Origin of the sequence: Acinetobacter sp. YH12100 (assembly GCF_013419135.1) — a bacterium.
In the GTDB taxonomy this organism is placed as follows: domain Bacteria; phylum Pseudomonadota; class Gammaproteobacteria; order Pseudomonadales; family Moraxellaceae; genus Acinetobacter; species Acinetobacter pseudolwoffii.
This window is the reverse complement of sequence record NZ_VPAQ01000018.1, coordinates 1-51,861: the sequence shown is the minus strand read 5'-3', so window position 1 is coordinate 51,861 and position 51,861 is coordinate 1. Positions and strand designations below refer to the sequence as shown.

General features: G+C 40.9%; 44 protein-coding genes and 10 pseudogenes. 25 read left to right on the top strand and 29 right to left on the bottom strand.

From position 1 onward, the window contains the following. Nucleotides 1-52: 52 nt before the first annotated feature. Nucleotides 53-993: pseudogene (locus FTU40_RS12630) on the bottom strand (IS5 family transposase). Between the two features lie 56 nt (nt 994-1,049). Between FTU40_RS12630 and FTU40_RS12625 the strand changes: the two are divergent. After that, nucleotides 1,050-1,403, top strand: a pseudogene (locus FTU40_RS12625) (IS6-like element IS1008 family transposase); the annotation flags it as partial. A 170-nt stretch (nt 1,404-1,573) separates the two neighbouring features. On the opposite strand, the gene FTU40_RS12620 reads toward FTU40_RS12625, so the two are convergent. Beyond that, nucleotides 1,574-2,632, bottom strand: coding sequence for a 2,3-butanediol dehydrogenase (locus FTU40_RS12620; protein WP_004281883.1), 1,059 nt, complete (start codon nt 2,630-2,632; stop codon nt 1,574-1,576). Between the two features lie 267 nt (nt 2,633-2,899). Then, complete coding sequence (locus tag FTU40_RS12615) at nt 2,900-4,519, bottom strand: oleate hydratase (protein ID WP_109267733.1); 1,620 nt, start codon at nt 4,517-4,519, stop codon at nt 2,900-2,902. Nucleotides 4,520-5,021: 502 nt separating this feature from the next. On the opposite strand from FTU40_RS12615, the gene FTU40_RS12610 reads away from it, so the two are divergent. The 3 genes and pseudogenes from FTU40_RS12610 to FTU40_RS12600 all read left to right on the top strand — a co-directional run bounded on the left by FTU40_RS12610 (nt 5,022) and on the right by FTU40_RS12600 (nt 6,393). Next, the gene (locus FTU40_RS12610) at nt 5,022-5,324 is read left to right on the top strand and encodes a transposase family protein (RefSeq protein WP_171069802.1); all 303 of its coding nucleotides are present in this window, start codon (nt 5,022-5,024) and stop codon (nt 5,322-5,324) included. Next, entirely contained in the window at nt 5,272-5,643 is a 372-nt protein-coding gene (locus tag FTU40_RS12605) for a transposase (protein ID WP_024160689.1), read from the top strand. Before FTU40_RS12610 ends, FTU40_RS12605 begins: the two co-directional genes overlap by 53 nt. A gap of 45 nt (nt 5,644-5,688) precedes the next feature. Further along, nucleotides 5,689-6,393 (top strand): annotated as a pseudogene (locus FTU40_RS12600) (IS6-like element IS1006 family transposase). A gap of 547 nt (nt 6,394-6,940) precedes the next feature. Here the strand turns inward: FTU40_RS12600 and FTU40_RS12595 are convergent. The 3 genes from FTU40_RS12595 to FTU40_RS12585 all read right to left on the bottom strand — a co-directional run bounded on the left by FTU40_RS12595 (nt 6,941) and on the right by FTU40_RS12585 (nt 9,596). After that, the gene (locus FTU40_RS12595; protein ID WP_180041055.1) at nt 6,941-7,642 is read right to left on the bottom strand and encodes a VIT family protein; all 702 of its coding nucleotides are present in this window, start codon (nt 7,640-7,642) and stop codon (nt 6,941-6,943) included. Between the two features lie 442 nt (nt 7,643-8,084). Beyond that, nucleotides 8,085-8,627: a cysteine hydrolase family protein gene (locus tag FTU40_RS12590; protein ID WP_180000241.1), complete on the bottom strand. Its 543-nt coding sequence runs from the start codon at nt 8,625-8,627 to the stop codon at nt 8,085-8,087. An 84-nt stretch (nt 8,628-8,711) separates the two neighbouring features. Then, entirely contained in the window at nt 8,712-9,596 is an 885-nt protein-coding gene (locus FTU40_RS12585; protein WP_180041053.1) for an MBL fold metallo-hydrolase, read from the bottom strand. 132 nt (nt 9,597-9,728) lie between these two features. Here FTU40_RS12585 and FTU40_RS12580 point away from each other — a divergent pair, with 132 nt between their 5' ends. The 5 genes and pseudogenes from FTU40_RS12580 to FTU40_RS12560 all read left to right on the top strand — a co-directional run bounded on the left by FTU40_RS12580 (nt 9,729) and on the right by FTU40_RS12560 (nt 13,169). After that, nucleotides 9,729-10,706, top strand: a complete 978-nt coding sequence (locus FTU40_RS12580; protein ID WP_044109732.1) for a GlxA family transcriptional regulator — start codon at nt 9,729-9,731, stop codon at nt 10,704-10,706. Between the two features lie 127 nt (nt 10,707-10,833). Continuing rightward, nucleotides 10,834-11,115: pseudogene (locus FTU40_RS12575) on the top strand (helix-turn-helix domain-containing protein); the annotation flags it as partial. Continuing rightward, a pseudogene (locus FTU40_RS12570) lies at nt 11,109-11,472 on the top strand (IS3 family transposase); the annotation flags it as partial. The pseudogenes FTU40_RS12575 and FTU40_RS12570, both read left to right, overlap by 7 nt. A gap of 195 nt (nt 11,473-11,667) precedes the next feature. Further along, on the top strand, nt 11,668-12,129 hold the full coding sequence (locus FTU40_RS12565; protein WP_004733111.1) for a DIP1984 family protein: 462 nt from the start codon (nt 11,668-11,670) through the stop codon (nt 12,127-12,129). Between the two features lie 704 nt (nt 12,130-12,833). Continuing rightward, complete coding sequence (locus FTU40_RS12560; RefSeq protein ID WP_282549714.1) at nt 12,834-13,169, top strand: LysR substrate-binding domain-containing protein; 336 nt, start codon at nt 12,834-12,836, stop codon at nt 13,167-13,169. A gap of 40 nt (nt 13,170-13,209) precedes the next feature. Here FTU40_RS12560 and FTU40_RS12555 read toward each other — a convergent pair whose 3' ends face one another. The 4 genes from FTU40_RS12555 to FTU40_RS12540 all read right to left on the bottom strand — a co-directional run bounded on the left by FTU40_RS12555 (nt 13,210) and on the right by FTU40_RS12540 (nt 16,722). Further along, entirely contained in the window at nt 13,210-14,010 is an 801-nt protein-coding gene (locus tag FTU40_RS12555) for a sulfite exporter TauE/SafE family protein (protein ID WP_159138862.1), read from the bottom strand. A gap of 41 nt (nt 14,011-14,051) precedes the next feature. Then, complete coding sequence (locus FTU40_RS12550; RefSeq protein ID WP_005093807.1) at nt 14,052-14,546, bottom strand: flavin reductase; 495 nt, start codon at nt 14,544-14,546, stop codon at nt 14,052-14,054. Nucleotides 14,547-14,644: 98 nt separating this feature from the next. After that, nucleotides 14,645-15,688: a methionine synthase gene (locus FTU40_RS12545; protein ID WP_004733166.1), complete on the bottom strand. Its 1,044-nt coding sequence runs from the start codon at nt 15,686-15,688 to the stop codon at nt 14,645-14,647. Nucleotides 15,689-15,738: 50 nt separating this feature from the next. Continuing rightward, on the bottom strand, nt 15,739-16,722 hold the full coding sequence (locus FTU40_RS12540) for a putative oxygenase MesX (protein ID WP_159138861.1): 984 nt from the start codon (nt 16,720-16,722) through the stop codon (nt 15,739-15,741). A gap of 522 nt (nt 16,723-17,244) precedes the next feature. Here FTU40_RS12540 and FTU40_RS12535 point away from each other — a divergent pair. From FTU40_RS12535 to FTU40_RS12510, 7 genes and pseudogenes are all read left to right on the top strand, one after another. Continuing rightward, nucleotides 17,245-17,535 (top strand): annotated as a pseudogene (locus tag FTU40_RS12535) (IS481 family transposase); the annotation flags it as partial. Nucleotides 17,536-17,847: 312 nt separating this feature from the next. Continuing rightward, nucleotides 17,848-20,004 (top strand): TonB-dependent siderophore receptor, encoded by a 2,157-nt coding sequence (locus FTU40_RS12530; RefSeq protein ID WP_180041051.1) that lies wholly within the window; start codon nt 17,848-17,850, stop codon nt 20,002-20,004. Nucleotides 20,005-20,075: 71 nt separating this feature from the next. Next, nucleotides 20,076-20,687, top strand: a complete 612-nt coding sequence (locus FTU40_RS12525; protein ID WP_005093768.1) for a DUF4198 domain-containing protein — start codon at nt 20,076-20,078, stop codon at nt 20,685-20,687. A gap of 42 nt (nt 20,688-20,729) precedes the next feature. Then, nucleotides 20,730-21,011 carry a hypothetical protein gene (locus FTU40_RS12520; RefSeq protein ID WP_004281957.1) on the top strand — a complete coding sequence of 94 codons (282 nt, stop codon included), beginning with the start codon at nt 20,730-20,732 and terminating at the stop codon, nt 21,009-21,011. 3 nt (nt 21,012-21,014) lie between these two features. Continuing rightward, nucleotides 21,015-22,574 (top strand): PepSY domain-containing protein, encoded by a 1,560-nt coding sequence (locus tag FTU40_RS12515; RefSeq protein WP_004733135.1) that lies wholly within the window; start codon nt 21,015-21,017, stop codon nt 22,572-22,574. Beyond that, nucleotides 22,571-22,843: a hypothetical protein gene (locus tag FTU40_RS15335; protein WP_100358270.1), complete on the top strand. Its 273-nt coding sequence runs from the start codon at nt 22,571-22,573 to the stop codon at nt 22,841-22,843. The genes FTU40_RS12515 and FTU40_RS15335 overlap by 4 nt, the downstream gene beginning before the upstream one ends. A gap of 255 nt (nt 22,844-23,098) precedes the next feature. Further along, entirely contained in the window at nt 23,099-24,271 is a 1,173-nt protein-coding gene (locus FTU40_RS12510) for an iron-containing alcohol dehydrogenase (RefSeq protein ID WP_004733137.1), read from the top strand. A gap of 505 nt (nt 24,272-24,776) precedes the next feature. Here FTU40_RS12510 and FTU40_RS12505 read toward each other — a convergent pair. Further along, nucleotides 24,777-25,958, bottom strand: coding sequence for a hypothetical protein (locus tag FTU40_RS12505; RefSeq protein ID WP_004647792.1), 1,182 nt, complete (start codon nt 25,956-25,958; stop codon nt 24,777-24,779). A gap of 201 nt (nt 25,959-26,159) precedes the next feature. On the opposite strand from FTU40_RS12505, the gene FTU40_RS12500 reads away from it, so the two are divergent. Continuing rightward, nucleotides 26,160-27,671, top strand: coding sequence for an aldehyde dehydrogenase family protein (locus FTU40_RS12500; RefSeq protein WP_004281961.1), 1,512 nt, complete (start codon nt 26,160-26,162; stop codon nt 27,669-27,671). Nucleotides 27,672-27,848: 177 nt separating this feature from the next. Here the strand turns inward: FTU40_RS12500 and pnuC are convergent, their stop codons facing one another. The 11 genes from pnuC to FTU40_RS12445 form a co-directional block, all read right to left on the bottom strand. Beyond that, nucleotides 27,849-28,418 (bottom strand): nicotinamide riboside transporter PnuC, encoded by a 570-nt coding sequence (pnuC, locus tag FTU40_RS12495; protein ID WP_159138859.1) that lies wholly within the window; start codon nt 28,416-28,418, stop codon nt 27,849-27,851. Nucleotides 28,419-28,446: 28 nt separating this feature from the next. Next, complete coding sequence (locus FTU40_RS12490; protein WP_180041049.1) at nt 28,447-30,642, bottom strand: TonB-dependent siderophore receptor; 2,196 nt, start codon at nt 30,640-30,642, stop codon at nt 28,447-28,449. A gap of 40 nt (nt 30,643-30,682) precedes the next feature. Beyond that, nucleotides 30,683-31,888: a phosphotransferase enzyme family protein gene (locus FTU40_RS12485; protein WP_159138857.1), complete on the bottom strand. Its 1,206-nt coding sequence runs from the start codon at nt 31,886-31,888 to the stop codon at nt 30,683-30,685. A gap of 259 nt (nt 31,889-32,147) precedes the next feature. Further along, entirely contained in the window at nt 32,148-32,837 is a 690-nt protein-coding gene (locus tag FTU40_RS12480; protein ID WP_005093757.1) for a GntR family transcriptional regulator, read from the bottom strand. Between the two features lie 207 nt (nt 32,838-33,044). Beyond that, nucleotides 33,045-33,665: a class I SAM-dependent methyltransferase gene (locus FTU40_RS12475; RefSeq protein WP_005093755.1), complete on the bottom strand. Its 621-nt coding sequence runs from the start codon at nt 33,663-33,665 to the stop codon at nt 33,045-33,047. A gap of 28 nt (nt 33,666-33,693) precedes the next feature. Next, a complete protein-coding gene (locus FTU40_RS12470; protein WP_005093752.1) occupies nt 33,694-34,029 on the bottom strand; it encodes a carboxymuconolactone decarboxylase family protein in 336 nt (111 codons plus the stop codon). A 49-nt stretch (nt 34,030-34,078) separates the two neighbouring features. Then, nucleotides 34,079-34,474, bottom strand: coding sequence for a rhodanese-like domain-containing protein (locus tag FTU40_RS12465; protein WP_035337430.1), 396 nt, complete (start codon nt 34,472-34,474; stop codon nt 34,079-34,081). A 99-nt stretch (nt 34,475-34,573) separates the two neighbouring features. Further along, on the bottom strand, nt 34,574-35,356 hold the full coding sequence (locus FTU40_RS12460) for a sulfite exporter TauE/SafE family protein (RefSeq protein ID WP_074382697.1): 783 nt from the start codon (nt 35,354-35,356) through the stop codon (nt 34,574-34,576). Between the two features lie 68 nt (nt 35,357-35,424). Next, complete coding sequence (locus FTU40_RS12455; protein WP_053579072.1) at nt 35,425-36,297, bottom strand: MBL fold metallo-hydrolase; 873 nt, start codon at nt 36,295-36,297, stop codon at nt 35,425-35,427. Between the two features lie 2 nt (nt 36,298-36,299). Continuing rightward, nucleotides 36,300-36,716 carry a DUF6691 family protein gene (locus tag FTU40_RS12450; protein ID WP_053579073.1) on the bottom strand — a complete coding sequence of 139 codons (417 nt, stop codon included), beginning with the start codon at nt 36,714-36,716 and terminating at the stop codon, nt 36,300-36,302. A gap of 1 nt (nt 36,717) precedes the next feature. Beyond that, nucleotides 36,718-37,134, bottom strand: a complete 417-nt coding sequence (locus FTU40_RS12445) for a YeeE/YedE family protein (protein ID WP_016659403.1) — start codon at nt 37,132-37,134, stop codon at nt 36,718-36,720. 120 nt (nt 37,135-37,254) lie between these two features. On the opposite strand from FTU40_RS12445, the gene FTU40_RS12440 reads away from it, so the two are divergent. After that, nucleotides 37,255-37,563, top strand: coding sequence for a metalloregulator ArsR/SmtB family transcription factor (locus FTU40_RS12440; protein ID WP_005247061.1), 309 nt, complete (start codon nt 37,255-37,257; stop codon nt 37,561-37,563). Between the two features lie 8 nt (nt 37,564-37,571). Here FTU40_RS12440 and FTU40_RS15330 read toward each other — a convergent pair. The 4 genes and pseudogenes from FTU40_RS15330 to dsbD form a co-directional block, all read right to left on the bottom strand. Continuing rightward, nucleotides 37,572-37,883, bottom strand: a pseudogene (locus FTU40_RS15330) (DUF202 domain-containing protein). A 64-nt stretch (nt 37,884-37,947) separates the two neighbouring features. Then, complete coding sequence (gene dsbG / locus FTU40_RS12430) at nt 37,948-38,688, bottom strand: thiol:disulfide interchange protein DsbG (RefSeq protein WP_016659404.1); 741 nt, start codon at nt 38,686-38,688, stop codon at nt 37,948-37,950. A 19-nt stretch (nt 38,689-38,707) separates the two neighbouring features. Further along, nucleotides 38,708-39,556 (bottom strand): TlpA disulfide reductase family protein, encoded by an 849-nt coding sequence (locus tag FTU40_RS12425; protein WP_016659405.1) that lies wholly within the window; start codon nt 39,554-39,556, stop codon nt 38,708-38,710. After that, nucleotides 39,553-41,490, bottom strand: coding sequence for a protein-disulfide reductase DsbD (gene dsbD, locus FTU40_RS12420; protein WP_074382695.1), 1,938 nt, complete (start codon nt 41,488-41,490; stop codon nt 39,553-39,555). The genes FTU40_RS12425 and dsbD overlap by 4 nt, the downstream gene beginning before the upstream one ends. A gap of 108 nt (nt 41,491-41,598) precedes the next feature. Between dsbD and FTU40_RS12415 the strand changes: the two genes are divergently transcribed. Then, complete coding sequence (locus FTU40_RS12415; RefSeq protein WP_005093734.1) at nt 41,599-42,273, top strand: response regulator transcription factor; 675 nt, start codon at nt 41,599-41,601, stop codon at nt 42,271-42,273. Continuing rightward, a complete protein-coding gene (locus FTU40_RS12410; protein ID WP_074382694.1) occupies nt 42,266-43,648 on the top strand; it encodes an ATP-binding protein in 1,383 nt (460 codons plus the stop codon). Before FTU40_RS12415 ends, FTU40_RS12410 begins: the two co-directional genes overlap by 8 nt. Here the strand turns inward: FTU40_RS12410 and bioD are convergent. From bioD to FTU40_RS12400, 3 genes and pseudogenes are all read right to left on the bottom strand, one after another. Beyond that, nucleotides 43,626-44,072 (bottom strand): annotated as a pseudogene (gene bioD / locus FTU40_RS12405) (dethiobiotin synthase); the annotation flags it as partial. The gene FTU40_RS12410 and the pseudogene bioD overlap by 23 nt on opposite strands. 452 nt (nt 44,073-44,524) lie before the next feature. Next, nucleotides 44,525-44,713 (bottom strand): annotated as a pseudogene (locus FTU40_RS15260) (hypothetical protein); the annotation flags it as partial. Nucleotides 44,714-45,157: 444 nt separating this feature from the next. Beyond that, nucleotides 45,158-46,327 carry a replication initiation protein gene (locus FTU40_RS12400; protein WP_180001650.1) on the bottom strand — a complete coding sequence of 390 codons (1,170 nt, stop codon included), beginning with the start codon at nt 46,325-46,327 and terminating at the stop codon, nt 45,158-45,160. A gap of 903 nt (nt 46,328-47,230) precedes the next feature. Between FTU40_RS12400 and FTU40_RS12395 the strand changes: the two genes are divergently transcribed. The 5 genes and pseudogenes from FTU40_RS12395 to FTU40_RS15385 form a co-directional block, all read left to right on the top strand. After that, nucleotides 47,231-48,016, top strand: a complete 786-nt coding sequence (locus FTU40_RS12395; RefSeq protein ID WP_035337428.1) for a ParA family protein — start codon at nt 47,231-47,233, stop codon at nt 48,014-48,016. 18 nt (nt 48,017-48,034) lie between these two features. After that, nucleotides 48,035-48,934 (top strand): ParB/RepB/Spo0J family partition protein, encoded by a 900-nt coding sequence (locus FTU40_RS12390; protein WP_005093722.1) that lies wholly within the window; start codon nt 48,035-48,037, stop codon nt 48,932-48,934. Between the two features lie 118 nt (nt 48,935-49,052). Next, a complete protein-coding gene (locus FTU40_RS12385; RefSeq protein ID WP_074382693.1) occupies nt 49,053-49,259 on the top strand; it encodes a hypothetical protein in 207 nt (68 codons plus the stop codon). Between the two features lie 394 nt (nt 49,260-49,653). Continuing rightward, the gene (locus tag FTU40_RS12380; RefSeq protein ID WP_180041047.1) at nt 49,654-51,240 is read left to right on the top strand and encodes a sensor domain-containing diguanylate cyclase; all 1,587 of its coding nucleotides are present in this window, start codon (nt 49,654-49,656) and stop codon (nt 51,238-51,240) included. A gap of 289 nt (nt 51,241-51,529) precedes the next feature. Further along, a pseudogene (locus FTU40_RS15385) lies at nt 51,530-51,604 on the top strand (hypothetical protein); the annotation flags it as partial. Nucleotides 51,605-51,861 lie beyond the last annotated feature (257 nt).

Genomic DNA, 51,861 nt, shown 5'->3' with positions numbered 1-51,861 from the left:
GGCTTTGTTGCACAAAGATTTGAAATGCAAAGCGCCCCTAATTGAGCCAAATTTAAGGCGTAACTTGGGTAAGTGGTCGACCTAATTCCGTAAATCTGTTGAGGACTGCTACACGTGCATGAATTTCATTCACCTGACTAGGAAAGCTTCTTGCCATTAATTTATCGCCTAATAATTTGATGCAATGCATCTTGGTTTCCACCAAACTGCGGCGATGATAGCCTGACCATTTTTCCCATAATGTCCTGCCTAAACGTTTAACTGTTCGAAGTAATTCATTTCGCTCTAGCGAGCTACTCTTTGTATCTTTCCATGGTTTCGCATTTTTTCTAGGTGGAATCACCGCATGTGCTTGCCGATCTGCAATGACCTGACGGCATTGCTTGGTGTCATAAGCTCCATCGGTATAAACAGAGTCAATCTGCTCATCTTGTGGAATCTGATTAAGTAAATCACCAAGCACCTGTGAATCACTGACATTATTGGTTGTGAGCTGAATAGCGCGTATTTGTAGGGTTTTGGCATCTATACCAATATGTAGTTTACGCCATTGGCGACGATATTCAGCTCCATGTTTCTTGCGTTTCCATGCGCCCTCACCTAGAAACTTCATGCCTGTAGAGTCTACGAGTAGATGCAGCCCATCGCTACTTTTTTGGTAGCTGATTGCAATATCAATATGCTTTTGTCTTCTACAAAGCGTACTGTACGAATATCACTGATATTCGGGGCTGCTCAGCCGCAAAGTTTAATCAGACTTTGCACAAAGCCAGTGACCATACGTAAAGATAGACGGAATAAGGATTTAATCATTAAGCAGCATTGGATAGCTGCGTCGGAGTAGGTTTGATTTCGCCCTTGTTTGCCTTTTGATGGAGCATACCATTGCGTAGCAGGATCAAACCAAATGGCAATATTTCCGCGACTCATGAGTGCTCGGTTATATGCGGGCCAATTGGTTGTGCGGTAGATTTTGTGTGTAGGCTTCTTCATTTGAAAATTATATCGCTGAAAAAGCCTTTACAGATAGGTTTGTGCAACAAAGCCGTTTTCTAGGAAAGATCTTCAATACGGTGAAAAAATGGCAAATTCCACGGGTCATCAATACAGATAAAGCAGCGACCTATGGCCATGCTTTATCACGATTAAAGCGAGAAGGAAAATGTCCAGTAGATATTGAGCACAGGCAGATTAAGTATAAAAATAATGTCATTGAATGTGATCATGGTAAGTTAAAGCGAATCATCAGGGCCACATTAGGATTCAAATCTATGAAGACGGCTTATGCCACAATTAAAGGTATTGAAGTCATGCGTGCACTACGTAAAGGACAAGCATCGTCATTTTATTATGGTCAGCCTCAGGGTGAAGTGTGTCTAATCAACAGGGTTTTCGGTCTCTAAGCACTTTTTAAAGGGAACATCATCGACTCAAATCTCTATTTGCAACAGTGCCGTAAATTTGAGAATGAATCTGTACGTACAGACTCATTCCCTATCTATAAAGATATTAGAAATAGCTACATAGAGTTTATTTCTAGTTTATTCAAATTAGTCGTTCAAATTAGGCGTTACTACGGATGAACAATAATTTTTACAGCAGACTCATTATTATGAATCAATGTTTCAAAGCCTTTAGAAACAAGATCATCTAATGCAATCCGTTGGGTAATAAAAGGTTCTAGATTAATCTTACCTTGCTCAACCAAACGGATAGTTTCCTGATGATCATTTACATAAGCAATCGTGCCACGAATATCTAGCTCTTTCATCACCACACTATGCACATTAATTGTGGCAGGATGGCTCCAAATAGAAACGATAACGACTACACCAGTTGGTTTCATTGCTGCAACGAGTGTATCCATGACTTTATTGACACTACTACATTCAAAAGCGACATCTACACCGCGGTCTTCTGTAATTTTCATTACCTCAGCAACTACATCAACCTTAGATGGGTCTAGTACATAATCGGCAACACCCGCTTCTATCGCTTTTTCTTTACGTTTTGCACTCAGTTCAGTAATGATGACCGTGAGACCTTTAGCCTTTAAAATAGCAGATAAAAGTAAGCCTATTGGGCCTGCTCCACCAACCAGTGCGATATCGCCAGCTTTTGCGCCACTTCTGACATAGGCATGATGACCGACAGATAAAGGTTCTATCAATGCTGCTTGGTCTAAAGGAATATCATTTGAAATAGGATGTACCCAACGCCGCTGAACTGCAATTTTTTCAGAAAGACCACCACCGCGTCCGCCTAAACCAATAAAGTTCATATTTTTTGATAAATGATACTTATCATTGGGGCCAGTCGGCACATCGTCAGCAATGATGTAGGGTTCAACTACGACATGTTGCCCAATTTGGATATCATCTACACCCTCTCCAACTGCATAAACCACGCCTGAAAATTCATGTCCCATTGTTACAGGTGCAGATTCTCCCGAAATTGGGTGTGGGTGACCACAAGGTGGAATAAAAATAGGACCTTCCATGAATTCATGTAAATCTGTACCGCAAATACCACACCACGCAACTTGAATTCCAACTGTGCCTGGAAGTACTTTCGGTTCAGGGATATCTTCAATTCGAATATCCCCTCGGTCATAAAAACGAGCTGCTTTCATTTTATATTCCTTATATTGATGTTAACGGTAAACCAGTGCGTACACGGCCTCAACTTTCAATAAAGTATAAAAGGTGTTTGTGTAGGCAATACCCTTACTTTTGATAAGCCAAAAGAAAGCAAAAGCCTTTGTTACCCATACATAACATCCCTATTATGATGGATAACGTGTGGCATCCCTGCCACACTCGTGTATCCAAACGTTGCTTAAATTAAACTATGTAATAGTGGCGACATAAAGGTGCTCTTATCGCTATATATTAAAAACTTAGTGGAACACTGTTTCTAAAGCTTTTAAACCCACTTTGGGATCAAGTAGACCGTTGTAAATTTCAGGGATTTCACGTTCCACCCCAAAAAATTCATAAATGGCAAGCATCGCCCCACGAACTGAATATTCCACAGTAAAGACCACGTCATCTTCAATTTCCACAAACTGTCCAAGGAAAGCAAAGTTTTGTGAGCCTTGTGGAATTACCTGTGGACGATCCCCCGGTTTACGGCAGGCGAATAGGGCAGAGGCGTATGGCATCATGGCGGTAGTAACATCAGTCGTTGCCAAAACATGATCTAAAATGTCGTCAAAACCGAGCTGTTTAATCAGTTCTGTTAGGATTTCTTGCCCCGTGGCTTCGGACATTGGTTTTTTGATGTAATCGCCTATATGGTCAATTTGGAAACCGTAGCCCCATAAGGTATATAAACCTTCAGGTAAGTCGGCAAAGTGTGGCTGTGCAGGAACCACGATGGATAAATGCCAACCCGACTCATACCAAGTCATGAGTGCGCCTGTGCCTGGTTCATTGCCTGTATAGTCAATAATACGTTTAAGTAGCACGTCATCTTTCATGGTCAGAGTGAAAGACTCCCACTTATGTTCATCGACATTGCCATAAAAAGTCATTGGACGGCCAAAGTCTGGGGCTTTTTGTGCCAGCGTTTCCCAAAGCGTCCAGCCATGATCTTCTCGATGACGAATAAGGGCAGGCACGTCATGATTACCGCCATAACGTGAGTCTGCTGTAATAGAGCCTAAAGTGAAAATAGCTAAATCATTGGCTTTCAGATTAATTTGCTCTGAGCCTTCAGGCAATTGTACATATAGGCGTGAAGCGTAGCGTTCTTGAGTTTCAGCATTGGTAATGAAGTCTGCATCTGTGACATAGTGTCCAAAACGCACATCGACGCCTTGTGCGACTAACCAACGCTGTAGGGGCAGAATCATCGAGTCATATTGGTTGTACTTGGTACGTTTCACACCCGCTAAGGTATGAATGCGTGGCAATTCTTGAATAAAACGCAAGAAATAGCGTCTTAACTCTGCTGCACTGTGCCATTTTTGAAAAGCGAAAGTCGTGCGCCACATGCGCCAGAAATTGGTTTCAAAAAAGGTTTCATCAAAAAACTCATCAATGCGGCGACTGCCAATTTTTTCTTCTTTTGAAGCTAATAGGCGCAGCATCTGTGCACGATGTAGCGTATTCAGACCAAGCTTTGCTGCATCCGCAATGACATGTTCGGCATCAATCAACCGTGCATTGGCGTGGGTTTTCACTTTTTCATTAAACTCACGACATTCTTCACGCACCGAAATGTCTGGATTTTCCAAAGATGGAATACTGGAAAATAAGTCCCATAGGCACAAATAAGTTTCATCGGTCAGCATTCGCCCACCACGTGTTACCCAAGCTTGCGCGGCATGCGGTGTATGTCCACCATCCATCGAACCACCTGAAATATCGAGTTCTTCTAAAATATGGATATTTTTGGCAGGGACTTTGGCATCACGGATTGCAAATGCAGCAGCAGCCATACCTGCGATACCACCACCAATAATCCAAAGATGGGACTGTTGTGCGTCTAATGGGGTGCGCTTCTTCTTATGCATGGTTCACCTTTAATAATGATGTTAAAAACTATGAAGTATAAAATGTGATTTAGAAAAACCTTAAAAATAGTATGACTTTTTATATATGAAAAATGTATGAAATGGGAAGCAATTTACTCATTATATTTTGTAATCAAAAAAATGTAAGTAATGGTTATTTTTAATACACATTTGTATTTTTTTTAAAATAAAATATAATTTAAGTAATTGATTTTATTATTTTATTGAGTAATCACTCTATTTTGATCATATTTGTTTGTGTCTGAAGAATGTGTTTGAAACTAGGCTTTCTATTGATCATTAAAAGATATAATTGAATAATAGATCTCTTTCATAAATCAAAAAATGAGCACCTTTTTGATTGATATTTGTACTCTAATTTTCTTAGCATTCGTGCATAATCTGCGGATGAAATACATTGATTCAAAGAAGCTTTCTGAAACACAGTTTAAGCGATATACAGGCATCTCATGGTCAACCTTTTATTTAAATGGTTGAGCAATTGCAGAAGCATGTTCCAGCTAAAGGCAGACCACCCAAGTTAAGTGTGGAGGATCAGGTTCTGCTCTGTCTGAACTATTGGCGGGAATACCGAACTTTATTTCACATTGCTACGAGTTATGGGGTTTCAGAGCCTACAGCCTCAAGAATTGTACGTCATGTTGAAGATTGCCTGATTCAGTCCAAGCTGTTTAATTTACCGAAGAATTTGCCCGAAAGCGAAGGCATAGACTGGAATGTGGTGATCCTGGATGCCACAGAAATTCCAATTCAAAGGCCTAAAAAAACAGAAGAAAAACTATAGTGGCAAGAAAAAGACCCATACCTTTAAAGTACAGGCCATCATCCATTATAAAACTCAGCAAATTCTGAGTTTATGCACTGATCGCGGTACGGTGCATGATTTCGAGCTATTCAAACGCAATTTAAAGCAGATTCCTTCAGGAGCTTTTATCCTTGCAGATAAAGGCTACCTGGGAATTTATGCTGTGTATCCTAATAGCCTGTTGCCGTTAAAAGCCAAAAGACGCTGTAAACTGGATCCTGAACTCAAAATCTATAATCAGGAAATCAACAAAAGAAGAATCGGGATCGAGCATGTATTTGGGCACTGTTGCAAATAACCACGAATGGTAAGCTGAAGACTGTTTTAGCTAAAGATGCAGCATATGAATCCTTTCCATGGTCGGCATTTTCAGGGCGAAATCATTCTTTGGGCTGTGCGCTGGTATTGTAAATATGGCATTAGCTATCGTGAACTGCAGGAAATGCTGGCCGAACGGGGTGTGAATGTTGATCACACGACTATTTACTGTTGGGTTCAACGTTATGCTCCTGAAATAGAAAAACGTTTACGCTGGTATTGGCGTAATCCTACAGATCTGAGCTCGTGGCATATTGATGAAACCTAAGTAAAACTGAATGGACGATGGTCTTATCTGTATCGTGTAGTCGATCAACGTGGCGATACCATTGATTTTTATCTTTCTTCTAGACGTAATACCAAATCAGCATATTGTTTTCTTGGAAAAATTTTAAATAATGTGAAGAAGTGGCAAATTCCACAAGTGATCAACACGGATAAAGCACCCACATATGGACGTGCTTTATCACGGTTAAAACGGGAAGGTAAATGTCCACCAGACCTTGAGCACAGGCAGATTAAGTATAAAAATAACGTGATTGAATGTGATCATGGCAAGCTAAAGCGGATCATCAGGGCCACATTAGGATTCAAATCTATGAAGACGGCTTATGCCACAATTAAAGGTATTGAAGTCATGCGTGCACTACGTAAAGGACAAGCATCGTCATTTTATTATGGTCAGCCTCAGGGTGAAGTGTGTCTAATCAACAGGGTTTTCGGTCTCTAAGTACTTTTTAAAGGGAACATCATCGACTCAAATCTCTATTTGCAACAGTGCCGAATATTTTATGCAGCAGTGAGTTCCGTAATTTTCTTTTTCAACACTGATACTTGTACGGCTGAAGATCGAAAGCTATTTCTGCATCTGCATTGAAGGCTGTTAATACCTCGGCTTTTGGAGCTGTTTTTTTAGCCCCTATGATTAACCACGATTGTTTAACTAATATGAACAAAGTCGTGAAACATTGGTCAAAGAATAGGCGTGAAACATGAAAAATCATAAAAAAAGCCCAATCGGGTGTGATTGGGCTATAAACTAGAAACTACAGCATTGATTTCTAAGGTAAATTATAACACGTTTCGTATAAGGTGTATTATGTTAATTTTAAAAATCTTTGAAGCAGATGATTGAGTATCTTAGTTTTGACCTCTAATCAGGTTAGATCATATGTAATATAAGTATCTAAAAGTTAGGAGAACTCATGAATAATAACTACTCAAAACCTATAATAATTTATTGGATTAAAATATTGTGATCAGATACACAAAGTATATTAGGTCACAGCAACATTAAATAGTGATCCGATCCAAGCACTGAATAACATTGCGACAATTCCCCAAATCATAACCCGAACAGAACCTCTCCAGATACTTACACCGCCAGCATAACTCGCCAATGCTCCCATAATTCCGAGAGTTAAAACTCCAATCAGCATGACACCTTTATCTAAATATTGTTCAGGCAGAAGCATCATTGAAATTAAAGGAAATAATGAACCTACAGAAAATGCGAGGGCTGAAGAAGATGCCGCTAGAAATGGCTTGGCAGAGGTATGAACTGAAATGCCAATTTCATCACGAGCATGTGCATCTAAAGCATTATGCATAGTTAGTTTTTTAGCGACATCTTCAGCTAAAGTTGGTTCTAAACCACGTTGTATATAAATATTTTTTAGTTCTTGCAGTTCATGTTCAGGATGGAGTTTTAACTCACGTGCCTCCATTTTCAGATCATTTTGTTCAATATCTTGTTGTGATTTAACGGAAATATATTCACCTGCAGCCATTGAAGCCGCCCCAGAAATTAATCCCGCAACACATGTTACTAATAATGTTTGAGAAGAAGCACCACTGGCTGCTATTCCGACTACTAGGCTTGTTACAGAAATAATCCCATCATTAGCTCCTAGTACAGCCGCACGTAGCCACCCTGACCGTTCAATATAATGTTTTTCGATATGATAAGAATGGCGCACAATATAGTCCCTTGCTGTTATCAGAATGATTATAGTAAATATTTTATCTATAAACCTTAATTGAGCTAGACAATAGAGAATATAAGTCACTACTGATGCATAGGGTTTAACTAATACAGTTCGCACCCATTCGGGATGCTCTGTATCTTTCGTTATTAAGCACAAGAAAGTTTGTAATCAGGGAAATGGCGAAATTTTAATGGTGCTCAATCGCTCGTAGACACTCGCTCGGTTTTTACTAAGATGAATTGAATTATTAGAATATCTAATCAAGATCATGGAGCTTTGATTGAATAATAGGCATGGAACATGAATAATCATGAAAAAACCGTTCTAGTTCGCTGAACCCTAGAACGGTTTTGACTAAGATATTGATGCTAAAAGGAAAAATTTAAGCATTTTGTAAGATGTGTATTATGTTAATTTTAGAAAATCTTAATCGTTAGCTAACATAATCTTCAGTTGATATCACTTGAGCATATGCAAATTCAAAAGCGGCCATTAATGTTGCATGGACATGACCAGCAGGTACTTTAACGCCATTAAATTCCAGGTCTAGTGTTGCACAAGCGTCATGAATAACTTTTACCTTATAACCAAAATCAGAAGCATCACGAACAGCCGCATCGACACACATATGGCTCATAGCACCAATCACGACTAACTCAGTCACTTGATTGCTATCTAAAATTTCTTTGAGATTCGTGTTTAAGAACGCATTGATGTGATTTTTAATGATCACAGATTCATCTTCTTGCGGCTTAACTGTGTCCTGAAATTCAATACCATTTGAGTTGGGTTCAAATATAGGAGATTCAGCATTAGCAATATGTTGGACATGAATAACTTGTGTACCCTGTTGACGGGCCTTCGCAATTACTTTCACTGCATTAGCAGCAGCTTGTTCAATATTTACTAAGGGTAATTTACCTGTAGGTAGATATTCATTTTGTAAGTCGATAACTAATAAAGCTGATTTTGACATATCTGTTCCTTTACTTAACTAATATTTGTTTTGTTCTACTTAGGTTTTTAAAGAAGTGGAAGTATTCCATTTCTTTAAGTTACTTTAGAAAGAAAGTGTTTCACCATCGATAGGAATTAAAACCTTATCTTGAATTCCTTTGTCTTTTACATATTCTGCAAGCTGAGCACGTGTTACCGACATGTGGTTAATGGCATCCATGTGAACAGCAATAACTTTGGCATTTGGTGCTTTCTGAGTTGCGCGATAAGTATCTTCTTTACCCATAATAATGGATTCTTTAAAGCCATCAACCAAGGCGTTACCTGTATTCAAGACAATCACATCAGGTTTAAATGTTTGAATCGCTTGATCAACTTCAGAACGCCAGATGGTATCTCCTGCCACATAAACAGTTTCATGGCCAGCAGCTTCAAATACCACACCCATTGCTTCACCTAATCCAGCTTTAAGCTTAGGAATACGGTACATGGCATCAGTACCGTGTTGACCACCAGTTTTAGTGAGCTTAATCCCTTCAAAGGTCGCTTGAGTTAATACACGAACATCTTTGAAGCCTTGTGACTGAGTGATTTTCTGGTCTTCTTTATTCTGTACAAACAACGGCATGTTTTTCGGAATAGTCGCTTGTGCTGCATCATCCCAATGATCTAGATGGGTATGGGTCACGATTACCGCATCTACACCTTCTAAAATCGTTTCGGGCTTGATAGGCAAATCGACTAATGGGTTCCGTAAATAGCTACGATGAGTATCAGGAAAACCTTCATAGAATCCTTTTTTAGCAAACATTGGGTCAATTAAAAAAGTCGTATCAGCATAGGTTACTTTAATCGTTGCATTGCGAATTTCTTGTATATGCGTAACTTTAGAAGTATCTCGCTGAACCACCTTATCATTCGCATATAAATGGACTGAAGCCATTGCCAGAGAGAGTGCAATAACAGAGCTACTTAAAATTTTATTCATGTTCCAGATCCAATCATTTAGTCATACTCGAATCATGATAGGAAAAATTAAGCAATAAAATTGTCCTTAAGGACAATCATCGAAACTATTGGGACAACATGCTATATTTATTATTTTAGAGAGGTAGATTGAATGGCTATACCAGTGATTGGATTGTTCGTATATCCCAATATAAATCCATTTCACTTCTCTATCCCCCATATCATTTTCAATATCAAGATTGAAGATAAACGCTTATTTGATCTGAGAATTTTTTCTATAGATGGCCAACCCGTAAAAACAGAACAGTCTATGATGATTATCCCTGATGGGGGGATCGAACTTATTAAACAATTGGATCTTATTATTATTCCTGGATGGGATGATTTTAATCACAAACCTGAAAAAGTACTTATCGATGCCCTAAATTGTGCATATCAAGCTGGAATTAGAATTGTAGGGTTATGCTACGGAACTTATGCATTGGCATATGCAGGGCTGCTTGACCATAAAAAAGCAGCTACGCACTGGATGGCTGAACAGGATTTTAGTGAACGATTTCCACAGGTTCAACTTGATAATGACGCCCTGTATGTAGAAGACCAAAGGATCGTAACCTCTGCTGGAACAGGCGCAGCGTTAGACTGCTGCTTGTACTTGGTACGTGAAATCTATAATGCACGAATTGCGAATAAAGTTGCTAGAGTAATGGTGATCCCGCCTCACCGTGAAGGTGGGCAAACTCAGTTTATTGAACAGCCAGTCGCAGAATCGAGCCAAGATGCACAAATTAACCTATTACTTGATTTTTTAAGAAAGAATTTAGCCTTACAACATAATATTGAAAGCCTCGCTGAACGGACACATATGACACGCAGGACGTTCACACGGCACTTTAAGAAAGCGACAGGTATGACCTTAGTCGATTGGCTGAATACTGAAAGAATCAGATTAAGTTGTGAACTTTTAGAAGCGACAAACTTGTCTATCGAAAAGATAACCGAGCTTTCAGGTTTTAATAATACTGTGTCATTTAGAAAGAATTTCCGTGAAAAATATGGCACCAGCCCTCAGGCATGGAGAAAAGCTTTTGGGATCATTAATGAGAATAATCCGCCCCATTTAACATAATGGATATTATACGAAATTGAAATGTTACTCACCATTCAAAATGTCTATATTCTCACCAATAAAAATGTCTAGTTTATGATGGTTTTTATCACCATGGACTGGATATAAAATATAGATGCTGATCACTATGTCGGATAAAGAACTTAAACGATTGTCGGTCTTGCAGGAAATCTGCGATCAACGCATAACTCAATCCCAGGCTGCTCAGCTACTTCTACTTCATATTTCAGAATGTCAGGTCAGACGCTTACTGCAGAAATACAAAGTTCAAGGTCCAGCTGCATTAGCCCATACGGGTCGTGGCCAAACCAGCAATTCCAGGCTTTCTTAAGAACTCAGACTCAAGTGCCTCAATATTGTTTCTGATCAACTGCATGGTTTCGGACCAACCTTGGCGCATGAAAAGCTTATTCAACAGGAGTTATGGTTCATTCTGACCAAGGCAGTCAGTACTGTAGTCGTGCTTTTAGAGCACTATTATTGACGAATAACTGTATTCAAAGTATGTCACGCAGTCTTGCGCAGTACACTGCTCATGTTGGGACAATGCAGTGACTGAAAGCTTCTTTCATACATTGAAAGGTCATGTAATCCATGGCGTGTGTTTGCCACTCGAAAAGAAGCGAATGCTGTCTTGTTTGACTATATCGAGATTTATTACAATCGAATCAGAAGACATTCTGCAAATGGCTGGTTAAGTCCTGAAGCCTTTGAACAAAAATATTGTAAGAATTTAGAGGGATCGACTGTCCACAATACTGTCTAGGATCAGATAAAGGATTCTGCATCTGAAAAAGGCCTTTAGCTTAATTCTGAGCTTCGACTAATGACAAAATATAAGACTTCTACCTCTGAAAATTATAAAAAATCAATTGTTTTGATCTTTAAAGAATGAGGATATAGTATTTGTGAAATTACTTAGCTGCTTAAAACTTAATTCTAATTGGTTAATAGGTGAAAAATGAAATTAGCAGAAGCTCTCTTACTTCGAAGTGATCAACAAAAAAAAATTATTTCACTAAAACAACGTATCAATGCAAATGTATTGGTACAAGATGGTGATAAACCATCTGAAGATCCTAATGAACTATTAAAACAAGTATTTTCTTTAATTCAAGAATTTCAAAAATTAAGTTATGCAATTCATGAAACTAATGCTTTAACAAAATTAAATGATGGTCGTTCTCTACTTGCTTTATTGTCTTTGCGTGATGAATTTGTAGAACAGCACAAAACCCTAACTGCAGCAATAAGTAATACATCTCGTGAATCTGATCGTTATAGTACGCGGGAAATAAAGTGGCATAAAGTTATTCCAGTTTCATCATTACAAAAACAAGCTGATGATATTAGTCTTAAATTACGTGATTTAAATGTGTTAATTCAGTCGAATAATTGGAAAATTGATTTGATTGAAGCCTAATAGTCCTTTAGATATAATCAAGTTGAACATACTGGGCGAGTACAAGATCCCTTACTTCCACAACATAGGATTGTAAATAAAGTGTAGTGGCTTGCAAAGCAAGTGGATAAGCTTAAAATTTTAAGTACAAATCAATCCATCACTTGGCAGAACTCAAATCTTTGTGCAAACAAAGTTACACGTTACTTATAACTACCATGTACTGACAGTATGTTCACCTCAATTACTAAAAATAAAGAAATGAGCAAGCATCAGCTGAAGCACATTCCTATTTTTAATTCGGTTCGGCTTTGTTGCATAACGAGCTGAAAGACAGATTTTGAAAATAGCGGATTCAAATCACAAGTGCGACACATTTGTAGTTAGGTGAAAAAGTTAGGTGTATTCGTAGAATCATTAGACTTTTTCAACTCGCAATTGGAAAGCACGCAATGAAGAAATACACCCAACTCTCTCAAGATGAAAGTAAGCATCCGCTGAGCCCCACTTTTCCTCACTCATGAATACCACGATAGTGTCCACTAAACTTTAAGTGGACACCTATTTATGGATTTAAAGACAGTTATAGACAGCACACCAATGCTAAAAAAGCCCCGTCGAACCTTCACGGCTGAATTTAAACATCAACTTATTCAGCAATGCCAGCAGCCAGATACATCAGTGGCTAACTTAATCGCTGCACTGGTAAACCGAATGAACTTGTAATAACGACTTTCGCAAGAGGTCTATTTTATACAGATGATTTCAGTTTAACCCCCATCATATTAAGTGAAGCTCAAAAAGCAGGATTTGAACCTAATATTGTCTGTAAAAGTAGCCAATGGGATTTCATAGTAAAAATGGTAGAGGCAAATATGGGCATAGCTATTCTTCCAGAAATTTACTGTAGAAAATTTAGTAACTTAAAAAAAATATACTTCAATAGTGATGATATGACCTGGCAATTACATATGGCTTGGCATAAAGGATTAGAGATCTCTCATGCAACAAAAGCCTGGTTAAATTTAGTAAATAAATATAGTCATGAAATAAGTCTTTAAAATTACATTTAGCATAAAATCTCTTATGCGAAGTCCAATATTAAATTAATCCCTTCACAAGGAAGAAGCTTGCTACAATGACCAATAAAACTGCAAAGCATTTCTTTAACATTGCTGGTGATAAAGCATGTGCCGCCTTCGCACCAAACTTAGCCGTAATGAAACTCATGATGCTAATGCCAATAAATGCATAAATATGCACATAACCAATGGTATTAGGTACATTAATCTCAGCATTTATACCAAAAATAATAAAACCTAATGCACCAGCAACAGCAATGGGGAGTCCACATGCCGCAGATGTTCCAACCGCCTTCTGCATGACCACACCATAGCGATTCAGGTACGGAACCGTCAGGCTACCGCCACCAATCCCAAAGATTGCTGATGCAACTCCAATCACACTACCAGCAGCAATTTGTTGACCTGATGAAGGTAAATTTTTCGTTGGATCAATTACTTTTTTGGCACCTGTAAACATGGTATAGGCAACCCAAATCAGAAATAAGCCAACAATGATTTGTAGATGTAATCCTGATATCAAACCTGCAATACCCGCCCCAAAAAAGCAACCAATCGCCATGGGTGGTGCTAGATTTTTAAATACCGACCAAATCACAGCCCCATTTTTATGATGCGCCATCAATGAGCTAATCGAAGTAACAACAATGGTTGCTAAAGATGTGCCTAATGCGAGGTGCATAACCACATCGGGGTCATAACCCACTTGAGTAAAGACAATAAAAAGCAGTGGCACAATAATCGTACCACCGCCGACACCAAACAGCCCTGCTGCAAAACCAGCAAAAGCACCGATGACTAAAAAGGTTATAAGTTCCACAATAGACTAACTTTAAAAAATGAAAGGATTAAGGCGTTGAATTAAGCGTGTTCCAACTGACCCACTTGATGATAAGCACGGTTAAAATACACCAGGCTTTCTTCTTGATCGCTTTGTTGAACTTGAAGCACACGACACATGAAAATACTGTGTGTACCCACTTGCTGAATGTCCTGAATTTCACAGTCAAAACTGACCAAGGCATCTTGCAAAATAGGTGAACCAGTTTCCAACGCACTCCACTCACCTAAGTTGAAACGCTCTTCAGAACTGAATTTACTTGAAGCAAAAGCATTTGAAAGCTGTTCATGCTGAGTACTTAGTACGTTTACAGCCAAGACTTTATTTTCAACAAAATGGGCATGTGAACGGGAGGATTGATTCATACAGACCAATAACGTTGGCGGTGTATCCGTCACGCTACATACGGCAGATGCAGTAAATCCATGCATACCTGCTTTACTCGCAGTCGTAATAACATTCACTGCTGTGGTGAGTAAAGACATTGCATTTCTAAAGTCTGTTGCTTCAATCATCTCTTTCATCTCAAATGTACATATCACGTGCTCGTGCTTTAAGTAGAACAAATCATCTTGCAATAATTTGCCCCTGCTTCGCACGAGACTACGTTTGATTAAGCTTCTAGCTCTTTACGAACAATGGCAGCACCTGCGCTTAAAGCCTCAAGCTTGCCACGTGCAACTTGGCGAGAAAGTGGTGTCATACCACAGTTGGTTGAAGGATAGAGTTTATCTGCATCAACAAATTGAAGTGCTTTACGTAAGGTATTCGCCACTTCTTCTGCAGTTTCAACTTTGCTAGTTGCTACATCAATGGCACCCACCATCACTTTCTTACCACGGATCAATTCAATCAAATCCATTGGTACACGTGAGTTTTGGCATTCAAGTGAAATAATATCGAGCTTAGATTGTTGTAGTTTCGGGAATGACTCTTCGTATTGACGCCATTCATTACCTAAAGTTTGTTTCCAATCTGTATTGGCTTTAATGCCGTAACCATAGCAAATATGAACTGCAGTTTCACATTTTAGACCTTCAAGTGCACGTTCTAAGGTTGGTACACCCCAGTCATTCACTTCATCAAAGAATACGTTAAACGCAGGTTCATCAAATTGGATAATGTCTACGCCTGCTGCTTCAAGTTCTAAAGCTTCTTGGTTCAAAATTTTGGCAAACTCCCAAGCCAGTTTTTCACGGCTCTTGTAGTGTCCGTCAAAAAGTGTATCAATCATGGTCATTGGACCAGGCAACGCCCATTTAATTGGCTGACTGGTTTGGCTGCGTAAAAATTTCGCATCGTCTACAAACACTGCTTTTTTACGAGAAACTTCACCCACAACTGAAGGTACACTTGCATCATAACGATTACGAATACGCATGGTTTCACGCTTTTCGAAATCTACACCTTCAAGATGTTCAATAAACGTGGTTACAAAGTGCTGACGGGTTTGCTCACCATCACTCACGATATCGATACCTGCAGTGACTTGCTCATGTAATGATAATTTCAAAGCATCACGTTTAGCTTCTAATAATTCTTCGCCTTCAAGCTTCCATGCAGACCATAATTTTTCAGGTTCAGCTAACCAAGACGGTTTTGGCAAGCTACCCGCAGTTGAAGTTGGGAGTAAAAGTTTCGGTTGTGTAAGCGCCATGTCTAATCTTCTTTGTCTAAATTCGTAAATCTGTTTATCAATTTAATGGATTAAGCAGCTGTTTCGACTTCGAAATTTGCAGCCCATTCATTTAAAATGTCTTGATAAGGCTTAATGAAGTTTTCTTCCGTCCATTTACCTTGTTTAACTGCAAGCTCACCACGTTCCACACGGTCATAGACCACACGTGTAAGTGAATAATCGCCATAGCTTAGACTTGGTTGATACACCACACCTGCAGGAGAGTTGGTGTTGTAAATTTCAGGACGATAGATCCGTTGGAAACTTTCCATGGTCGCAATAGCACTGATCAATTCAAAATCAGTATAATCACGGACTAAATCGCCAGCGAAATAGAATGCTAATGGTGCATTACCACCTTCTGGTTTAAAGTAGCGTACACGTAAACCCATTTTGGCAAAATATTCATCGGTACGTGAATATTCATCATTTTTGTATTCCACACCCAAAATAGGATGTACGTTGGCTGTACGGAAATACGTTTTAGAGGTTGAAACGCTTAAGCAAATGACAGGTTGTTTTTTAAATTCTGCTTTAAATACATCTGAATTGACTAAATGTTGATAAAGCTTGCCATGTAGATTGCCAAAATCTTCAGGTTTTTCACCTACACCACAACCCAATTGTGGCAATACCACGCTGAAGTCGTAATCACGCACATAAGATGAGAAGCTATTGCCGATCATGCCTTCAATACGCTCACCTGTTTGATGGTCAATCACAACACTTTTAAGTGTTTCAATAAATGGGAAAGTTTGACCATTACCTTCAATATCAATTTCCGCAGAAATAATGTCAATCTCAAGTGAATAGCGATCACCTTTCGGGTTATCAACGGTTGCCAAGCTATTAAAACGGTTGTTGATCATCGCAAGGGTACGACGCAAGTTTTCTTCACGGCTTTCCCCACGTGCCAAATTGGCAAAGTTTGTGGTTAAACGTGTGTTTTCTGCTGGTGTATAATTCTCATCAAAACGGATACGTTTAATTGAACACTCAAATGCTGTACTCATGGAGATTGCCACCTAAAAATTTTATAAAAAGTTAAATTTCTGAATGGCTATATTTAAACGTGAATAAGAAAGTGAGTAAAACGATATAAATTCAGCTTAAGATGAGAAATACTCATCTTAATAAATTAAAGATGCTGAGGATTTTTAGTTATTCAGTAAGCTAAGCGGCTATCTAAAATCTTTATCTGAAATTGGTAATGTTTTTTGCAACTCTACCATTTGTACGTGTTACGTCAAAAAGCAAAACAGAAACCGTAGCCCCAGGCAACACTCCTCTCATCATAAAATTATACCAGTCAGTAAAATACCTTTAGATTAAGCATGTGTATGTTGGTTATTATTGTTGATTATCACAATAAATTAGTGACCAAAAATCAAATTACCCCACCCTACATTAAATTACACCACACAAAATAAAAACTCTATATAACTGTTATATATAGAGTTTACTAACATACCAATTATGTTATTTAGTGTATCTTATGTTGGTGACTCTTACCAAGGTTGGTTTATCTTACAACCGGGCCAAAGAATCCTCGCTCAAGCGTGTTATCGCCTGAAGATGAGACGGCAATTGTTGCTTTTCAAAAACGCACTTTGTTGCCGCTAGACGATTGCCTTTATGCATTGCAGCCAAGTATTCCTTATCTGACACGCTCGTCGTTATACCGCTGCTTGCAGCGGCATGGTATTTCACGACTGCCTGAGGTACAAGGTGATCGCCCTGACAGGAAGCGCTTCAATGGTTACTTTCATATCGACATCGCTGAGATGCAAACAGCACAGGGTAAGCTTTATCTCTTCGTGGCTTTATTGCATAAATATTTTGCAAGATACTGATTTTTAAGGGGTTTTATAAAATTTTAATAAAAAATAAATATAATTAAATCATAGTGTTAGGTATTCGTGCAGCAAAGCCGTTCAGGAACACAAAGGTAAGGTAATAACATCTTTTTTAATAGGGATATTTTATTGTCCTCCCTACTCCGTACATCAAAGTTTTATTTGTAGATTTACCTATCATTAACCCATTTTTCATTCATATTTCCTGTTAAATTTAAGATTGCTTTAAAAATATTTAAACAATAACATTAGTGATAATTATTATCATTTACATCAACTAAAATGTCTTCTACCGTTCCTTCATCATTTAAACTATCTTTACTCAGTTTTTCGATTTTAGTTACACAACAAAGTTTTGCCGATGATACTCAGCAATTACCGACGATTACCGTTACAGCGGAATCAGAACAGAGTGAGCTCAGCTCTGAACAGAGTAAAGCCTATATCATCCAAAACTCGTCAACCGCCTCAAAACTGAATATTCCACTTAAGGAAACGCCGCAAACAGTCAATGTCCTTACCCGCCAGCAGCTGGATGACTTTGCTTTGGATAATACACGGGATGTACTGCGCAATACCCCTGGCATTATCGTAAGCAATCAGGAAACGGAACGGACCTCCTACCTTGCCCGAGGTTTCGAGATTTCAAATGTTTTAGTCGATGGCGTTGGTATTCCACTCGAAGGCTATAATTATAATAATGATAATCCAGACAGTTTTTTGTTTGACCGTGTAGAAGTGGTCAAAGGCGCGAATGCCTTAAATAATGGAATTGGCGATCCCGGCGCAACTATTAATATGATTCGCAAACGCCCGACATCCGACCTTCAAACAGCCTTTAATGCCAGTTATGGCTCATGGAATACGCAGCGCTATGAAGTAGATGTATCCTCTCCTCTCACCCAAGATGGAAAAGTCAGAGGTCGTGTATTTGGCTATCAACAAACAGGCGACAGTTATCTGGATCGTTATGAACTGGAAAAGAACGGCATAGGTGCTGTTGTGGAGGCAGATGTAACTGACACAACTCTATTGACTGCTGGCTATACCGAAACCAATCACAAGCCGAATGGTGTCAATTGGGGTTCTAATCCACTGATCAATACTGAAGGCGAGCAGCTCAGTTACTCACGGAATTATAATTACAGTCCAAGCTGGGCCCACTGGGATAGCAATATTAAAAGCTACTTTGCCGAGCTTGAACAAAAACTGGGTGGCGACTGGACAGCCAAACTGACCTATGATGAAAAACGTACACAACGCGATTCAAAGCTCTTGTTTCTGTCCGGCAAACCTGGCGCAAATGGCACTTCAGGCATCTTCCTCTACCCAGGCATGTATATTGATGACAATAAAGAACAACAAGCCAGCCTGAGTTTTAGCGGCACCTATCCGCTTTGGGGAAAACGCCATGAAGTCTCATTGGGCTATGTCTGGGCCAAAAATCGTCTGGATGAATTAGGTTATGCTGGCAGCTTTGTCAATCCGCTGACCACAGATTTAGCCAGCTTTACACCCGAAGAACCAAGCTGGGATATGTCGAAAACCAGTGGTGAAATGCATATCCAGCAGAAGAACCAAAGTCTTTATGCTGCAACCCGACTGCATCTGAATGATGATCTGAAACTTCTTTTAGGTGCGAACTATGTTCAGGCTGAGAGCAGTGGCAGCAGTTATGCGACCGACACCATTTATGATGAAGATAAAGTTTTACCCTATGCCGGTCTGACCTATAACTTTAGCCCTGAATATACAGGCTATCTGAGTTACACCTCTATTTTCCGTCCGCAAACCACCAAAGCAATGGATGGCAGCATTAACAAACCGATCGAAGGTGAAAGCTATGAAGTCGGAGTGAAAAGCTCTTGGCTAGATGACAAGCTTACTGCCACCATGGCCGTGTTCAGAACGGAGCAAAGTAATTATCCGCTTCGTGATTCTGATGGTATTCCGACTTTACGCAAGACTCAGGTCAGTGACCTGCGTTCCCAAGGCTACGAGTTCGGCTTGGCGGGACAACTGAGCGACCATTTAAACTTAAGCTTTGGTTATACCCAGTTTAGCCTGAAAGATCTGATCAATGGCGGTGATGCGCGTACCTTCAATCCAACCCAGTCTTTTAATCTTTTAACTACCTATCAGGTGCCGCAACTTCCAAAACTGAAACTGGGCCTTGGTGTGCAGTGGCAAGATCAGACCTATCTAGATGTGCCTGAAGCAACCGCCAATGGAGTGATTACCCAGAAAGCTGGAATCATTGAGCAGGATGCTTATGCGCTCGTGAACTTAATGGCCAGCTATGAGCTGAATGAGCATATGACCTTGCAAGCCAATGGTAATAACCTGACCAATGAAAAATATCTGTTCAATTTCCCGAATCAGCAAGGTTTTTATGGTGCACCAGCAAATTACAGCGTTGCTGTGAAATTTAAATACTGATTTTCAAACTTAGCCTTGACGACATGTTCAGGGCTAAATCATCACTACATACACAAAAACAGGTAAAACAAATGAAAAAAATGATCGCTCTGACCCTCGGACTGTCTATGACACTTTCAGCTCAGGCGCATATGCTTTGGCTGGAACGTGATACAGATAAGCAGACTCATGCGTTCTTTGGTGAATATAGTGAACAGCTTAAAGAAACGCAGCAAGGTGCCTTGAAGTCTTTTAATCAAGCAAAGGCCGTTCAGTCTAGAAAAAGCTTTAGTCCTCAAATGCAACAAGATCATTTGCTTTATGCGACCCAAGGCCAGACAGATGTCCAGCTCAGTCATGAATTGATCTATGGAGAATCATTGTTGAGCTATCATGCCAAATCCGGCAGACAAAACTTGAAAGCAGAGTCAGAACTAGATATTGTCCCGACCCAGATCAACAGCAATACATTTACGGTACTGTATCAGGGTAAAGCTGCTGCGGATGTTGAAGTCACAGTCTTTTCCCCGCAATTCTGGCTAAAAAAATACACCACCAACGGCCAAGGCCAGATTACGATCGCCACGCCATGGAAAGGTCAATATGTCATTGAAGTTGGCAAAGAAGCAGACAAGGCAGGAAAATTGAATCAGCAGGCCTATAAAAAACAGTATCTGGTAACGACTTTAAGTTTTGTTTATTAAGTTTTTAGATTTTCATCAGTATAGATTTATTCAAGGCCAAATATGATGTCTGTTGTAGTGCAGCCACTTGCCATTCTCTATCGCTTAGGCATGACCTTTGGCATTGGCTACTTGTGCAGTTATTTAATCGCACTCGATCTGGCTTACTTTCTACAGGCTTTTCTGCCTAAAGCTGAGTCTGTCTATTTGGCTGCATTTACTGCCCTGATTTTTTATGTTTGTTTTGTGATTGGAATCTTCTGTATCCAAAGTTTAAAAAAGCTTTCTATCTATAGCCTGATTCCTTTACTTATTTTATTTCTCTTCTCCCGCTTCATAGGTTAAACCATGCATAAATCTGTCCGTCAATCCATGGCATGTTTACATTCATGGCTGGGTTTAAGCTTTGGCTGGTTACTCTTTGCGATCTTTTTAACAGGCGCGGTCACCTATTACCGACATGAAATCAGTCTATGGATGCAGCCTGAATTTGCCACAATGCAAGTCAATCAGGAAACTGCCTTAAAATCTGCTTACAGCTATTTACAGCAGCATGCACCGGACGCCCAAAACTGGTATATCGGAGTCGCCAATCAAGACTCACCGGTGAATAAAGTCTACTGGCAAAAAGCGGATGGTGGCTATGAAGTCAAAACCCTGAATGCTTCGACAGGAAAAGAATTACAGCTTTCAGCCACACAAGGGGGAGATTTTTTCTATAATTTTCATTTTCAGCTCTATGGTATGCCCTACACCATTGGTCGGCTGATTGTGACGATTGCTGCCTTTATCATGTTATTGACTCTGATTTCAGGAATCATTACCCATAAAAAAATCCTGACAGACTTTTTTACCCTAAGAGCCTTTAAAGGACAGCGCTCTTATCTGGATTTTCATAATGTCAGTTCAGTGATTGCCCTGCCGTTCTTTTTGACCATGACATTTACCGGGTTGGCGATTTTCTTTTATATCGTGCTGCCTTCCGGTATGAAAAAACTTTATCCAGACAATCCCTTTCAATATTTTGAAGAAATTCGCACAATCAATACATCAGCCACCCACTCAGTTCCTGTGAAAACCCAGATGCTGCCAATTCAACATTTTATCACCACGGCACAGCAACACTGGGGATATGCGGAATTTGACAATATCACGGTCAAGCAGCCCAATACCCAGCTGGCACACATAACCTTAACTCAGCTCAAAGATCATTCCATTACACGAAATCAGGCACAGCTTATTTTAAATGCTGCTACCGGAAAATTGCTTGAAAATACACGAAATGAAAGTGCAATTGCCACACTAAATGCCAGCATGTATGGTTTACATATGGCACGTTTTGCCGAACCTGTTTTACGTTTAGGGTTATTTTTCTCCGGCATATTAGGCTGCGCAATGATTGCATCCGGATTGCTGCTGTGGAGCCTGAAACGCCAGATGCAGAAAAAATCAGTGCGGTTTCATCTCGGACACTATTTAGTGAACCGCTTGAATATCACCATAATTATTGGCTTGCCGCTTGCCATGCTGGGATATCTCTATGCGAATCGTTTTATCAGTATTCCTGTAGGTGCACCAAATTATGAAATTTATAGTTTTTTCTCTATCTGGCTTGGCAGTTTTATCCTGGCATGTGTAACCCCACAGCAAGATATATGGAGAATGCAGCTTAAACTTCTGATTTGTGCTGCCTTTATAATTCCCCTGATTGATATTTATTATTTAGTTTCCCAGCAATATGTTGATTCTTTTGCGACTTATTGGCCTTTTTTGCGTATTGATCTGATGTTATGGACCTTGGCACTGCTTGCCCTATTGTTACACCAGAAAATTACGCCCATTCAGCAAAAGGCTATTAAGAAAATCCAGACCAAACTGAAAGCCGTACAGCAGGAGTCTTCCATATGATATGGATCGCAATCATGGGGCTTTTATGGCTAAGCTGTTTTGGTTTTTATGCGGTAAGTGCAAAGCAGATCCTAAAAACCCGAAAATCTCGGTACGCTTTTTTAGCGAATTTTCCTACGTACACTAAATTCGCTGCAGGTATTTTCTTATTCGTCGTAATGGTTTTATTACGGACCCGGTTTAGCTACAGTATCAGCTTTGTGGCTCTATGGGTATTTCTAAGCCCCGTACTTTTTATCTTTATCTTAAAAATGAATAAAGCATTTTAGTATTTATTTAAAATCAGAAAGTAGTAAACAGCCTAGTGTGCTATTCACACGCCCTTTATTAAACCAATCTACCCAGTATCTGCTAAACCTTGCCAATCTGCTTTTAAATACCTCAAATGCATTATTTTGGCTAGAATCAGAAATTTAAATTGGTAGGTATTTGGTAGGTAGGATTCTTTTTAGCTTCATCCAATACTCATATTACGGTGAGGGTCACCGATAAAATAATCAATCAATGGTAGAAGGAATCACCCCATGGCTTTTAAAAATATTGCAGATCAAACTAACGGTTTTTATATTCCCTGCGTTTCACTTTTTGGTCCGGGCTGTGCTAAAGAAATCGGGATAAAAGCACAAAATTTAGGCGCCAAGAAAGCACTGATTGTAACTGATGCTGGCCTGTTTAAATTTGGTGTTGCAGATGATATTGCAGATTATTTGAAAGAGGCAGGTGTTGACAGTTATATTTTCCCAGGTGCGGAACCCAATCCAACTGATATTAACGTGCATCATGGAGTTGAAGCTTATAATGAAAATGCCTGTGATTTTATTGTATCGTTAGGTGGGGGCTCATCACATGACTGTGCCAAAGGCATCGGTCTGGTCACTGCAGGTGGCGGACATATCCGTGATTATGAAGGGATTGATAAAAGTACCGTTCCGATGACACCACTGATTGCAATCAATACCACGGCAGGGACGGCTTCGGAGATGACACGTTTCTGTATCATTACCAATACCGATACCCATGTGAAAATGGCGATTGTAGATTGGCGTTGCACACCACTCATTGCGATTGATGACCCTAAACTGATGTTGGCCAAACCTGCCGGCCTGACTGCGGCAACAGGGATGGATGCTCTGACACATGCGGTCGAGGCCTATGTATCTACGGCTGCTAATCCCATCACTGATGCCTGTGCAGAAAAGGCGATCACCATGATCAGTGAATGGCTCAGTCCCGCAGTGGCGAATGGGGATAATCTAGAAGCACGGGATGCCATGAGCTATGCTCAATATCTTGCCGGAATGGCCTTTAATAACGCCTCTTTAGGATATGTGCATGCGATGGCACATCAGCTCGGAGGCTTCTACAACTTGCCGCATGGTGTTTGTAATGCAATTCTGCTCCCCCATGTTTGTGAATTTAACCTGATTGCTTGTCCTGAACGTTATGCCAAAATTGCCCAATTGATGGGGGTGAATACAGAAGGCTTAACCGTAACTGAAGCAGCTTATGAAGCGATTGGCGCCATTCGTCAGCTTTCGGCTTCAATTGGTATTCCATCTGGGCTGACGGAATTGAATGTAAAAGAAGCTGACTTGGCCATCATGGCGGAAAATGCACAAAAAGATGCCTGCATGCTGACCAATCCACGTAAAGCCAGCCATGCCCAAGTGGTAGATATTTTTAAAGCGGCGATGTAGTGCCTCAATGTAAGTCTTCTCTCCAAGCATCTGACTTACATTTTTAACAGCCCCTGTTTCACTTCCTGAGGAAGTGTGCCAAGAGCAGACATGCATTTTCCTGTTCCTGGCTGATCCTTTTGCCTTCATAAGAGGATAAAAGCGGGGGGTGTTTCTTTTTTATGAAGTCCCCTTCATTATGAATATCGACATTAATCCCATGGTAGAAAAATGCCACTATTTTTTTAGCCCGTTCTAGCCACAAATAAAATTTCATAGCGTATTATCTTACGATTATATTTGATCCCTGAGGAATAAACTGCGCGTCCTTCAAATGACATGAAGGTGAGCGTAGCTGATATCAAGCATCTAGGCAAACGGCAAACTGGGTAGCCACTGATAAAAATTTTAGGATCAGGTTCAGTCTAAATTAATAAGTAAACTCACAGTAAGCAAGGATAATACTTAATATTCCAGAATATTCCTATTTTAACTGTTTAGCTTTGTACCGACAGTTACATCAGCTTTAAAGATTTTTATATTTTAACAGAGTCTGATGAACGGGATGGTTTTTGGGCATCAGTTCAATCAGGCGTTCTACAGCATCAATCGCTTCAGGAAAATGTGCCACATGTTTCAGCAAGACATCGGTTTCATTAGCCTTGAAAATGGCATCGCTCAGGCGTGATTCCAGACAATCTCTCCAGGCGCATAGAAATGGACTTTCTGTTTTGGCCAGAAATACGCCGGTACATAATTTCAAGGCTGAATCGATATACCCAGCATCTAAAGATTGCTCTGTCATTAAAAAATCAGCCTCTACATGCGCCAATAAACGATAGGGTCTGGAACCCAGCATACCACCTAATAAATCGCGTAATTGTGACATTTCTGCTTTTAAAGTACCCATACTGACCTTGCGCTCGCCATATAAGGCTTGATGCAATGTATCTAGACTCAGACCCTGCGGACATAAGGCTAGAATGGTCAGAATTTCAATCTGTCGAGGAGTCAGAACCAGCATCTTGCCATTAAACAGCACTTGAGGTACTGAAAAAGCTCGAATAAACAGGCGCTGCTTCTGGCATTCTAGTAGAGCCGACTGGATGATCGTAGCACAGCGCTCCGCAGCTAGTAGTGCTAAACTGTTATGCTTTGGCCAGGTAGTCGACAGATCAATGACACCTAAGACCTGTTTTGAATAGGGATCAATAATCGGGGCAGCGTAACAAACCCAATCATGAATGGAGGACATGTAATGTTCACTGGAAAAGACACAGCTGGATTGTTGAGTTTTTAAGGATAATGCCAATGCATTGGTTCCGACTAGCTCTTCGCGCCATTGCCCACCTTCAATAAAATGTACACTTTCTGCGGCACTTTGCATTTGTGGGCTAGAAGCTGCCCAAATGATGGTGCTGCCGATATCTCCGACCGCCAGCACCATAGAAGATTGCTCGGCAATATGTTTTAAATCCTGAGCACAATGTTGCAGGGCTTGGGCTAAAGTTGAGGAAGAAGTGGTCTTTTTTAAATCCGTCAGCGGTGCTGCTAAACGATTCTTCGGGATTTCAGCCGAGGATGAACGTTGCCAGGAGCTGGCAATACTCTGTCCCAGCTGTTCTGCATGTAAGGGAGACAAACTGCTGTTTTGCCGAAGCTGATCAGTATTGTGCCTTTTTTCCATCAAATCTTGTTTTGTCATCATTCCTTATTCTCACAACAATTCATGATTTACATCCGCTGTAATCGTTATTTTTTTAAAATGGATGAAAATATCGTGAACATGCTAGCTCCAACCTTTTTCCAACCTTATACCAGTTATATTAATCAAATAAGATGCAGAAGTACCTTATACCAAAGCTGTAGAAGCGGTTTTGCCATACGAAAATAAGCAAAGGAAATACATATGCGTTACGTCGATCCTAATCAACCTGATTCAAAAGTTCATTTTAAAGCACAATACGAGAATTTTATTGGCGGCGAATGGGTCGCTCCGGTCAAAGGTGAATACTTTGACAACATCTCTCCGGTAGATGGCAAAGTCTTTACCAAGGTTCCGCGTTCTTCTGTAGAAGACATTGAATTGGCCCTGGATGCAGCGCACAAAGCCAAAGAACAATGGAACAGAGCATCGCCGACCACCCGCTCCAATATTCTGTTGAAAATTGCCGATCGTCTGGAACAAAATCTGGAACTGCTGGCAGTGGCAGAAACCTGGGATAACGGCAAACCGATCCGTGAAACGCTGGCTGCCGATATTCCGCTGGCTATTGACCATTTCCGTTATTTTGCCGGCTGTATTCGTGCGCAGGAAGGCGGCATTTCCGAAATTGATGAAGATACGATTGCTTATCATTTTCATGAGCCGTTGGGCGTCGTGGGTCAGATTATCCCGTGGAACTTTCCGATTCTGATGGCTGTCTGGAAACTGGCACCTGCCCTGGCTGCGGGCAACTGCATTGTGTTGAAACCTGCAGAACAGACTCCGGTCAGCATTCTGGTGCTGGCTGAACTGATTCAGGATATTTTGCCACCGGGTGTCCTGAATATCGTCAATGGTTATGGGGTTGAAGTCGGTCGCCCGCTAGCCACCAACCCACGCATTGCCAAGATTGCCTTTACCGGTTCCACCGCCGTCGGTCAGATGATCATGCAATATGCCACCGAAAATATTATTCCGGTGACGCTGGAACTGGGGGGTAAATCACCAAATCTGTTCTTTGCTGACATCATGGATCAGGAAGACGATTATCTGGACAAAGCGCTGGAAGGTTTTGCCATGTTTGCCCTGAACCAGGGTGAAATCTGCACCTGTCCATCGCGTGCGCTGATCCAGGAAAGTATTGCTGACGAATTTCTGGCGCGTGCCGTTGAACGGGTGAAACGGATTAAAACCGGGCATCCGCTGGATACTGACACCATGATTGGCGCGCAAGCCTCACAGGAACAGCAGGACAAGATTCTGGGCTGTATTGCCACTGGTCGTGAAGAAGGCGCACAGATCCTGACTGGTGGTGAAGCACGTCAGGAAGTGGGGCAAGGTTTCTATATTGAGCCGACTATCTTTAAAGGCACCAATGACATGAAGACCTTCCAGGAAGAAATCTTCGGGCCTGTACTGGCTGTGACCACCTTCAAAGACTTCGATGATGCGATCAAGATCGCCAATGATACGATTTATGGACTCGGTGCCGGTGTCTGGTCACGCTCAGCGCATACCTCTTACCGTGCAGGCCGTGCTATTCAGGCAGGTCGGGTCTGGACTAACTGTTATCACATCTACCCTGCCCATGCGGCTTTCGGTGGTTATAAAAAATCAGGGATTGGGCGTGAGAATCACAGAATGATGCTGGATCATTATCAGCAGACTAAAAACTTGCTAGTCAGCTATTCGACCAAACCAGCCGGGTTCTTTTAAGAAGTGAAATACATTCAAAGCGAACTTCGGTTCGCTTTGAATGTATGGTAGCTAGCTTTCACAAAATATCAGCAACATCTTCAAGCTGCGGCCAATTCAAATAAAGTTTTTAGTCTATAAATACTTTTTTTAAAGGAAAGAGCATCACCTCAAATTTCTATTTGCAATAGTGTCATTTTAAGATAATTTCACTCTATAAAGATTTCGCCACATTCTCCAGCCATTGAGTGCCAGAAGAATAAAAATAAAATAAAGCATGGCGGTTAAATACAATGACTTATAGCTATACATGCCGACATAAATCACATCTAACACACACCACAAGCCCCAGCTTTCAATATATTTTTTTGCCGCCCAATAACTTGCCACCAAGCTAAAAGAAGCCAACATGGAATCCAACCAAGGGAGTGATGCTGTGGTGAAATGAGCAAATAAGGCGCCAATCACCAGACCGGCGACAATACCCACAATCAGGCTATATACCCAGATTTTTTTATTCAAATAGCCAATCTGCACGGTGATAGCCTGGTCATGATTTTTCTTCGACCAGCTATACCAGCCATAGAGTTGCATCAAGATAAATACAGCTTGTAATGCTGCGTCTGCAAATAAATTGACACGATAAAAAATAATCATATATAAAAATACAGCGACAATATTCACCAACCAGCAGACTTTATATTGTTTGGAGGTCAGCCAGACACCTAAAACGTTTAAAATGAACGCTGCAATTTCTATATTTTCCATAACAATATAACCTGATTAAGCAGCCAATTTAGAAGTTCAGATTGAATGACAAGGTTGCTGTACGCGGCGAACCCAAGAATAAATAATCGTCACCCAAAAATTCACCTGCATCACGCCAGTATTTCTTGTTGAACAGATTATTAATATTCAAGCGTAGCAATGCATCGGTCGTATTTAGTTTAAATTGATAAGCAGCGCCTAAATCAACCACACTATAACCTGCGACTTTCGCAGCACCCTCTTTGTTGGCATATTTGCTGGAACTGTATTGACCACCTGCCAGAACAGTGAAACCTGCAATGCTCGGTACGTTATAGCGAAGATGTGTTGCGAAACGAACTTTTGGCACGTTTTGCGCCTGATGATTGCCATATTCAACCGCTTCTACATTTTCTAAACGGGCTTTAGTCAAGGCTAAAGATGAAGTTAAGCCCAGATGATCGGTTAATGCACCATTCAGTCCGAGCTCCAGACCCTGACTATGTTGTTCGCCTTCCGCAACAAAATAGCGAAGTCCTGAAATCGGCTTGCTATATTGGTTGTCTTGGCGTAAATCAAATAGCGAGGCAGTCAATAAAAACTGCTTGATCTGTTGTTTTAGGCCAATTTCATATTGCTCTGAATAGATCGGCGCTAGAGTTTCAGCCGCATTCTCTGCAAACAAAGGTGCTGTCTTTCCATCTGACAAGCCTTTGGCATAAGAGGCATACAGAGTTGTTGACTCTACCGGGCTATAACTCACTGCAAACTGTGGTAAAAATTTGCCTAAATCCGTATCACGAACTTTTATTACCTGCTTACCCTCTGCATCATAAGCATGTGCTTGTTCATCAAGCTCGATCCATTTTCCACCAATCAAAGTAGACCATTTCTCATTCCACTCAATACGATCTAAAACCGTAAAAGCAGTCTGTTCACTATCTAAAGCTTTAAAATAAGGACCTAGATTTCCTTCTTCTGGGATCCTGTCGTAGGTATCTTGGTAAATATTACCAACATAGTCTTCTGAATTTATGTACTGGTTTATACCGTTGTAACGATTTCTAGATTTATCGGTGTAAGTCAAATCAAAGTTAAGGTGATGTTGTACCCAATTGGTATCAATCACCCCATCCAATTTGACTTTAAATTGATTGGTTTTAAAGGTGTCATCCGGATTACGAAAATCATAAATATCATACTCGCCAGCTTTACCAAACGTGTTACAAGAATACTCTTCCAGACAGCCTTCCCGATAATAACCATAAGCAAAGCTTGAATAGTCATCAACTCTGGATTTACTGTGTGCTGCAACGAGTCCCAAGTTCCAGTCATCATTCAATGCATAGCTATATTTTAAACTGCTATTCAGACTATCGATCGTGACCGGTTTGCCCCAAGTCTGATAACCCAGCAATCGGTCCCATTTCACATTTTCTGGGACTTTACCATCCAGTAATTGATAACCTGGCACTGATTTTTGTTCGGAACGCTGTGCTTCAAGATCAAATTCTAATTTGGATTGCTCAGATGTTTTCCAATCTAAGGCCAATGCCGCTAGATAGCGTTCACCATCGACATGATCGACATAAGACTCCATCTGTTCATTCACCAGATTGATGCGATATCCGAATTGTTGCTCATCACCCCAAAAACCACCGAGATCAGTTGCCACTGAAAACTGGCCGTGTTGATCGGCCGAGAATGTCAGTGCCTGAATATCTTTCGGTCGCTTGGTGACATAATTCACAACCCCACCCGGGGTCGACATCCCACTTTGAATCGCGGACATGCCTTTTAAAATTTCCACACGTTCTTTATTTTCAAGTGCGACGTTTTGTTCACCACGAATCACATTGCCATTAATGAGGTAGCTAGATGCCAAATCGAGTGCAAAGCCACGCGAGACAAAGTTTGGATAATAGCCAATTGCAGCATAGCCCTCACCGATGGCTGCATCATTTTTTATAACATCGCTCAGCACACGGGCATGTTGTTCAGCAATAAGATCAGCAGTCAAAATAGAGACCGATGCAGGTATTTTTTGCAGACTGTCCGTAGCAAATCCCTCAACATTCACTTTAGCACTCGAGTAAGGAATGCTTTGATCGGCTGTGATAACAATCGTGTCAAGCTTTTGAACATCGTCTTCAGCATAAGTCAGCGGGACTAAACACAGCTGCGACAGAATGATCATATTTAAAGATCGGATTAATACATTCTGTTTGAGTTGACGAGTGTTCATACGAAACCTTATGTCTGTGAAGTGGGTGATGATGCTGGGTTTAGAGAGAGCATTGAGAAGATTGCAATTCATCTTGAATGAGCCGGGTTAAGGTCTGGGTAAATTGTTGACCTTGTTCGCCAAAGAACCAGTCCACATGACCGATAATCCAGTCGTAATAAGCAGCATCTGCATGTTGCTGGTTTTGAGTAATCCCAACAAAATACTCAAGCTCTGAAAAAGCGAAATCCAAATGCACGATTTTCAGCAGTTCTGGCAAAATACTAAAATCTTCTTGTGGATGTATCTCGGAAAAATAAGCATGGAGAAAAGCGGTTAAACCGGCTTCATCAATCGGAATATGTGGGTTCTGCTTTAATTCCAACCAATCAATGAAATTACGTTCAATCGTCACAGCCAGATCATAAAGTGCCGAATTTCGGTCAGATAAACCAAAATCAATTACGGCAGTAATCTCCGCTTTGGCATCCGGTGCTGACCAAAATAGATTAGAAGCGTGTAAATCGTTATGGGTCCAAATTCTGCTTGCCTGTTGCAATACAGGCTGAATACGCTGGTGAACCTGTAAGATTTGATCTAAAAAGTAAGGATCTAAATTTTTGTCGGCACAGTAACGGCTTAATTCTGGACTGTTTACAATGCGCCGTTGAATGGCTGTAACGATATTTTCACTGTTTAAAAGCTGCTGATTGGACAATAAATAAGATGCTGATCGGCCTTGCCGCTCAGGAAAATCCTGCATGGCCATATGTAAGCTTGCCAGTAATTGCCCCGCTTTCGCAGCATGTTCAGCATAGAAAAAAGGTTTCCAGGATTGCTGATCTGCATACAGATCTAAGCCGGCTGCTTTTGCATAGACTTCATAGGTCCAGTCACCTAGCTCTAAAGCGGTCAGACCTTGATTTGAGCTAATCAATGCTGCAACAGGAATTTCTTTGCTAGCTAAATGCTGAAGAACGGCATGCTCCTGTAAAATATCGCGGGCACGACGAAAGGAACAATGGCTGCGCTTAATCAAATACTGATGCGCGACTATTTCATCCCTGCTCACAAGATCCTGCTCTACTTTAACCAATACTGCAGATGAAAATGGCCGTGGACTACACCACAAAATCTGAATATGACCTTGTAAACAGGAATACTGCTGCTGCAGGCTTTGTAATTCTGGATCAGAAATATGTGCCCAGTCTTTATGTTCCCAGGCATTGCCCATACCATGACCTAAATCATCAGTCATTGTGGTCATTATCAATATTCCTGAGCCAGATCATCATGTGGTAATGGAGAGTCATCATTTAAGCAAACATCTACACAGTATTTTCAAATACATTTAATATTTAAGGTTTGTCCCAAAATTAAGTGGTACATACCAGTATTAAATTGGAGGCAAGTTTAGCCTTTTAAATATAAAAATAGAATGCTTAATAATTAAAATTATTTTAAAAAAAAAATCCTAAAAACACAGAAGTTTTTAGGATTTGAATGGATTGGAGATAAATATAAGCTTATGCGTGAATATCTAGGGTCATTTCAATTTTGTCCTGAGACCAGATTTCGATGTCATATTCAATCACCAGATCGTTTGATTTTGAAATACGTTCAATGTAAGTTGCTGTTTGGCTTATAGGAATTCCTAAATATTGGCTCTCAAAATGAGAGACACCGGTATTTTTAATTTTTAACTGACTACTCGTATAATCATAATCAAAGTGATTTTTAATGACATCTTGGACCGAAGTAATCACGTCATAATTCAGCACATCTGGAAATAGCGCAACAGGCAGATAATTGTATTCAAGGAGTACCGGGACATCATCAGCATAACGTAAACGGATAATTTCAATAAAGCCGAGTCTTCTCGTTGCTTCACTAAAAACATCACTGTGATCAAATCGCTCCAGCTGTCTGGTCGAGATCAGTTCTGTTCTGGCATTAAAACCCTGTGCCTTCATATAAGAACGAAAATTTTCAATTGAGTTTGGATAGTATTGAATTTTTTTATTACTCACAAACCAGCCGAGATTTTGCCGTTTGTAAATTTTATCTTCGGCACGAAGCTGTTCATAAGCCTTACGCACTGTTTCCCTTGAACAGTTAAACTTTAATGCCAAGTAACGTTCCGATGGAATCATTTGATTAGAACTGTATTTTTTCAATTCAGCCTCAATCAAATCTCTGATTTCCATATACTTCATTCAGTGAATCCAGCTCGTCAGCGTAAGTTATATTGATGGTACTAAATTAAAGAACAGAGGAAAATTAAAAAAGGTACAGATCAGTAAAAAGATACATTCCCTAGTCTTAATGAGAATTTTTACGGTAATGGTAATCCCCCCTAAAAATATTGATGATGAGAATGCAGGACCTTATCGTCAGCAAAATGTATTAAATTCACTTATGCTCTACTTCCTCACTTGTATCGCAAATTGAATAACATGGCATTTACCACAATGTAATTTTCCCTCCTGCCTTTCTTGCTCCCCGACATAAAAGTGATGGATGTGGTCCTGTCCGAAGACTTCTAGAATGCAACGAGGATCGTATAAATATTCGACATTTGAAGGACCACCGGTTTTATAGTCGATCTGTTCCTTTGAATATAGCTCACCAATAAACCATCCACCGTTGAGCAAGGATTTTCTTATGCCTTCTAAAACCTGTTTTTGTGTTTCTATATCGAAATGACCAAATACACAGATCACATTTTGATAAAACTCCGATGGCCATTGAGCTACTGTTAAATCAACATGTTTAAGTTCAACTTTTATCCCTTGGGCTTCAGCCTTGCTGGACAGATGCGTCAAAGCAACATCAGAATAATCCCAGACTTCCGCTGAAAAAGGGTAACCCTGCTGTCTTGCCCGCTCAGCCAGGTATAAGATATTCCGTCCTTCACCTTCAGCAATTGCCAGTGTTTTACCCTCTATTCGGATTTTGTCCGAAATTTGCTGAATGAAAAGATTTGCTGCTGTGCCATACAGATCTTGCGTCCGGGCATACAATTCATTCCAGTGCTGACTCATTTCAGCCTCCATTTACTAAACGATTCAATCAGCTGGAAAACTCTTTAAATGCCTCTAGGGCATTTGCGGCATACATCAATGAAGGTCCTCCACCCATATAGACGGCAACGCCTAAAACTTCTTCCAGTTCCCGTAGGGTCATGCCCATTTTGACTAAGGTTCGAACATGAAAACCGATACAACCATCACAACGTGCCGCCACACCAATCGCCAAGGCAATTAACTCCTTGGTTTTCGGATCAATCACGCCATCACGCATAGCAGTCTGTGACAATTGGTTAAAACTTTTCATTAAATCAGGCGAATCCTGACTTAAAGTTCTTAAACTGCCCGAAATGTTCTGGGTTAATTCTTTGTATTTCATTGCTTCACCTCAAATAAAGAAATCAGCATTCATTTATATATTCAATAGCTTATTTTTCTACCGGATAGCCCTGTTCCAGCCAGGCCTGGTAACCACCCTGAACCGACTTGACCTGGGTAAAACCCATATTCTGTAAGGTATCGGTTGCCAGTGCTGAACGTCCACCCGTACCACAAATCAAATAAATCGGCTGATCTTTAAGATGTTCCAGTGCCTGCTGGGTATCACAATGATGACTGGCTAAGGGATGCTGGTGAATTCGCATTTCCAAAATACCACGTGGATAATTCACCGCCCGGTCTATCGCTGCTGCTTGGAATTCATCTGGTTCCCGAACATCAATCAGTATGGTTTTATGGTTTTGCATCGCCTCAAACAATTCATTTACGCTGACTTCCTGAATCCGGCTTTTTGCATTCCGGATCAATTGCTCTGCAGTTTTCATCATTTTCATTCTTCCTCGGCCATTAAAACGATATTCACATTGCATAAACGATGCTCAGGGAGATTAAAGCGCTTTAGTTTAGGTACTTAATCGTCTGTTTTAGCCCATGAGCGCTGAATAGATTAAATACATAGCTACCCCAACCACGGTTGTGGCAAATATTTTCTGTACCTTGTTACTGTCAATCCGATGCATCAGACTGCGTCCAATGAACATCCCGACAATACAGGCCAGGACAAAGGCCAGTGTGACCGAAACAGGATATTGAAAGCCCTCCAGTACGTGTGCAGAAATGCTGACCCCACCAATCAGGAAAATAATCATGAGAGAGGTCGCCACGATGCTGCGCATATCGAGATCGGTGAATTTACGCAGGGCTGGAACAATAACAAAACCACCCCCAACGCCAAGCAGACCCGTTAATAAACCTGCCACTACACCAATACCAGCCAGAAAGGAGGCCGTTTTCACATTCCAGATCAGACGACCGGTCGTTTGATTGACCTTGCACGGTGCATTACCATGATCATGGACTTTATTAAAGAAGATCCGGTAAGCAACAATCAGCATGACCAGACTGAAAGCCAGCGTCAGCCAGACTGGAGAAACGATATCAGCCAGATGCACGCCATAACGGGCTGAAGGAATACTGATCAGCGCGATCCAGAGCGCAGCGCGATAACGTACAATACGCTTGAATAAACCTTCGAACGTTCCAACCAAGGCCGACAGCGTGACTGCCAGCAAGCCCACCGGCGCAGCCTGAGCTACCGTCCAACCCTGACTCGCCATCAGTGCCGGTACAGCCAGAATGCCGCCACCAGCACCGGTTAGACCCAGCAAGCCACCAATCGCCAATCCTTCCAGTATTAATGCCCACATCGCCCTCTCCCTTATCCACAAAAATGATTCAATAAAGGTTGAACTTTTTGTTGAATCACGACACAAGCTTATTTGAAGTAGTTAAGAGGAAGCTTGAGGTAAGAAACACCATTTTGCTCTGGCTCAGGAAACTGCCCTGCTTTCATATTGATCTGAATCGCCGGTAGAATCAGTTTAGGCATACTCAGTCCTGAATCCCGCTGGTTGCGCATCTGAGCAAATTCAGCTTTACTGATTCCCTGATGAATATGAATATTCTGTGTCTTTTGTGTCTGTATATCAGATTCACACACATAGGATTCACGTGTTTCAGGCAAATAGTCATGACATAAAAAGACCCGGGTATCTTCTGGCAACTGAAACAGGCTTTGTACCGAATCATAAAGCTGTTCTGCACTGCCACGCGGAAAGTCACAACGTGCTGTACCATAATCTGGCATAAACAGGGTATCACCCACAAAAACCGCATCACCAATCACATAACTCAGGCAAGCAGGCGTATGTCCCGGTGTTGGAATGTTATAGGCTTTCAATGTTCCGATTTGGAACGACTCATGATCTTCAAATAAATAATCAAAGAGCTGCTGGGCATTCCATTGTTTAATATCCAGATGATAAATCGCGCCAAAAGTTTGCTGAACAATACCAATTTTCTGGCTCATGGCAATCTTGCCACCTAACTCAGCTTTGAGGTATTGCGCTGCAGTCAGATGATCAGCATGGACATGGGTTTCCAGAATCCACTCGACCGTTAAACCCTGCTCTTTAATATAGGCAATAATTTTATCGGCATGAATAGTTGAGGTACTTGCTGATGCCGGATCGTAATCCAGAACGCTATCAATAATGGCGCAGGCTTTGGTTGCAGGATCACGTACAACATAACTGAAGGTATTGGTATCTTCGTGAAAAAAATCTTTTACTATAGGTAAGTTTGACATCGTTAAGCTCCTGACCATTTACGGTGAATCCATACACCCACCAGCATTGCTACAATAAAATAGAGCACTTGATAGTGGCCCAAACCGATCAAGGTGAAACTTGGCGCCGGACAGATGCCGGCAATGCCCCAACCTGCACCAAATAAAACCGCACCTGTGATCAGTTTTTTATCTATCTGATTATTTTTAGGTAAATCAATAGGGTCATTAAATACTGTTTTCGGTTGCGCCGTACGTAATGCTTTCTGGAAGGGAATAAAGGCCACCGCAATCGCGCCCATCATGACAAAGGCCAGACTGGCATCCCAATCGCCAAACAGATCCAGGAAATCGAGTACTTTTTCCGGATTGGACATGCCTGATACCATCAATCCCACAGAGAACAGCGCACCAAATAAAAAGGCAAACACATTTTTCATTTTAGAATGCTCCTGTGATATGACGGATAATATAAACAGCGACAAAACCTGCAAACATGAAAGTCATGGTCGCAATGATAGAACGCTTAGACAGGCGACTGATGCCACAAATTCCGTGACCACTGGTACAGCCCGAACCTAAGCGTGTCCCAAAGCCCACTAGCAGACCTGCCACAATCATCATCAGTGGGCTGGCATTCAATTCGATTTCAGGTTGTACAAACAGACCATAAATAAACGGTGTGAGGATCAAGCCTAATAAAAACCAGATTGCAGGCGTTTTAAACATGGTTTTTGAGTTTAATACTTGCCCAATCAAACCACTGATTCCTGCAATACGGCCATTGACGTAAAGATAACCAACTACGGAAAGCCCGAGCATTAAGCCGCCAATAAATGCGATGAGGAAGTCATGCATGATGAATTAATCCCTATACAATATACTTTTTTATATTATATAATAAAAAATATTAATCAAGCAGTTTTATGGTAAATTATGTAAACTGCACGGGCTACATCAAAAGTTGTGAGGACATTTATGGATATGATTGCTGAAAATGCCAAAATTGATTTTTCTCAAGTCGATTTCGTCAGCCAATGCCTAAAAGTTTTGGCCAATCCTGATCGTCTGAAAATCTTATGTGTCCTGGTCGATGGGGAAATGAATGTTCAGGAAATTGAAGAATCTACTGACATTCATCAACCTACACTTTCACAACAGCTGACTGTATTGCGTAAGGCCAACATGGTTGGCACCCGACGTGAGGGCAAGCAGATTTTCTATCGTCTGAGTGATCCCAAGGTCTTGAGCCTGATGCAAAAGCTGTACGAGCTGTATTGCGCCTAGCCCTCCTCTTAATGCAACCAAAAAGAAATGATCAGAAGCAGCCCGCTAAAAGCAGTAAACAGGTTTAGCCATACAGGATGCTGGGTATAATAACCTTCAATAAATTCCGGCGGTCCCAGTGATGTCCATCCCCCTCGATATTGCAGGATTGAGGCGATATTCACCAACATGCAAAACACAATCACCGCAATCCCCATCCACTGTGCATAGGCTATTTTTTATGCATAACGTTCATGATCGACTAATTACAATAGCCGGTTGGATTTTTCAATCACAAAACCAAATGCAATTAATGTCAGACCATTCCGGTTCCCTGCCAGAGCGGTTCATTCCAAAGCAAACAATACCCGTGGATGATCCAAAGTGGACATATCTCATCCGATCTTATTGTTCAAAAATTTCTTTGACGTCCATCGCCAGGCCTTGAGTAGATTTAAATTCACCCTGGTTATTTTTCCAGGCCATCGACGGTGTGGAGAAAAAGCCGTATTTCCCCATTAGGGCCTGGTTGGCATCAATTTTTGCAGCAATTTCTGCAGGAATCTTTGCCATTTTCTTGAGCTGCTTTTTGCCTTTATTCTTGTTTATATCATTAAAAACTGCTGCTGGATTTTTCGACATTAACAATGTTGCCACCTGACCACGGCTTTCTTCACGGATCACACCGACCTGAATATGACGCAGCTGTACCTTGCCTGATTCGACCCAAGGCCGAGCCGCCTGCCAGAATTTATAGCAATATGGACAATTCGGATCGGAAAAGACATAAACCACTCGTGGTGCATCCGGCTTGCCATCCTGAATCCAGGTCGATTTTTCCAGGGTTTTCCAGACATCATCCAATACCGCTTTTTTCATATGCTTTTCAATCTGCTCATTGGACAGGCTTTTCCCTTGCGCATCAAACAGTTCGCCCTTGATATAATATTTGTCATCGTTGGAGATAAATACTGTATTGGAGTACTGGTCTTCATGCCCCACCCAACCGGTCATTCCTTGCGGTGCCGGAATCTGTTTTACAAACACAAAACCCTGTTTTTCAATATTCTGTTTAATATTCGCCTGCGTGTGCATGCTCATGATCAGGAACATGCCTGCACCCAGTACCCGGTAAATTCTGTTCATACTAAGTCCTTCCGTTTTTTTAAGGTTGATCTGAAATTCTGTTTAAATATTGCTGCAACATGGCCGGACTGAGTTCCCCCATATGCCGCTCGACCAGCTGGCCTTGAGCATTAAAAAACAGCGTCGTTGGCAGGCCAAAACTATTCAGCTGCTGTGGCAGTTCACCATATGGGTCCAGCAGGACATGTTTAAATTGAAACTGATGTTTTCTTAAATAGGCATTTACGGTGGCTACCTCCTCACCCTGATTCAGCATGACAAAATTCACTTGAGGATGCTGCTTGGCTGCTTTGGCCAATACCGGCATTTCGCGATGACACGGCGGACACCAGCTCGCCCACAAATTAATTACCGTGGGCTGGCCAATGAATTGGCTGAGTGGAATCTTATCTGTACCCAGACGTTCCTGTTCTAGTCCAGCAAAGGCTAGATCAGGAAACGCTGCTTCAGTTTTTAGACTGGATTTGAACGCGAGCCCAAGCCCGACCCAGAGTACAAAGATGATCAGCAAGATGGCTTTGAATCGGGTCTGCAACTGTCTGTTGCGAATGACATACCATAAAGTACCTATCAGCACCCCGCCCCATAAATGAAAACCTTTGTCCTGGATTTTCAGTATGTCGATGGGGGCTACAAAATACAGCTCGGCATTGAGTAGAACGAAAACAAGACGTGCACCCAGCATCCCTAGCAGAAAACTGCTCCAGAGCAAATCCTGACTTTGTCCAAGCAGCTGTTTAGACCATGAATACTTTCTGGCTAATCCAAACAGGACGGCAGATAACAGCATCAAGCCAGTGGCAACAATCATGAGTGTCCAGGGCAACATCAAAGGTCCCAGATGCAGCGCATCACTGGAAATCATCATAGTTGCTCCCCTTGTAGTTGCTGCAATGTGCCTAGTAAATGTGCCGCACTAAAGCTTCCGGTCAAGCGCAACTCACGCTGCTCCTGATGCGCTGCATTTAAAAATATAAAGGTGGGTGGACCGAGGATTTGCCATTCTTTTAGCAGCTCATCCTGACTTGGATGATAGTGGGTCAGGTCTAATTTGATACGAACCACATTTTGTAAAGCCGTCTGGACATCACTACGTGGAATCACTTCCTTTTCAATCGGTTGACAGGCCACACACCAGTCCGCATACACATCAATTACCACTGGCTGTGCAGGATGTTTGGCTAAAACCTGTTGCAATTCTGCGGCTGTACTGACCTTCTGCCATTCAAGCCGTGATTCCACATGGGCGACCTGTACCTGACTCCAGACATGATAGAGCTGCATGCCTCCTGCAAAGACCAGTAAACCACTGAGCAGCATCAGGACTATTTTCGATACAGACCGATGCACATGGGGCAGCATCTTGAACAAGAAGTAGCCTGAACAGGTGATCAGTACTACACCCAAAAGGCTCAGGTATAAAATGCCGGGCAATAGGGGGCGGGCAAAATACAAGGCCAGGGCCAGCATGACAAAGCCAAAACTAAACTTCAGGCGATCCATCCAGATGCCAGGTTTGGGTAAAAGATGGGACCCAAATACAGCTGCGATAAATAGTGGCAAGCCCAGCCCAAGGCCTAAGACAAACAGATAGCTGGCACCCAAAATCGGTTGATTAAGCTGAGACACATAGATTAAGGCACCGGCCAACGGTGCACTCATACATGGCCCGACAATCAGTGCCGCGATCATGCCCATGAGACCAGCACCAATCAGCGTGCCACCCTTCTGCTTTTGCTGCCATTGATCCAGCCGCTGTAACATGCCTTGAGGTAAGGACAGCTGAAATACTCCGAACAGATTAAGCGCGAACAAAACAAACAGAATGCTGAAAATACTGATGAATATCGGACTTTGAAACCAGCGCTGAAAACTGTAACCGAGCTGTGCCACAGCAAGTCCTATGACCGCATAGACCAGTGCCATACCCAAAACAAAGACCAGCGCAATCAGTGCAGCACGGTAGCCCCGGTGCTGCTGAACCAGAATTCCCGTTAAAATTGGAATTAAAGGTAAAGAACACGGTAAAAATGCCAGCAGAATGCCAAGCCCGAGAAAAATCAGAGCATTAATCAACAGACCTTGTTTCGACAGCAAACTTAAAAAATACTGGTCATTGTTCCACTGGTCATTCATGCCTGCTGATGAAGTTTGATTTTTAGGGTCTGTAATAAGCTGGTCGTTTTTCTCTGTTAATTCCACCTCAGGCTGCACGACAGGGTCGGAAACTGCAGCGACTTGCACTTTCTCCACCTTTTCTTCAGCCAGTGCTTGATCTGTACTTTGAGTTTGCCCTATAGCTTGGAGCTCATCTTTCTGAGTAGTCAAAATCTTTTCGTTTGCTTCTGGCTGTGTAGTGCTGGCCAGCAGCTTTTGAGGCTTGCTCAAGTTTTGCGCTGGAAATAAACCATCTGCATCAGTTTTTACTGTGGTGCGTTGCACCGGATAACATAAACCGCTTTCTGCACAGCCCTGCCACTGCACCGCAAACTGCTGGTTGGGCTGGACATTCATATTGGTTTTGACTTGCCCATAATGCACCTGAGTCAAACCGAAATTGGGATCATCTTTGTCTTCAGGTTTGGGCAATGCCAACTTGACTGGGGTCTGCTGATGAGACACTTTAAGCTGGTCATGATACAGATAATAACCCTCTGCGATTTTCCAGCTAAGCTCTGCCTGATCCTGACTTGTAGAAACCACCTGAAACTGAAAAGCCTGATCCGGTGGTAAAAAGTCTGCATGTGCAGTTCCCGTCATGATTCCACCGCCGATCACGGCACCCAATATCCACTTCAACATCCAGCTGATCTCCTCCTGTTAGGACTGCATTATTGAAAAACTAAAATTAAGACAACATTAACAGCCCAAATCATTTATAAAATAATGGCAGTTTGATCAGGATGTTCTATGTTTATTGTATTGGTTGAGGATGATCCCTATATCGCACAGAGCATTTGTGCTGCTCTGAACTATCTGAATATTTCAGTGGAGCATGTCAGTCACGCACGTGCTGCAGATTATTTTATCCGGCATAGTGCTGTCGATTTGTGTTTACTGGATTTAGGCCTGCCGGATCAGGATGGCCTGGACTTGCTGCACAGCTGGCGACGCGACCAGATTGATCTCCCGGTACTGGTATTGACGGCACGGCTGCGGACCGATCAGTGTGTTCAGGCCCTGAATGCCGGTGCCGATGACTACCTGACCAAACCCTTTGAGCTGGAGGAACTGATTGCCCGGATTCATGCCCTCACCCGTCGCCACCGCGGCTTTGCCTCGAATACACTGCAATTTGATGACCTGGTTCTGAATCGGGATACCCAGACTGTGACCTACCAAGACCAGGCCGTGAGTTTATCTCGCCGTGAATTCAGCCTGCTGGAAACCCTGATGAGCCACCCCAACCAGATCCTGAAAAATGAACAGCTTATTGACAAGCTCTATGGTTTTCAGGACGCTATCGAGAGCAATGCCCTGAATGTACACATTTATCACCTGAGACAAAAACTACATCCAGACTTGATTCAGACCGTTCGTGGTGTGGGCTATATTTTCAAACCGTTTGAGCATCGTCATGTTTAAGCACAGCTTGAAATGGCGTTTGGCCATGAGTCTTTTGGCCGTGTTTATTGTGCTGTGGAGTGCGGTATTTTCATGGCTGTATATTGACCTGAAACAACGTTTACAAGACACGCTGGATCAACGCCTATCGGCATCTGCGCAAATGGTTGCCCGGCTGATTCAGCAGCTACCGCTGGATAGTCTGGGGGATGCAACCTTATCCAAATTAGCCAAGAATGATGATGCAAACCAGTTAATTGCCTGTGAAGTCTCTCTTTTTAGCTCTGACATCTCGTTAGATAATCAGGTCATTGCCAAAACACGCGGTGCCCCCCAAAATTTAAGCCAGCGACCAGAAGGATTCAGCACCTGGCAGCAGGGTGATACGGAATGGCGCAGTTATGTCCTGCGTCGTGGTGATATTCAGGTGGTGGCGGCAGAACGTATGTTCTTGAGGGATACCTTACTACAGCAGATTCTACAGTCCGTACTGGTTCCCTTGGTCTTCTCACTGCTAATCTGTATTGCCCTGATCATCTTTATTATCCGCAGACAGTTCCGGTCTTTGGATCAGCTCAGTCAATACCTGAACCAGAAAAACCTTAGCTATTCAGAGGCGGCAGATTTTTTAATGCAGCTCAAGCCTGCAAGCATTCCCCAAGAAGTACAGCCTTTTGTCAACAATTCCACGCAGTTGATTCAGAAACTCAATGACAGTCTGCAACAGGAGAAAGCCTTTAGTGCCTATGCTGCACATGAATTACGCAGTCCCCTGACCGCAATTAAAACCCATGTACAACTGGCACAGCTGATCGGTCAGCAGCAGAACCTGCCTGAATCCATTCAGCACAATTTGCAGCAGGCCAATGAGAGTATCCGGCGTTATACACTATTACTCGAGCAGCTTTTATTGCTGACCCAATCAGAAAACAGTCTCCAGGAAATGACTGAGGCCATCTGGCTTCGCCCCACACTTGAGAAAGTTCTTGCAGACTTAGGTACACGCTATCCAGAAATGAACAAAAAAATACAGGTGAAATGGGAAAGTCTAGGCGAAATTCAGCTACCTGAATTTGTGCTGTATACCGTACTGAAAAATCTGCTTGAGAATGCACTGCTGCATGCACAGGCTGAACAGATTTGGATTTCCATGCAGTCTGGTTGCCTGGTGATTGAAGATAATGGCCAGCAACTTACAGCAGAAGATATTCAACATTTAGGACAACGCTTCTGGCGCAAATCTGCTCAGCAGCATGGCCATGGTTTAGGACTGGCATTAACTGCTAACCTGTTAAAACAATATGGCTATCAGCTCTCTTTCAATGCCCGTCGACCCTATGGTGGGCTCAGCATTGAAATAAAGTACGGCGTGTCTAAGCGTGACATGCAAGCTTAGGGATATCCAGCCATACGGCTGTTGGAAAATACCGGGTCAGATACTCCTTTAAATATTGAATGGTATCCATCGCAATCGTTTGATCCTGGTGGTCATCAGCATGGTTAAATGCCACAGCATAAAGCGTGACTTCACGTTGTTTGAGTAGCTCCAGACTCAGTAGAGTATGATTAATACTGCCCAGACGGCCTGAAGTCACCAGAATGACAGGGTAGTGATGCGCTGCAATATAATTGATCGTCAGCATGTCCCGGGTCAGCGGCACCATTAATCCACCCGCTCCTTCAAGCAGAACCCGGTCATAACGCTCGGCCAGTATAGTGGCTGCCTGCTGAATTTTTTCGAAATCGATTGAACGCCGATCCAGTTCAGATGCCAGATGCGGTGAGGCCGGATAGCTAAAGATTTCTGGCATGGTCAGCTTGCCACCTGAGTGCAACTTAATTTAAAAAATAATTGAGGATGTTGTTAAATAAGCTCAAAAAAATAGAAGTGATTACTGGTACGCTTTCACAAGTCCCTTTTTGCTCCGTTCTATATGATAAATCCCGGTCATTGCACTGAATCACTGCTAAAATCTTTTCTTCTATTTGAGTAATGGCCTGTCATACTTAGGCTATTTAGCATACAAAATAAATAAGGAGGCATCATGCCTCTTTGAGCTGTTACTATTTACTTTCTTTTTCCGTTGGCATAAGTCAATCGATTGCTTTTAGACACTATATGGCTGGCAAAATTCCTGTAAATCGAAGGAGTCTTTCAACTGACATAAGCGCTGATACCTTCAGTTAAATCCATGAACTGAGATGCCTCCAGATAATCATTCACTGCTGTAACATGATCCCATCCTGTCCCGGATCACATCACGGGCTGTTTTTAAAACTCCACATAAAACTTTTCAATCAACTGCTGTGTTCTAATCAGCAGATGTTTAAACACATTATCCCGTTCAAATAGCTTCACCTTATAATTTGGCGAGTCTTTAAGTTCTTCCTTACGCAACAAATGCTTGGAGAACTCGTAATATTCCAGTACATTTTTTATCGTCTCTGGCTTCAAATTCTCCCTCTATGATGCCAGTCAAGGTATTGGCAATATTCCAGACTTTTTGTAGCTGTTGCACCTGGGCATGATTATGACAGTCCAAATCACGAACTCATTAATCCAGTGATTTCGCCTAAAATTTTCAATCATGCCATCGTAAGAAGGTGGCAAAAGACATAGTTTTTCGTGGGATTATGGCGTGAATAATAGTAAGTTTTTGACCCCAAGAAAAAAGTGTAGCAACTTACTACACTTTTTAGATATTCAGAATTTAGGTATTTTCACTTGTATTTTAGACAAGATGTAGCAAGTCCGAACTGCGACATTTTCCCAATGAGCGCCCGCTAATCTCACTAAAAAGATGTACCAGAAATATTCTAGTTATTTGCGAAAAATGTCAGACATGCAAAAAAAAATCATTCACCCGGAATATTTTCAATGCGCTGTAGCAATTTGCTACACTTTTTAAATAATTTCTTTACCAAAAATCTCATTCAAACGCTCGCGATTTTCCTGAACAAAAGTCGGATCATTTTTGAGCTTATATTTCATCTCTTTCTTGAAATCATTCATGGATGCACCGGCCACAGCAAAATCCATTTGAAACATAATATCGTTCACAATAACATTCGCCTGAGAATCGGTTAAACAGCCTTCGGTCTTAAACCACTTGCTGAACTGCGTATAATTCGGATCATTGGCATAGATATACCAGGAACGTACGGTCATATCAAACTTTGCCCCCAGCTCTTTCACGATGGCATTATCATCAAAATCTACATCCAGATAGATTTGAGTTTTTTCGTTAAATTGCGGGAGAGCCGCTTCAGTATCTCCACTCATAATTTTAAACCGCACACCCACAATAGGACGGCCTTTCTTAATAGTGTCATATTCTAGCTGCAAACTGGTTTTAGTATTAATTTCTTCAACAATTTTATCCAGAATATAACGCCTAAAATCTACCCAACGGTCATATTTTTTTTCACCGATGTCAATCAACGCTTTTAAATTCTCTAAGGTGAGTTCAACTTCATAGGTGTCGAGATTCGCATACTTAAATTCATTTTTAACAATATAAGAATATAGACTCATACTTGTGACAGAGTCTAAAGCAAATAAATCTTTCAACTGGTAAGTGGTAAAATTCCCACTGGCCAGACGGGTGAAGTAAGGCAGCACTTCACTGGTAAAGCGAATCTGCAAGGCATTTTTGGCATCATCTTCCCAGCGCAGTTCCCGGATAATCGGTACCACAGAATGGACTTTTTTTACTTTACGCTTGACGTCATCTACAGGCTCTTCAATTACAAAATGAGCAACCCGAGATGAAAGTTCCCTATAAATCCGGTCAATAGCCACATTAATGGAATTCTTCTTATTGAGTCCTAACAATTCCCCCAAATCTTCTTTATGCAGATAGATATAGGTTTTCTCGGTAATTTCACGATCTTGGTTATTTTTTTCACCATAGTTTGCAACCGCCATTGCATAAAGCAGTGCCTTATATTCATTAGAAGACAATTCAATAGGGCGAATTAAGCGGTTACTGGTACTCACCACTCCATTCTGTCGAATATTGCCGATACAATAAGGTAAATATTCTATTTCTTGTTTTTCGTTAAAATCGCTCATAAGTGAAAAATTAAAAGTTATTCCCCCTATTTATACATAAAAGTGGAATAACATTCAACATCTTCACCTTACAGATTCACTTTAAGTGCTTATCCCTTTAAAAGGATGTGCTAAAGATCAAGAGTGGAAAGCATGTCATCATTTTTTTAGATTTAGCCTAATCCTTAACCCAAAGGTGGAAACTTTGAAAAAATTTCTACTTATTAGTGACAAGCTTTCCACTTTTATCAACTGAGAAGAGCTTAAATCGTTTTCTTTGCATTTTTTTGTGGCCAAAAATACCGTTATAAGTGAAAAAATCATTTGGTTTAGCACTTTTCAGTGACAAAGCTTCCACCTTTAGAGAGAATCAAGTACTAAATCGGACTTTTTTTTGCAATTTTTAAAGGGAAAACATAACTTATCCACAAGTATAAAAATAAGCGTGACAAGTCTTCCACCTTTAAAGTCAGATCATGATACTTATCAACAGATTAAAGTTTTGAATTTAAATATTTTTATAACTTAATTTCATGTTTTTTTTTAAACCAGTGACAAGTCTTCCACCATAGTGACAAGTCTTCCACCTTTCAGTGACAGCTCTTCCACCTTTCAGTGACAAGTCTTCCACCTTTCAGTGACAAGTCTTCCACCTTTCAGTGACAAACCTTCCACTTTTCGGTGACAAACCCTCCACCTTTAAAGACGTAAGATATTGTTTTAAAAAGGGAAAAATTGTCCTAATTATAATTACTTAATTATATTAATTAATACTAATTATAATTAGCTAGCTATATTTTATATAAAACTTTAATTTGTTTTCTTTGTTAGCCGATATTGATTCGTACTTTAATATCATTCAAATAAAGTGTAGCAAGTTGCTACAAGTTCCACTATATTAGGATCATTCGAATGGGGTCTGATATGACAAATAAATCGACTAAAATTATTGCTGTAGCAAACCATAAAGGTGGTTGCGGGAAGACCACCACGGTTGTTCATCTGGCTGCAGAGCTAGCAGACTTGGGGCATAAAGTATTGGTGATTGATTTAGATCCACAAGCCAATGCAAGTTTACATATCGGATTAAGACATCCGAGTGAGGTTGAAACCACTTCTGCTGAATTACTGGTAGGTGATTTGAACCTATTGTCTGATGCCTTACAAGAAGAAACCAATTTTAAAAATGTTTCTTTAATTTATGGTTCACTTACTTTAGGTAAAACAGAAGACCAACTTAAAGATGATGCCCCAAGACCCTCTGAAGAGCTCTCTAACAAGTTGGAATTATTAAACGGATTATATGATTTCATCCTGATTGACTGTCCTCCAAGCCTAAAACTTCTGACCAGTAATGCCTTGGCTGCATCTACCCATGTTATGGTGCCGATTGAATCCGGTTCACAATATGGCCTATATGGTGTCACTGACTTAATTAACCATTTAAGTAAAATAAGACGGGTCAATCCCGAATTGAAACTGTTAGGTGCTTTGCTGATTAAACATGATGAACGTCAAAACGTCTGTAAACTGATACGAGATGAAGCTTTAAGCCAGGTCGGCGAATTGTTAAAAACGACCATTCCAATGAGTACGAAAGTCAATCAAGCAGCAATTTTACAACAGCCATTGTTGCGCGTAGATAAAAATTCTAAAGTTCGTAAAGCGTTCCAAGATTTAGCGAAAGAAATCATCAATCGTGTTGAATAAAGGCACTCTGAGAATCCTATGGTAAGTACAAAAGAATTGTTGGCACAACGTCTTCAGCAAAATACTCAAAAGCATCAACAAGCTCAGCAAGAGCATGTCAACGATGTGAAAGAATTACGTCGTAATGTCCAAATTACAGACATTCAACCTAGTCCCAATCAGCCACGAAAAATATTCAATCAGCAAGATATTGAAGATTTAGCAGCCTCGATTGAGGAGATTGGATTATTGCAGCCGATTGCAGTTCGGCGAGTACAGGACAAATATGAGTTAATTGCAGGTGAACGACGCTTGAAAGCGCATCAAATTCTCAATAAAAACACCATTGAAGTGATTGTCATCGATGCATCAGATGAAGAAGTTGCACTGTTAACCTTGGCTGAGAATTTAAAACGGGAAGACTTAACAGATTATGAAATTTATGTCGGTCTGAGTTCTCTGGATGAGAAATTAAAAAAGAACAAGCAAAAGCTGGCAAAATCATTAGGCATGAATCGAGAGGATATGTATAAATATCTATCTTTCGAAAAATTACCGAAAGAACTGATTGCCGATTTAGAACAACAACCGACATTGTTGGCACGCACTGCCGCCACAGCTGTGAAAAAGTTTCTTTCAGATTATGAAGAGAATTACAGTAATGCTAAAAAAGCACTGCTAGAAGCTTGGGCGAAATTACTGAAAAAAGAAGTTGAGCAAACAAAACTGGCCTTATTGGCAGAAAAAATTTTAAAGTCGAAAGAAAACAAAGAGCCAATTAAAACGTCAATCGTGCATAAAATTGAATATGATGGAAAAGTCGCAGGGAATATTAAGTTTGATCACAACATTTTAAAAGTGTCATTAAAAATGAGTGAATTTGATGAACAAAATTTACAAGAGCTGGAAAATTTGCTGAAAAAAATGCTGAAAAAATAAAATGAAGGCACTGTAGCAACTTGCTACAGTGCTTTGTTCAATTGAAATTTCGCCGATTTTTATACTTTTTGAATTTATATGCTATAAATATTGCTTGTTTTTTACTCGAGAATAAAAAATGTTAATTCAATTAAAAAAAGATTTTTTCCTTAACGCTGATCATATTGTTTCGGCAGAAATTATCCCACTTGAATCGAATGCTTTTTCAGTCGTGATTAAAAGCTCCTCGACAAATCAGGGAAATAAAGGGACGATCAATATTGATTTTGAGGATTATGATGCAGCCCGTACATTGATCAATAAAATCAAAAAAGCACTTAAATAAATTTCTGACCGTATTTGTATGATTGCTGGATCGAGCACTGAATCATAACTTTGATTAGTTGGAGCATAACAGCATACAGCTTAGCTGATAGGGCTGGTTTCATTTATTCTAAATACTCGATGCCTATTCTGCCCAATCATTTGTTCTATTCATCAACCGAATATACTGAAAGTCACAGTAGGGTATTTAGAAAGATGCAAAGCCCTGTCATTATGACTGATGTCCGATTTGGATTTAGCTTTATTGCCCTATTCAGCTCAACATTTTGGAGAGGGTTTAGGCAGTAAATTTAGAATGTTTTTCTAAGTTTTAGAAAGTGATTTTGTAGCATTGGGTTTGCGTATTTATGTTAAATTAAACAGAGTAATACAATCCAAGGTACCTGGGGTCTCAGTTGTTATATAAAATACTTCTATCTTTGAATCTGAATTTACGCAAGCTGATTCTGATTTCAACGATCCTCAGCGTTTCCTGTTTATTTGTGATTAGCCTGTTTATTCTGAATTATGTGGTTAAACAGCAACTGATTCAGAATTCACTCTCTATAAATGAAAAATACGCAGCCAAGATTGCGATGGGTGTGAATCGTGATGTCAGCAATATGTTGCAGGAGTTGCAGTATAGTGCTCAGCAATTAGGGCAAAACTTTTACAATACGCCACTGCGACAGGCTGAAGTCAAACGGCTAAAAAACCAGTCGAATAACTTTAACAGTATTTTTATGGTAGGCCAGCGAAATCAGATACTTGCTTATGCACCAGTATCATTAGACCTAAAATTCCACACACCCTATAATACAGCGGGTATTGTTGGATCACTTAAAAGCAAAAAGGCGTATATTTCGGCACCCTATTGGTCAAGCAAAAAAAATCTGGTTGTGTTGATATCACAGCCTATTTACGATGTGAATCAAAATTATAAGGGCTTTATCAGCGGTACGATTTATCTGCAGAAGAATAATTTAATCAGTGAAATGCTGTTCAATCAATTTGATTTCAAAAAAAGTTATATGTATGTGATTGATCAGCAGAACCGTATTATCTTCCATCCAGATTCGAGTCGGATTGGCGAAAAAATTGTAAATAATACTGGTCTTGACTATATCAATGAAAACAAGAAAGGATCCGTCCGTCTAACGAATAGCTTGGGGATTGATAACCTGGCCGGTTTTGCACATGTTCCCAGTGTGAACTGGATTGTGGTTTCACAGCAACCTACGGATGAACTTCTTAAACAGGCCAATGAATTAATTTTAAAAGTTTCTATTGGCATATTTATCTTTTATCTGTTTATTTTCTTTATCGTCTGGCGGATGTCGCTATTTATTTCTTCGCCGCTGAATCGTTTGGCGAAAATGGCCAGTATGTTAAATCGAAATGATATTCAGGATAAAATCAGTCAGGTTGATCCCTGGTATTTTGAGGTATTCAAGTTTAGGGCCTCGCTACTTTTGAGCTCCAAAACATTTAATAACAAGATCTCAGAATTACGCCAACATATCAATATTGACCCCTTGACTGGCCTTTATAACCGTCGTGGCATGCAATATCTTCTGGATGAATTAATCAGTACGGGTACTCATTTTGCGGTACTCGCTATCGATATTGATTTCTTTAAAAAGATCAACGATAGCTATGGACATGACCGCGGAGATGAGGTTTTAAAGCGATTGGCTTTTTTAATGCAGAAAAATTTCAGAAGCCATGATCTCTGCTGTCGCACTGGTGGGGAAGAGTTTATCGTACTGATGATGACCTCCGATATTCGGGTTGCTTTCAATGCTGCCGAACGTCTCAGAACGAGTATGCAAGCAAGTCAAATTGAAGGAGTTGAAGAAATCACCATTTCCGTGGGTATCGCATTCTGTCCGAGTGATTCAGTAAGCGTCAAACAGGTTTTTAAAATGGCAGACAATAAGCTGTATGAAGCGAAAAATAATGGGCGGAACTGTGTTCGTATGACGCAAAAATTAGCCAAGTAAAATGTCGGCACAAACAGGCTGATTTTTTTAAATCTTTTTCTGCTCAAGCATATTCAGCACAGGGACCTTGCGGAGTTACATGAGCTTTAATCGAGATCAGCTTCAGTCTGTGCCCGAGCATGCACTGGTAAAATTTGGTATATGGGTCTGTCCGGGGAGCTTTAATGGATAAATAAAGTGAATTAAGCACGACAATTCATGTCCTTTTGCAGCTTTTTACTGCTGCATGATTTAGAATTTTAGGTAAAATCACTTGATTAATGATTTACTTAATTGGACTTGTATAACAATGACCCAGGTGCAACTGCAACAGCTACAAAAACAACTCTGGAATATTGCCAATACTTTGCGCGGCACCATGGGGGTGATCCTAGACAAAATAATGGACAGCACGTCCCTCTAAAGATAACGTAACTTTAATCTTTGGAGATTCAAGAAATGGCTAAACGTTTTAGTCCCGAATTTAAACAGCAAGCGATTGATTATGCACTTTCAAACGGCTTTGTTGCATAAAGGTTTGAAAGGCTGAGTTCCCTTAAGCTACTCAAATTTAAGAGACAACTTGGGTATGAGGGCGACCTAATTCTGTGAATTTATTCAAGACTGCCATGCGTGCATGGA

What these genes read in the sequence shown, in the direction of transcription:
- FTU40_RS12540 (WP_159138861.1), bottom strand. Translation starts at nt 16,722, where the DNA reads ATGAGTACAGCATTTGAGTGTTCAATTAAACGTATCCGTTTTGATGAG.
- FTU40_RS12485 (WP_159138857.1), bottom strand. Translation starts at nt 31,888, where the DNA reads ATGACCACAATGACTGATGATTTAGGTCATGGTATGGGCAATGCCTGG.
- FTU40_RS12385 (WP_074382693.1), top strand. Translation starts at nt 49,053, where the DNA reads ATGTTAATTCAATTAAAAAAAGATTTTTTCCTTAACGCTGATCATATT.
- FTU40_RS12545 (WP_004733166.1), bottom strand. Translation starts at nt 15,688, where the DNA reads ATGGCGCTTACACAACCGAAACTTTTACTCCCAACTTCAACTGCGGGT.
- FTU40_RS12465 (WP_035337430.1), bottom strand. Translation starts at nt 34,474, where the DNA reads ATGAAAACTGCAGAGCAATTGATCCGGAATGCAAAAAGCCGGATTCAG.
- FTU40_RS12425 (WP_016659405.1), bottom strand. Translation starts at nt 39,556, where the DNA reads ATGATGATTTCCAGTGATGCGCTGCATCTGGGACCTTTGATGTTGCCC.
- FTU40_RS12445 (WP_016659403.1), bottom strand. Translation starts at nt 37,134, where the DNA reads ATGCATGACTTCCTCATCGCATTTATTGGCGGCTTAATGCTCGGGCTT.
- FTU40_RS15335 (WP_100358270.1), top strand. Translation starts at nt 22,571, where the DNA reads ATGATATGGATCGCAATCATGGGGCTTTTATGGCTAAGCTGTTTTGGT.
- FTU40_RS12505 (WP_004647792.1), bottom strand. Translation starts at nt 25,958, where the DNA reads ATGATGACAAAACAAGATTTGATGGAAAAAAGGCACAATACTGATCAG.
- FTU40_RS12480 (WP_005093757.1), bottom strand. Translation starts at nt 32,837, where the DNA reads ATGAAGTATATGGAAATCAGAGATTTGATTGAGGCTGAATTGAAAAAA.
- FTU40_RS12620 (WP_004281883.1), bottom strand. Translation starts at nt 2,632, where the DNA reads ATGAAAGCAGCTCGTTTTTATGACCGAGGGGATATTCGAATTGAAGAT.
- FTU40_RS12580 (WP_044109732.1), top strand. Translation starts at nt 9,729, where the DNA reads ATGGCTATACCAGTGATTGGATTGTTCGTATATCCCAATATAAATCCA.
- FTU40_RS12585 (WP_180041053.1), bottom strand. Translation starts at nt 9,596, where the DNA reads ATGAATAAAATTTTAAGTAGCTCTGTTATTGCACTCTCTCTGGCAATG.
- FTU40_RS12470 (WP_005093752.1), bottom strand. Translation starts at nt 34,029, where the DNA reads ATGAAATACAAAGAATTAACCCAGAACATTTCGGGCAGTTTAAGAACT.
- FTU40_RS12450 (WP_053579073.1), bottom strand. Translation starts at nt 36,716, where the DNA reads ATGAAAAATGTGTTTGCCTTTTTATTTGGTGCGCTGTTCTCTGTGGGA.
- FTU40_RS12415 (WP_005093734.1), top strand. Translation starts at nt 41,599, where the DNA reads ATGTTTATTGTATTGGTTGAGGATGATCCCTATATCGCACAGAGCATT.
- FTU40_RS12605 (WP_024160689.1), top strand. Translation starts at nt 5,272, where the DNA reads ATGCCACAGAAATTCCAATTCAAAGGCCTAAAAAAACAGAAGAAAAAC.
- FTU40_RS12475 (WP_005093755.1), bottom strand. Translation starts at nt 33,665, where the DNA reads ATGAGTCAGCACTGGAATGAATTGTATGCCCGGACGCAAGATCTGTAT.
- FTU40_RS12410 (WP_074382694.1), top strand. Translation starts at nt 42,266, where the DNA reads ATGTTTAAGCACAGCTTGAAATGGCGTTTGGCCATGAGTCTTTTGGCC.
- FTU40_RS12460 (WP_074382697.1), bottom strand. Translation starts at nt 35,356, where the DNA reads ATGTGGGCATTAATACTGGAAGGATTGGCGATTGGTGGCTTGCTGGGT.
- FTU40_RS12455 (WP_053579072.1), bottom strand. Translation starts at nt 36,297, where the DNA reads ATGTCAAACTTACCTATAGTAAAAGATTTTTTTCACGAAGATACCAAT.
- FTU40_RS12490 (WP_180041049.1), bottom strand. Translation starts at nt 30,642, where the DNA reads ATGAACACTCGTCAACTCAAACAGAATGTATTAATCCGATCTTTAAAT.
- FTU40_RS12590 (WP_180000241.1), bottom strand. Translation starts at nt 8,627, where the DNA reads ATGTCAAAATCAGCTTTATTAGTTATCGACTTACAAAATGAATATCTA.
- FTU40_RS12525 (WP_005093768.1), top strand. Translation starts at nt 20,076, where the DNA reads ATGAAAAAAATGATCGCTCTGACCCTCGGACTGTCTATGACACTTTCA.
- FTU40_RS12520 (WP_004281957.1), top strand. Translation starts at nt 20,730, where the DNA reads ATGATGTCTGTTGTAGTGCAGCCACTTGCCATTCTCTATCGCTTAGGC.
- FTU40_RS12400 (WP_180001650.1), bottom strand. Translation starts at nt 46,327, where the DNA reads ATGAGCGATTTTAACGAAAAACAAGAAATAGAATATTTACCTTATTGT.
- dsbD (WP_074382695.1), bottom strand. Translation starts at nt 41,490, where the DNA reads ATGTTGAAGTGGATATTGGGTGCCGTGATCGGCGGTGGAATCATGACG.
- FTU40_RS12515 (WP_004733135.1), top strand. Translation starts at nt 21,015, where the DNA reads ATGCATAAATCTGTCCGTCAATCCATGGCATGTTTACATTCATGGCTG.
- dsbG (WP_016659404.1), bottom strand. Translation starts at nt 38,688, where the DNA reads ATGAACAGAATTTACCGGGTACTGGGTGCAGGCATGTTCCTGATCATG.
- FTU40_RS12550 (WP_005093807.1), bottom strand. Translation starts at nt 14,546, where the DNA reads ATGATTGAAGCAACAGACTTTAGAAATGCAATGTCTTTACTCACCACA.
- FTU40_RS12510 (WP_004733137.1), top strand. Translation starts at nt 23,099, where the DNA reads ATGGCTTTTAAAAATATTGCAGATCAAACTAACGGTTTTTATATTCCC.
- FTU40_RS12530 (WP_180041051.1), top strand. Translation starts at nt 17,848, where the DNA reads ATGTCTTCTACCGTTCCTTCATCATTTAAACTATCTTTACTCAGTTTT.
- FTU40_RS12395 (WP_035337428.1), top strand. Translation starts at nt 47,231, where the DNA reads ATGACAAATAAATCGACTAAAATTATTGCTGTAGCAAACCATAAAGGT.
- FTU40_RS12565 (WP_004733111.1), top strand. Translation starts at nt 11,668, where the DNA reads ATGAAATTAGCAGAAGCTCTCTTACTTCGAAGTGATCAACAAAAAAAA.
- pnuC (WP_159138859.1), bottom strand. Translation starts at nt 28,418, where the DNA reads ATGGAAAATATAGAAATTGCAGCGTTCATTTTAAACGTTTTAGGTGTC.
- FTU40_RS12440 (WP_005247061.1), top strand. Translation starts at nt 37,255, where the DNA reads ATGGATATGATTGCTGAAAATGCCAAAATTGATTTTTCTCAAGTCGAT.
- FTU40_RS12500 (WP_004281961.1), top strand. Translation starts at nt 26,160, where the DNA reads ATGCGTTACGTCGATCCTAATCAACCTGATTCAAAAGTTCATTTTAAA.
- FTU40_RS12390 (WP_005093722.1), top strand. Translation starts at nt 48,035, where the DNA reads ATGGTAAGTACAAAAGAATTGTTGGCACAACGTCTTCAGCAAAATACT.
- FTU40_RS12615 (WP_109267733.1), bottom strand. Translation starts at nt 4,519, where the DNA reads ATGCATAAGAAGAAGCGCACCCCATTAGACGCACAACAGTCCCATCTT.